Genomic DNA, 57,108 nt, shown 5'->3' on the forward strand with positions numbered 1-57,108 from the left:
GCAACATGGCACCAGCACCATGAACTTCGCCTTTTTCTTCAGGGCGAAGTGAATCGCATCGTCGGTGGCCGTGTTGCACGCGTGCAAGGCCGTGACGATGTCGATCTGCTGCGGCAGCAAATTCGATTCCGTCGATTCGGCCACGGACAACGGTAAAAACGACATGCCGGGGAACTTGAATTTCTTCGCCAGCTCCTGCGAGCGCTGCACCAGCTCTTCGCGCGTCTCGATGCCGTAGATGTGCGAACCGTCGTTGCCGTTCTTGAAGAACAGGTCGTACAGAATGAAACCCAGATACGACTTGCCGGCGCCGTGGTCGACCAGCGACACGCCGGGGTGATCGAGCTGCACTTCGCGCAGCAGCGGCTCGATGAACTGCGTCAGGTGGTACACCTGCTTGAGCTTGCGGCGGCTATCCTGGTTCATCTTGCCGTCGCGCGTCAGGATGTGCAATTCCTGCAGCAAGGCGACCGACTGGCCATCCTTGATCTCGGGCATGTTGCTGGCGGCCGTGATGACGTCTTTCGGCGCAACGGCGCTGTCGGCCCCCTTGGCGGCGGCTGCCGCGCCCTTAGCGCGCTTCATCGATCCACGCCATCTGTATCGCTTCGAGCACTTTTTCGCCGCCGCGCGTGTGGTCATCGTCGAAGCCGTCCAGTTCCACTACCCAGTTGTGCAGGTCGTCGGTGAAACGCACGGTCAGCGGATCGATGTCCGGATGCGCGTCGAACAGCGCTTCGGCAATCGCGTGTATGTCGGACCATTTCATGTTAGTGACTGCCTTCGCTGACCTGGTTGATCGTGTATTTCGGGATTTCGACGACGAGGTCGGCCTCGGCCACGATGGACTGGCACGACAGGCGCGACACGGCTTCCAGGCCCCAGGCCTTGTCCAGCATATCTTCTTCCAGTTCCGTCGCTTCGTTCAAGGATTCGATGCCTTCGCGTACCAGCACGTGGCAAGTGGTGCAGGCGCACGATTTTTCGCAGGCGTGCTCGATGTCGATGTCGTTTTCCAGCAGGATGTCGCAGATGGACTTGCCGGCCGGTGCTTCGATGACGGCGCCGTCCGGGCAAAGCTTGGCGTGCGGCAGGATAACGATTTGTGGCATGGTTTCTTCTTTCAGTCTGTCATTCGGAGCGCGGCCGCGGCGAGTGCCTGCGGCGCGCATGTCAATTATCTTTAAACCACTTGGTCCAGGGATTTTCCGGTCAGCGCCGTGCGCACGCTGCGGTCCATGCGGCGCGAGGCGAAATCCTCGGTGCCGTCGGCCAGCGCCTCGATCGCCAGTTTTAATGCCTGGTGGTCGATGGCGCCGCTTTGCGATTGCGCAATAGCGTCGCGCACCTTCTGCATCAAGCCATCCACGGCGGCGCGCTCGGCGTCGTCCAGCAGGGCGCCGTCTTCGTCGAGCGCCGACTGCGTGGCCAGCAGGATGCGTTCCGCTTCCACCTGCTCTTCGCGCAGCGCGCGCGCCACCATGTCGGTGTCGGCCGAGGTGTAGGAATCCTGCAGCATGCGGGCGATATCGTCGTCGCCCAGGCCGTAGGCCGGCTTGACGCTGATCGACGCTTCCACTCCCGAGCGCAGTTCGCGCGCCGAGACGGACAGCAAGCCGTCCGCATCAACCTGGTAGGTGATGCGGATGCGCGCGGCGCCCGCCACCATCGGCGGAATGCCGCGCAGCTCGAAGCGCGCCAGCGAGCGGCAATCGCTGACCAGTTCGCGCTCGCCCTGCAGCACGTGCACGGCCAGCGCCGTCTGGCCATCCTTGAATGTCGTGAATTCCTGTGCGCGCGCGCACGGAATCGTCGAGTTGCGCGGAATGATCTTTTCCACCAGACCGCCCATGGTTTCGATGCCGAGCGACAGCGGGATCACGTCCAGCAGCAACCAGTCGTCGCCGGCGGCGCGGTTGCCAGCGAGCAAGTTCGCCTGGATGGCCGCGCCCAGCGCCACCACCTTGTCCGGGTCGATATTCGCGTGCGGCGTCGTGTGGAAGAATTCGCTCACGGCGCGCTGCACGTGCGGCATGCGCGTGGCGCCGCCCACCATCACCACGCCGTCGACGTCGTCCGCATCCACGTTTGCGTCGCGCAAGGCTTTCTTGATGGCGTTCATGGTCTTGCCCACCAGGTGCTGCGTCATGGCGGCAAAATCCGCGGCCGTGATGCGAGGTGGATTTCTTCGCCCGAGTTCAGCTTGGCGTCGATCGTCGTTTCCGGCTTGGTCGACAGCAATTCCTTGATTTCGCGCGCCTTCACCATCAGGATGGCCGTGTCTTCATCGGACAGCGGCGCCAGCTTGGCCTGCTCGCTGATCCAGCAGAACAGGCGGCGGTCGAAATCGTCGCCGCCCAGGGCCGAGTCGCCGCCCGTGGACAACACTTCGAACACGCCCTTGCTCAGTTTCAGGATCGAGATGTCGAAGGTGCCGCCGCCGAGGTCGTACACGGCGTACACGCCTTCGGAGGCGTTATCGAGGCCGTAGGCGATGGCGGCGGCCGTCGGCTCGCTCAGCAGGCGCAAGACATTGATGCCGGCCAACTGCGCCGCATCTTTCGTCGCCTGGCGCTGGGCATCGTCGAAATACGCTGGCACAGTAATCACGGCGCCCACCAGGTCGTCGCCCAGCGAGTCTTCCGCGCGCTGGCGCAAGGTGGCGAGGATTTGCGCCGACACCTCAACCGGGCTTTTCACGCCGGCCACGGTTTTCAGCTGCACCATGCCAGGCGTATCCTGGAAGTCGTAGGGGAGGTTTTCCGCGTAGGCGATGTCGGCCAGGCCGCGGCCCATGAAGCGCTTGACGGACACGATGGTATTCTTCGGGTCGGTGGTCTGTGCGGCCAGGGCCTTGTAGCCGATGTTCGCGTGGCCATTCGGCAGGTAGCGCACGACGGACGGCAGCAAGGAGTGCCCTTCTTCGTCGTTGAGCACCTCGGGAATGCTGTTGCGCACGGTCGCGACCAGGGAATTGGTGGTGCCAAGGTCGATGCCGACGGCCAGGCGGTGCTGGTGCGGCGCGGTCGACATGCCTGGTTCGGAAATTTGCAGAAGTGCCATTGTATTCGTGCCTCGATTAATTTATTGCGTGATGCAGCTGATGCCTGGTGCGCATTATAAGACGCGCGCCAGACTGGCGCTTGGCACGCCGGTCAAGCTATCCGGCGATCAAACCTCGATGGCCTCATAGGCAAAACGGACTTCCTCGCCGAATTTGTCGAGGAACATCAGGGCGCGCACGCTTTGCGCGGCATTCACATAGTCGCCGCCATCGAGCTGGGCGGCCACCTGGGCCAGCAGGGCCTTGCGTTCGCCGCGCAGCTGGCGGTCCAGGGCGTCGAGCGCGTCGGCATCCTTGCCCGCGCGCGCGTCGCCCAGCTCTTCGCGCCACTCCATCTGCTGCATCAGGAAGCTGACGGGCATGGCCGTGTTCGACTCCGTCTGCAGGTCGACGCCATTGAGTTCGCACAGGTATTGCGCGCGCTTTTGCGGGCTTTTCAGGGTTTGATAGGCTTCATTGGCGCGCGTGGCCCATTGCATCGCCACGCGCTTTTCGGCGCTGCTGGCGTTGATGAAACGGTCCGGGTGGACCTTGCCCTGCACGTCGCGGTAGGCCGCATCGAGCGCGCTCATGTCGAGCCCGAACTGCGCCGGCAACTGGAATAATTCGAAGTGGTTTTTTTGCATAATGGTCAGTGGTCGCTGTACCGCAATCGATGGGTACAGCGCACCGACCGGGGTCTTGCCAGCTGTTTAAATCCTGAAGGACTCGCCGCAGCCGCAGGCGTCTTTTTCGTTCGGATTGTGGAACTTGAAGCCTTCGTTCAAGCCTTCGCGCGCGAAATCGAGTTCCGTGCCGTCGATGTAGGGCAGGCTTTTCGGATCGACGAAGACTTTCACGCCGTGCGACTCGAAGACGCTGTCTTCGTCCGCCGCTTCATCGACGTATTCGAGCTTGTAGGCCAGGCCCGAGCAGCCCGTGGTGCGCACGCCGAAGCGCAGTCCCACGCCCTTGCCGCGCCGTTCGATATAACGGTTGATGTGCTTCGCCGCTTTTTCGGTCAGTGTGATCATGTATTTCTCCGCAACTGCCCCGGCCTTGCGGCTGGGGCGGGCTGCCAACGTTTAAGCTGCTACTGGATGGCGGGTCTGGTAATCCAGCACTGCCGCCTTGATGGCGTCTTCCGCCAGGATGGAGCAGTGGATCTTCACTGGCGGCAGGGCCAGTTCTTCGGCGATCTGCGTGTTCTTGATGGCCAGCGCCTGGTCCAGGGTTTTACCTTTGACCCATTCCGTTACCAGCGAGCTCGACGCGATGGCCGAACCGCAGCCATAGGTCTTGAATTTCGCGTCTTCGATCAGGCCATCGGCGCCGACCTTGATCTGCAGTTTCATCACGTCGCCGCAGGCAGGCGCGCCTACCATGCCGGTGCCGATGGTTTCATCACCCTTGTCGAAAGCGCCCACGTTGCGCGGGTTTTCGTAGTGATCGAGTACTTTGTCCGAGTAAGCCATTTTGATGCTCCTTAAATATTCTTGCCGGCCCTGTCCAACAGGGCCAGAGTGTTGGTTAGTGGGCTGCCCATTGGATCGAATTAATGTCGATACCCTCTTTAAACATGTCCCACAGCGGCGACAGTTCGCGCAATTTGTGTACTTTCGATTTCAGCAGGTTCACGGCGAAGTCGATGTCTTCCTCGGTCGAGAAGCGGCCGATGGTGAAGCGGATCGAGCTGTGCGCCAGTTCGTCGCTGCGGCCCAGGGCGCGCAGCACGTACGATGGTTCCAGGCTGGCCGAGGTGCAGGCCGAGCCGGACGACACGGCGATATCCTTGATCGCCATGATCAGCGACTCGCCTTCGACGTAGTTGAAGCTGACGTTCAGGTTGTGCGGCACGCGGTGGTCCATGTCGCCGTTGATGTAAACTTCTTCGATCTCTTGCAAGCCCTTGGCCAGACGGTCGCGCAAGGCCTTGATGCGGCCGATTTCGCTGTCCATCTCTTCCTTGGCGATGCGGAAGCTTTCGCCCATGCCGACGATCTGGTGCGTCGGCAGGGTGCCCGAGCGCAGGCCGCGCTCATGGCCGCCGCCGTGCATCTGCGCTTCCAGGCGCACGCGCGGCTTGCGGCAGACGTACAGGGCGCCCACGCCTTTCGGGCCGTAGGTTTTATGTGCCGTGAAGGTCATCAGGTCGACCTTGGTCTTTTGCAGGTCGATGACGACCTTGCCCGTCGCTTGCGCGGCGTCGCAATGGAAGATGATGCCTTTCGAGCGGCAGAACACGCCGATCTCGTCGATCGGCTGGATCACGCCGATTTCGTTGTTCACCAGCATCACCGACACGAGGATGGTGTCCGGGCGCACGGCCGCGGCCAGCTGCTCGACGGTGATCAGGCCGTTGTCCTGCGGTTCCAGGTACGTCGCTTCGAAGCCGATGCGTTCCAGTTCGCGCACCGTGTCGAGCACCGATTTATGCTCGGTCTTGACGGTGATGATGTGCTTGCCTTTGGTCTTGTAGAACTGCGCCGCGCCCTTGATGGCCAGGTTATTGCTTTCCGTCGCGCCGGACGTCCAGATGATTTCGCGCGGATCGGCGTTCACCAGGGCCGCCACGTGGCCGCGCGCCTCTTCCACGGCTTTTTCCGCCGTCCAGCCATACATGTGGCTGCGCGATGCCGGATTGCCGAACTGCTCGCGCAGGTAGGGAATCATCTTGTCGGCGACGCGTGGATCGATCGGCGTGGTGGCCGAGTAATCCATGTAGATCGGGAAATGCGGCGCGGTTTCAAAGTGCACCTGGCCTACGTTTTTTTCTGGGGCGTTCATCAATAACTCCTGCAATCAGCAACTTGGTATTTTGTTATGTTCAACCGAGGGCGGCGTGGTTACGGTGCATCACCATCACGCTTTGTTCGGCAATCTTTTGTCTCTGCTGGTCGACCAGGTCCTGCAAGGACACAGAATCCAGATAATCGACCATTTTTTCGTTGAGCGTGGACCACAATTCATGCGTCATGCAGCGCGCCCCCGTGGCCGCGTCGGCGCCGTGGCAATGTTCCTTGCCGCCGCACTGCGTGGCATCGAGCGGTTCGTCGACGGCGATGATGATGTCGGCCACCGTCACCTTGTCGGCACGGCGCGCCAGGCTGTAGCCGCCGCCCGGACCGCGAATCGATTCGACGATCTCATGCCGGCGCAGCTTGCCGAACAGCTGCTCCAGGTAGGACAGGGAAATCGACTGGCGCTGGCTGATGCCGGACAAGGTGACCGGTCCCTTGCCCTGGCGCAGGGCAAGATCGATCATCGCTGTCACGGCAAAACGGCCTTTTGTAGTCAGACGCATACATCCTCTGGTCAACTGGTTTAAAATATTGCGGTTTTTCAACTCCTCAAACCCCGAGTAGTTGAATGATTTAGTCAAGTATAACAAATTCGGCGGGGTTTGTCAGAGCGCCCCTCGATGACCACAGGGCTGGCAGGGGCATGGCCGGCCGCGCCAGGCGCGGCGGCATCAGGAAAACAACAGTACTGCTCAGGCACGCAAGGCGGCACGTACTTTCATCAGTTCAAAACCCAGCAGGTTCAAGCCGTCCCAGCGGGAGGGATCGCCGATGCGCGGATTGTCCGACGCCAGGCCCACGCCCCAGATGCGGTCGACGGGACTGGCTTCGACGATGACGACGCGCTCGCCGGTGCCCAGCAAAAACTTGCGCAGCGCGGCTTTTTGCGAGAACTTGGCAAAGTTGCCATCGAAGACGATGCCGGCGCGCGCCGCTTCCCACACCCTGGCGTCAAAATTGGCCACTTCGCGCCCCAGCTTCTTGACTTCCGACGGCCGTCCGGCCGCCACGATGCGCGCCTGCACGGCGGTATCGCCAAACAGGGCCGCCTTTTGCGCCATCATGTAGTGCTCGGCCGTCGCATACGTCACGCCAGCCAGGCTGAACGGCGACGGAAACCACTGGCTGAAGCAGCTTTTATCGGGCACCTGCGGCTGCGCCGGCGTGTGGCCCCAGAAATACAGATAGTCGGGCACGCCGCCCGCCGCGATCCACGCCTTCAATTCTTCCACGTTACTGATTTGCATATTCCCCGCACTTCCGCCAGACAGGCGATGATTCAAGCACGCAACAGTTGCATCGGGCCAAACAAGGCCTGCATGTCGCTGTTGCCGATAAAGGACAGATTATACGGATGTTCCGCCGTCACCTGCGGCAAGGCGGCCGCCACCGGCAGGCGTTTGATGAGCTCGGCAATCTTGCCCCACAGCACCAGTTGCGGCAAGGCCGCCCCGCCCTGCAGCGCCAGCGCTTCCAGCACCACCTGCAGGAAGGGCAGCCAGCCGCGCGCATCCTGCACGGGCGGCACGTGGGAACGGAACACCAGCGCCGCGTTGAGCAGCAGGAAACCCTGCTCCGTCATCTTGCGCTGCAAGTCGGGCAGGGTCTGGATCACGCCGCTGCCGGCTTGCAGCGCGGCGGCCGCCACGGGCGCCATGGCCGCGCCGGACGTGTCGCCGCCCTGCAGCCGGCCATCGGCCACCAGCAGCATCTTCATGAAGTTGCGCAGGGACGTGGCGCGGTTGACGGGCTTCGACAGGCCCGTCGCCGACCACAGGCTGCCGACGGCGCCATCCATGAAGCACACGCCCGTGGCGCTGTCGGCGCGCGGATACGGCCCCTCGCCCACCAGCACGTAGCGCACCTGCGCCAGCGGCAGGGCAAAGGCGGCAAACAGCCGACCCTGCGTAGGCAGGTATTCGTCGGCGGCCAGCGCCGGCAGGTAGGCGGGATCGGCCGCCATCACGGCGTGCAGGCCGCGCAGCAGGATGGGCCGCCAGGAAGCATGCGCCAGGGACAGGGCATCGGTGATGCTGGCAGGAACGGTTGTTGCGGTCATGGCGCGTCAGTAAAATATTTGGGCAAACGCAAATTGTAGCCTACCGGCAAGCACGCGTTGACTGCGCAAAATCAATTCCGCATAAAAAAGCCCCGGCCTGCATGCTGGCCGGGGCGACTTGCGTTTGATGCGGCTCAAACTTACTCGGCGTCAGGCTGCCGCGACGGATGGGCGGCGGCAAACGCGGGCAAGGCGGCGCAATGCGCATGGATGCGCGCCACGCGCGGGTACGGCGCCAGGTCGATGGCAAAGCGCTGCGCATTGAACACTTGCGGCACCACCAGCAGCAGTCGGCCATCGTCGCACTGTCACCGTGGCAGAACAGGTTTTTACCCTCCGGGTCACCCTGCGCCAGCAGCGCTTCCACGGCCGCCAGCCCTTCGGCCATCCAGTGGCGGTACCACTCCTGCTTGGCCTCGTCCGACAGTCCCAGGGTGTTTTTCAGGTATTTCAGCACGCGCAGGTTCGTCAGCGGATGGGCGTCGCAGGCGATCGCCAGCGCCAGCGCGCGCACGCGGGCGCGTCCCAGCGCGTCGGCCGGCAGCAGCGGCACGGCCGGCCGCGTTTCATCCAGGTATTCGAGCATGGCCAGCGACTGCGTCAGGATGGCGCCGTCGTCATCGAGCGCCGGCACCAGGGCCGACGGGTTGACGGCGCGGTAGGCCGGCAGCAGCTGCTGGCCGCCGTCCTGCAGCAGGTGCACGGGGATGCTGTCGTAGGCGATGCCCTTCAAATTGAGGGCGATGCGCACGCGGTAGGCGGCCGAACTGCGGAAATAGGTGTACAGCTTCATGGCGCCCCCTCCCCTCAGGCGCGGCCGGCGTACAGCGCGACCGTCTGCTCGATGCTGCCGAAGATGCTGGCGCCCGCCGCGTCGCGCATTTCGATGCGCACCGTGTCGCCGAACTTCAGGTACGCCGTCTTCGGCGCGCCGTGTTCGATGGTTTCATACATGCGCACTTCGGCCAGGCAGCAGTAACCGACGCCGCCATTTTCGATGCTGGAACCGAACAGGTTGCCCTGCTTGTTCGACACGGTGCCGGAACCGACGATGCTGCCGGCGCCCAGTTCGCGCGTCTTCGCCGCATGCGCGACCAGTTGCGCAAAATTGAAGGTCATGTCTTCGCCCGCATTCGGCTTGCCGAACGGCTTGCCGTTCAAGTCCACCAGCAGCGGCAGGTGCAGCTTGCTGTCCGCCCAGTCGGCACCCAGTTCATCGGGCGTGACGGCGACGGGCGAAAACGCGCTGGCCGCCTTCGACTGGAAGAAACCGAAGCCCTTGGCCAGTTCGCCCGGGATCAGGTTGCGCAGCGAGACATCGTTGACCAGCATGACCAGGCGGATCGCTTGCGCCGCGTCGGCCGCGCTGGCGCCCATGGCCACGTCGCCCGTAATCACCGCCACTTCCGCTTCCAGGTCGATGCCCCACTCTTCCGACAGGGCGAAGATGGGGTCGCGCGGCCCGATGAAACTGTCGGAGCCGCCCTGGTACATCAGCGGATCCGTGTAGAACGAGGCCGGCACTTCCGCGTTGCGCGCCTTGCGCACCAGTTCCACGTGGTTGATGTAGGCGGAACCGTCGGCCCACTGGTAGGCGCGCGGCAGCGGCGAGTGGCATTGATTGGCGTCAAACGGCTGCGCGTCCGGCGCCTGGCCCGCGTTCAGGGCCGCGTAGGCGGTTTCGAGCTTGGGCGCCACGGCGTCCCAGTTGTCGAGCGCCGCCTGCAGGGTGGGCGCGATGGCGGCCACGCGCTGGTACTGGCGCAGGTCGCGGCTGACGAGGATCAGGGCGCCGTCGCGGCTGCCGTTTTTCAGGGTTGCGAATTTCATGGAGTGTGTTCCTTGTTTGGCGTAGTGTTCAGATGGATGCCGTGGGCGGCGCTCAGGCTTCGGCCGGCGCGTGCATCCAGGCGGCGTGTTTCGGCGCGCGGCGCGTCTGCGACCATTCTTCCAGCATTTCCCATTTGACGGCGTCCAGCTTGGCCATCATTTCCGGCGTGCCCACGTTGGCCGCCAGTTCCAGGCGGTGGCCGTTGGGGTCGAAGAAATAGATCGACTGGAAGATGGCGTGGTTGACGGGGCCCAGCACCTCGATGCCGCCCGCCACCAGGCGCTCCTTGGCGGCCAGCAGTTCTTCCATGCTGCCCACTTCCAGCGCCAGGTGCTGCACCCAGGCCGGGGTATTGCGGTCGCGGTCCATCGGCGGCTGCGTCGGCAGCTCGAAGAAGGCCAGCACATTGCCCTGGCCCGCGTCGAGGAAGACGTGCATGTACGGGTCCGGCGCCTTGGTCGACGGCACCAGGTCTTCCGCGATGGCGAGGACGAAATTCATGTTCAAATGCTTGACGTACCACTCGACGGTTTTCTTCGCGTCGATGCAGCGGTAGGCGACGTGGTGGATTTGCTTGATTTTCATAATGTCTGTCTCCGATGGATGGCGGGTTTTTCAGCTTTTCACCATTAGAATCCAGTTACAGCTATCATACAAACAATTTTTAACCATCGATTTATCGGATTATCTTATGAGTCCCAGCCTGCGACAGATGCGCGCCTTCGTGGCGCTGGCCAAGACCGGCAGTTTTACCCTGGCCGCCGAATATCTGCACGTGACGCAGTCCGCCTTGAGCGGCTTGATCAAGGAACTCGAAAGCGTGCTGGGCGTGCGCGTGGTCGAGCGCAGCACGCGCAAGACGCAACTGTCGGAAATCGGCCGCGAACTGTATCCGCTGTTTGAAAAGATGATCGAGGACCTCGACGGCGCCATGGCCGGCATCGCCCAGCGCAAGGCCCTGAAGACGGGGATGGTGCGCATCGCCGCGCCGCAGATGATGGCGTGCACGCTGCTGCCGGAAGTGATCGCCGCCTACCGCCAGGCGCACCCGGACGTGCAGCTGCGCCTGGTCGACTGCCCCGTGGAAAACGTGTCGGCGCGCGTCTTCAGCGGCGAAGTCGATTTCGGCATCGGCCCCGAGCGCGACCCGACGGCGGAAATCGGCGCGCAAGTGCTGTTCGAGATGCCTTTCGTGCTGGTCTTCCCCGAGCAGCACCCGCTGCAGCAAAAGGAAAGGGTCACCTGGGCCGACGTGGGCGACTATCCGTTCATCTCGCTGCAGGGCCAGTTCACGGAGCGTTTGCTGCGCGACATGCACGGCGCGTTCCGCGAGTTGTCGCTCAATCCCTACAATGAGGTGACGTTCATGACGACGGCGCTGGCCATGGTCAGCGCCAACCTGGGCATCACGGTTTGCCTGCCGTACGCGGAACCGATGGTCAAACTCTACAAATTGCACATGCGCGCCCTGCACGAGCCGGAACTGACGCGGCGCTTTTTCGTCTACACGAAGACGGGCCGTTCGCTGTCGCCGGCGGCCGAAAGCTTCATGGCCTTCCTGTTCCGCTTCGTCGAGACGCACGAGTGGAACGTGGGAGCGGGCGGCCCGGCTGGCACCGCTTTATAATCCATCATCGCCCCCCCCTCACCGCTTACGCCATGACCCAGCCTGACCAGCACGCCCTGTCGCCCACCGACGCCGCCACCATCGCCGCCAACCGGCGCATGAACAAATTCGACGGCCATGCACAGGTCTGGCTGTTCGGCTACGGCTCGCTGATCTACAAGGCCGATTTTCCCTATATCGAACGGCGCCCCGCCAGCATCGCCGGCTGGACGCGGCGCTTCTGGCAAGGCTCGCACGACCACCGCGGCACGCCGATGGCGCCGGGCCGGGTCGCCACCATCGTGCCGCAGGCGGGCGCCGTGTGCGACGGCATGGCGTACCTGATCACACCCCGAAGTCTTCGCCCACCTCGACCACCGCGAAAAGAACGGCTACCTGCGCCTGGCCACCGACATCACCTTCGACGATGGCAGCAAGGTCGAAGGCCTGGTGTACATCGCCAACGAGGAAAACGCCGCCTTCCTCGGCGCCGCGTCCGAACTCGATATCGCGCGCCAGATCGCCCGCTCAAACGGCCCCAGCGGCCCGAACAGCGAATATCTGCTGCACCTGGCCAGCGCCCTGCGCGAACTGGGCAAGAGCGATCCGCATGTCTTTGCCATCGAGCAACATCTGGCGCAATTGAAGGATGCGCCGCCTGCAGCGCAGTGAGTGGCGGCAGGCTGCCAGCTTGCAAGATGCAAGCGATGAATATCTTTTTATTGTGACAATTGGCGACTATCCCCCGTTTTATTAGCGCCCATAATCGGAACGCGCGATTCCTTATGCATGAATGGAGCAACGGTACGCGTCAACAGGCAACGGGGCCGTACATCCATCACAATCACTGCCCTGCACGATAGAAGCGACTTCATCGGAGCGAGACGACCATGTCCGACAGGTCTATGCTGCAACAGCATGGCGGGCAGCCGCATGCCATGCTTCCCGGGACGGGCGCCATTGCCCCGGTGCAAGCCCCCATGCACCGCGGGTGCGCCGGGGGCGGGCTGAGCGTCATCGGCAGCTCCCCGGTATTCCAGCGCCTGCTGCGCATGGTCGACGCGGTGGCACCGACCCGCTGCACGGTGCTCATCAGCGGTCCCACCGGTTCCGGCAAGGAAATCATCGCCCAGCTCGTGCACCGGCAAAGCGGCGATCCCGGCGCGCCCTTTGTCGATCTCAACTGTGGCACCCTGCCGGAACACTTGATCGATGCGGAACTGTTTGGCCATACCAAAGGGGCATTTACGGGCGCACTCAGCAACCGCGCCGGTTTTTTCGCCCAGGCGGGGCAAGGCACGCTGTTTCTCGATGAAATAGGCGAACTGCCGCTGGGCGTGCAAAGCAAGCTGCTGCGCGTGCTCGAATCGCGCTGTTTCCGGCCGCTGGGCGGCGGCGATACCCAGCCGTTCAACGGCCGCATCGTGGCCGCCACCCACTGCGACCTGGCCGCGATGGTGCAAGCGGGCCGTTTCCGCGCAGACTTGTATTACCGGCTGGCGGTATTGAAACTCGACGTGCCGGGCCTGGACCAGCGCCGTGGCGACGTCGCCGCCCTCGCCGCGCACTTTGCCGGCCAGCAAAAGCGCCCCATCCGCTTTACCGCCACCGCCATGGAACGCCTGTGCCGGCAAGCCTGGCCCGGCCATATCCGCGAACTGCGCAACCTGATCGAACGGCTGTCGATACTGGCCGAATCACCGTTGATCGATGCGCACAGCCTGGAAACCTTCCTGTCGGCAGACAAGCCGGAGAACGCCGACCGCACGCTGCTGGCGGAAGCGCTGATGCGGCTGGACGGCGACGACAAGCTGGCTGCCGCGCAACAATTACTGATCGACTATGCGATGCGCCTTGCCGATGGCAACAAGACGATCGCGGCCCGCCACCTGGGCATCAACCGCAAGGTCATCGAACGCCGCCTGCACGGCGACGAGGAGCGCAGCAATTTCGCCCGCGTCTGCCTGCTGGAGGGGCGCGCACTGATCGAGGCGGCCCGCTTCAAGGAAGCCATCGAAGTGTTGCGCCGCGGCCTCACCTTGCTGGCCGCCGATGCGCACCCCTGCACGGCACGCCGCCTGAGCTGCGACCTGCACCGCTGGCTGGCCATCTCGCACCGCGGCATCAGCGGCTGGCAAAGCGCCGAAGCGCTGGCCTGCTATCGGCAGGCATTGCAGGAGGCGGCGGCGCTGGGCGACGAGGTGGAAATCACCGCCCTGCGCTTCGGCATCTGGAGCACGCAGCTGATGGCGCTGGACCTGGTGGCGGCCCGGGCCACGGCACAGGACATGCTGCAGCGGGCGCAGGCGATAGGCGACACGGACTTGCTGTCGCAGGCCCACCTGGCCCTGGCCAACACGCTGTTCTGGCTCGGCGACTACCGAGAAACGCTGGCCTGCCTGGAACGCGGACACCTGCTCTGCGGCGCGGTACCGGCCGAGACCGGGGGACAGGGCCTGGACATCGCCGCGCTGTCCTCCACCTTCGAAGGCCTGTCCTGCTTCCAGAGCGGCGCCTTCCGGCGCGCGCGCCTGGTGATGGAACAACTGACATTGCGCGGCACCGCCGACAACCCGCATCCCTTCCATCGCGCCATCGCGCTGCAGGGCGCCGCATGGCTGGCCTGCATGTTCGAAGACTGGACCCGGCTGGCAAATCTGGCGGCGGACCTGAAAACCGTCGCCAGCGAATATGGCTATCAGTTTTATCTGGGCGTGGGCCAGATATTCCATGCCTGCGCATTGGCGCCGGGCAACACCCATGTGCAAATCGAGCAACGCATCGCCGACGGCTACCAGCGCTACATGCTGTGCGAAGGCGGCATGCTCTTCCATTCATTCCAGGCCTGGAAGCGGGGCGAACTGCTGCTGTCGGCAGGCTTGCCATCGCAAGCCCGGCAATTGCTGCACGGCGCCATCGAACTGGCGCTGGAGCATGGCGAACGGGCCTATCTGGTCGAATTGCTCGACATGCACGCCCAGACGTGGATCGCGGTGGGCGACCTGGACAAGGCGGAACGCGAGCTGGGCAGTGCTCTGTCGACCGCCAAGGCGCTGGGCGCGGCGGCCGGCAGCCTGCTGGTGGCGACCCGCCTGGCGCAACTGCTGCTGCAGCGCGGACGCCGGCCCGAAGCGCTGGAGCACCTCACGCGCGCCTTGCGCGGCGTGGAGCGCGACACGGCTTTCCCCCGGTTTGCCCAGGCGCTGCAGTTGCAGGCCACCCTGGCGCAAGCCTTTTCCATGCCATGCCAACCTGAGGACCCGCATCATGAGCTATCTGCTGAACCACGATGACCTTGAATCGCTATTGCTGGGAGCTTGCTTCTTCGGCAGCGGCGGCGCGGCGGCACGCTCACTTCCGCGCGCAGCCTGCTAGCCCAGTTCCACGCCGGCGATTATTATCCGGACGCCCGGGTGCGCGTGGTCAGCGTCGAGGAAGCCACCGATGGCGATACAGTCATGGTGGCTTACCTCGGTTCGCCCGTGGCGATCAATGGCGCGCATTTTCCGCAGGGCCCCGTCGATGCCGTGATCGCCGTCAGGGAGCGCCTGGCACTGGAAAACCGCACCTTGGCCTACCTGGCGCCGCCGGAGAGCGGCGCGCTGGGGTTTCTCGTCGCCTGCCTGGTCGCCGCCCGCCTGGGGCTGGCGGTGATCGACGCCGACGGCGCCGGCCGCGCCGTTCCCTCGCTGCCCCAGCTGACCTATGCGGCCGCGCAAATCAATCCGCGCCCGGCCTTCCTCGTCAGCCAGGCCGGACTGCGCGTGGAACTCGACGTCCAGCCCAGCCAGGGCGTGAACGGCGCCCATGCCCATCAGCAGGACGTGGCAACGATCATCGACCAGATGATGCGCCCCATCGTCTCGCAAGCCGACTTCAAGCAGTTCGGCGGGCTGGCCATGTGGATCATGGCGCCGGCGGAACTGGCCCGGGCGCTGCCGGTGCGCGGCACCCTGGGACGTGCCCTGCGCCTGGGCCGCGAACTGCAGGCAGGCCGCTTGCGCAGCGCGGATGAACTGGTCACCTATCTGGCGCTGCAATTCGACATGCGCGCCCGGCCCCTGTTTCCACAAGGCACATTCGTCGCCGCCGAAGTCGAATCGCGCAATGGCTTCGACCTGGGCAAGATCACCATCCGCGCCGGCGAGCGGCTATGCACGGTTCTGTACCAGAACGAATCGCTGCTGGCCTGGGACAGCAGCCGCAGCAGCCCCATCTGCATGGCGCCCGACACCATCAGCTACCTGGTCGAGGGCGATGGCCAGGCCGTGTATTCGAATGGCGACTTGCTGCTGCCGGACGGCAGCCTCAACCCGGCTCTCCTGCAGCGCAAGGTGACGCTGCTGGGCCTGGAAGCCAATCCCGTACTGCGCGAACGGGGCGGCCTGATACTGGACAGCTTCATGCAACTGCTCGACACCATCGGCTACCTGGGGCCGTATGTACCGCTCAGTGGCAATGCCGGCGCGGCGGCAGGGAGCGCCGCATGAAGCCGCTGCGCATCTGCATCGTGGCGCCGGTGGCCACCGACGCCTACAACCAGCGCCTGCTGGCCGCCATCGAACCCGTGATGCCGCCCGATGTCGAAGTGTCCGTGCGCAATATTTCCACCGGGCACGACTGCATCGAATACCGCGTCGACTGGCTGCAAAACGGCTATCCGGTGGTGCAACTGGCCAGGGAAATCGAACGCGACGGCTATGACGGCATCTGGCTCAGCGACTTCGACATGTGCGGCGTGGAGGCGGCGCGCGAAGTGATCGACATCCCCATCCTCGGCGGCTTTCCGCCCGCCGCCTTTACCGCGCTGGCACTGAGCCAGCGCCTGTCGATCATGACGATACTGCCCAGCACGCTCGCCATGCAGCAGGGCCACATGCAAGCCTACGGCTTGCAGGACAGCTTCGCTTCCATCCGCTCCATCGACTGTCCCGTCGGCGATCTCGACAAGCTGGACAAGGTGGTGGAAAAAACCTTCCAGGCCGCCATGCTGGCCGTCCAGGAAGACGGCGCCCAATCCATCCTGCTCGGCTGCACCGGCTTTGTCGGCGTCGCCGCGCGCGTCACCGCCCGGCTGGAAGACGCGCTGCACACCTATGTGCCGGTGATCGATCCGAACCAGGCAGGCTTCAGCTTCCTGGTTTCCCTCGTGCGCATGGGCCTGCGTCCCAGCCGCGCCTGCTACAGCAAGCATCGCTGATGCAGCGCACGCGCCGGGGCCACGCCATGCCGTGGCCCCGGCGTCCCTCCTTCCCCGCCCGCCGTTTTCGTCCATCCCGGCCAAAGAGGGTGGACGATATGCGCCAGTATTGTTGCGCCATGACAAGGTAAATCAGCCCCATCCCTTGCAAATCAAGCACTTGGCGTTCTGGCACATCCCTTGCTAAAGATCAAACTATCGGCGCCTCGCAAGCAGGCGCCGCAGCAGGCGTGCGGCGCACCTCGAACGGTGTGGCGCACGCCCTCCAGGACCCAGCAAGGAGCCCGGCCGTGCCGACGATTATGGACGAATCCACCACCCAGGACAGCCTGGCCAATCATCGCTTGCTGCCCGGCCTGGCTACCTTACAAGAAGGCAACACCGGCTGCGCCGACATCTGCATCGCCGTGCTCGACGGTCCCGTCGATACCAGCCACCCCTGTTTTGCCGGAGCCAGGCTGCAACGGATCGATACCCTCGCCACGGGCTCCAGCGGCAGCGGCCGGGCATCGCAACACGGCACGCACGTCGCCAGCATCATCTTTGGCCAGCCCGGCAGCCCCGTCACGGGCCTGGCCCCCCATTGTCGGGGCTTGATCCTGCCCATCTTTGCCGACCGCGCCGACGGCACCTTGATGCAATGCACGCAGCTCGACCTGGCCCGCGCCATCACCCAGGCCGTCGAGCACGGCGCACACATCATCAACGTCAGCGGCGGCGAACTGTCCGACAGCGGCGCCGCCGATGGCTTGCTGCAAAAAGCCATACAACTGTGCCATGAACGCAACGTCCTGCTGGTGGCGGCGGCAGGCAATGACGGTTGCGATTGCCTGCACATCCCCGCCTCCATCGAGTACACGCTGGTGGTCGGCGCCCTGGACCGGCAAGGCGCTCCCATGCCCAACAGCAACTGGGGCGAAGCCTATCGCAGGCGCGGCCTCATGGCACCGGGCACCGACATCCTCGGCGCCGCTCCCGCGGGGCGGGTGCGCGTCAACAGCGGCACCAGTTTTGCCACCCCGATCGTCTCGGCCATGGCAGCCTTGCTGCTATGCCGGCAACACCAACATGGGGATCGTCCTGACCCTCGTGGAGTTTGCAGCGCACTGCTGCAGAGCGCAACGCGTTGCAACACCAATGGCGAGCTGGACTGTCGCCGCCTCCTGACTGGGACATTGAATGTGCCGGGCGCCACTCAACTATTATTAAAAGGGAAAATTGAAATGTCAGACGATACTGTGATTGAAGCGAGCCCAGCCAATGCCGACACTTCCGCGCAGGCGCATCCGCTCAGCATCCCCATGCTGGAAACCTCCTCCCCGGCCACGCTCGCCGCCCCTGCCGGCGCTGCGCGGCAAGGCATCGCCGCTTCCGGCATCGATGCCTCCGATTGCGGCTGCGGCGGCGGTGCGGCCAAGGGTCCGACGCTGGTGTATGCGCTGGGCAACCTGGGCATCGACTTCGGCAGCGAAGCGCGCCACGATTCCTTTGTCCAGGCCATGCCATCGGGCAGGAACAACCCCGACGATCCCCAGCAATTGATCGAGTTTCTGCGCGCAAAGCCATATTTCCGCCAATCGCTGACCTGGACCGTCAACCTGGACGCCACGCCGATTTACGCGATCGTGCCCGTCGGCCCGTATGCCGACCTGACCTATGAACTGCTGTTCGAAGCCTTCGTCGGCACGATCGATGGCAAGGTCGTCATGAATTCCTTTCCCGGCGTAATCTCGGGTGCCGCCAGGCTGATGTCCGGCCAGGTCGTGCCCGTGATTCAGCCGGCCCTACGGGGCATGTTCAGCTGGAATGTCCCGGAGCTGATCAGCAGCCTGATGGCGGCACAGGACAACCAGGAAATCAGCAGCGGCAACACGGGGGCGCGCCTGGAAAACTTCCTGAACCGCATCTATTACGACTTCCGCAACCTGGGCGTCACGGGCATGGACCGCGCGCTCAATTTCTCGGCCACGAATGCCATGCAGGCCACGGAAATGCTGAGCAAGACCACCGGCATGCAGCTCGATACCATCGTGGTGCAACAGAGCCCCGTGTGCCGCCCGGGTTCCGAGTGCTACGACATCATCATGACCTTCTTCAACCCGGAAAACCTGCAAATAGCCAACACGGTCGCCCGCTTCGCCGTCGACGTCAGCGACGTGATACCGGTCAGCGTCGGCCCCGTGCGCTACTGGTCGCAGCGCTGACCGCAACGCCATTGGAATTGTCGGGGCACGTGGGCGCAGCGATGCGTGCACGCGCTTCAGCAGACGGTCGTTGGCGGGAAACGATCAGCACCGTACTTCGGTACGCACACCCATTGCCGTTGCCCGCGGCGGCGCCACCACAAGGAGTCTTAAAATGAACAATCTGCCATTGCAAGCCAAAGCCGTTCAACGCAGCCCCAGCATCTCCGGCGTCAGCCAGGGTGTCGCCCCTTCCGGCATTGCCTGCACCCTGTGCCAAATGGGTTGCAGCGCCTTGAGCGGCACCGCGCAGCAACTCTGCCTGGCCGCTTGCGCCGCCACCGTTTGCTGATCAAGCCAGCAGGATCGAGCCATTCCGGCTAAACCCGGCATGCCTGCGGGCGATGCGTTTCTCGTCGCCCGTTCAACCTGCCGGCATCACCCACGATTGAGGAAGGATAGCGATGCGACTCCCACTACAAAGCCCGCCTGTTTCGCGCAGCGCGCGTGGCCCTATCAATGCGCAAGCCAGCGGTCCGCACGCGAGCGGCATGCAACCGTCCGCCTGCGGACCGACCAACACGGGCCAGGGCCAGTGCTTCGATACGAACGGGCCGATAGGCGGTCCGACGGCCCACAATTGCAGCGCCTGCTGCGCCCGGCGCGGTGCGATTCACTGGCAAGGCGTGAATGGCACTTTTGCCATCTGCCAATAAACACCGATTCGGCCAGCAGTATCCCCGCCTCCTGGCCTCTGCCGGAAGCGGGGACTGCGTCGGACGCCGGCCCTTCCCGCCCCGTCCACGCCGCATGCGCTAGAACAGATCCAGCTGCCCCGCATTGCCATTTTTCACTTTTGCGCCCAGCGGCGGCACCACCAGCGGCCGGCGGAATTGCGTGCAATCGAGCTGCTTGAAGCGGCCGCCCTTGCCGTGCAGCCCCAGCCGGTGCACGGCCTTTTCAAAGCGCTGGCGGATGAGATCGGCCCACACGCCCTCGCCGCGCATGCGCGTGCCGAACGCGCTGTCGTAATCCTTGCCGCCGCGCATTTCCCGCACCCGGTTCATCACGCGCTGGGCCCGTTCCGGGAAATGCGCTTCCAGCCATTGCTGGAACAAGGGGCTCACTTCCCACGGCAGGCGCAGCACCACGTAATGGGCGTGGATGGCGCCCGCGTCGCGCACGGCTTCGAGCAGCTGCTCGATTTCCGGCTCCGTGACAAAGGGGATGATGGGCGCGATGCTCACGCCCACGGGGATACCCGCCTCCGTCAGGGTGCGGATGGTGCGCAGGCGCCGCGCCGGGGCGGCCGCGCGCGGCTCCAGCGTGCGCGCGATAGCCGGGTCGAGCGTGGTGACAGTGACGGCCACGGCGGCCAGGCGTTTGGCCGCCATAGGCGCCAGAAGATCGATGTCGCGCTCGATCAGCGACGATTTCGTGATCAGCGCCACCGGATGGTCGCATTCGTGCAGCACTTCCAGCACGCGCCGCGTCAGCTGCCGTTCCCGTTCGCACGGCTGATACGCATCGGTGTTGACGCCCAGGGCGATCGGTTCGGGCACATATGACGGCCTGGCCAGTTCGCGCCGCAACAGTTCCGGGGCGTTCACCTTGGCGTAGATGCGGCTTTCGAAATCCAGGCCCGGCGACAAGCCCAGATAACTGTGCGTGGGACGGGCAAAGCAATAAATACAGCCGTGTTCGCAGCCCCGGTACGGGTTCAGCGACACATTGAAGGGTAAATCGGGCGAAGCGTTGCGTGTGAGGATGGTGCGCGCTTGCTCGTCGCTGACCTGCGTCTTCCAGGCCGGCGACGCCTCCCCGGCCGCCTCGTCCAGGCCGTCCACGCCCCAGCCGTCATCGAAGCCGGCGCGCGCATGCGCCTCGTAGCGCCCTTGCAGGTTCGAGACGGCACCGCGCCCCTTGCGGGCTTTCAGCGATTGCGGCGGCAGCATGGCTTGCCCGGCGAAGCTGTCATCGTGCTCTGGAATGATTGCTTTCATGAACGGCCCCATCAACTGTATATACGTACAGTATACTATGCCGCTGCGCGGGCAAGATCAAGGGCTACCGTGTGACCGTTTCAAGCTTTTTCAGCGTGCGGCATGACATAACTCAACTGCTGCGCGACAAAGCCGTCGAATGCCGCGATCAGGGGAACGAAGCGGGGCGTGTCCTGCTCCAACTGCATCAGGGCATAACAGGTCGCTTCCAGGGTCGATAACTGGTCTGGCGCGTGCGCCTTGCGGATCAGGTAATGGGAAGCGGGCGTATCGCGCAGCGGCAGGCGCGGCAGCTGTTGCAGCTGCGGATTCAGATACAGCATCTTGCGGCTCTTCCGCCAGGTGGCGTCCAGCACCACCAGCCGCAACTGGGCCGAAGATCGGGCCGGATCAAGCAAGATGGCGGGGTCGAGCGCTGGCGGCGGCGCGATGCCCAGCGAACGGTCGCCGGGCGTATCCGGGTACAGCAGCACATTATGCTTGCCGGCCAGCAATTCGGCGAGGTCTTGCGGGGCAAACTGTTCGCCCGTCAGCAGGCGGCTGTTGGGCAGGCTCAGATGCAGCAAGCGGGCGCTGCCCTTGGCGTTGTGGACTTCCAGCGGATGCTGGAGGATCAGCACTTCCACGGCGTGGGCGACAGGAGCGATCCAGCGGCAGATGCAGCTGGATGCGGCGCGCAGGCAGACCGGGCAGCGTGCCCGTTTGGCGGCTTCAGCCGGGGAGAACGATGCAGCGCCAGCGTGAGAGGCGGGGTCGGAGGCTGGGCTGGAGGTACGGCGGGTGGTCATGGCGGAGCGCGTTCGCGGGATTCTTCAAGCCGCGATTGTAGCGCCCGTGCCATGCCAAGGGAAAGCTGCGCTTAAAACCTTAAAACCAACCGCTTAAAACTCTTCCCAGTCGTCGGCGCCGGATGCCACCGGCGTCTTCGGCGTGCGTGCACGCACAGCTTCCGCTGGCGCCGCCTTGCCCGGCGCAGGCGCGGCCACGGCTGGTGCCGGCGTCCGCGGCGTGGCGTGCCGCATGGCAGGCCGCATCGCAGCTTTGGTGGGCGCAGACGCCGTCACGGACGGAGCAGCACTGGCCGATGCATATTGCTGTGTGGCATCGAGCTTGAACACGCCCACCACGTCGGCCAGCCTGGCTGCCTGTTCCTGCATGGATTCGGCCGCCGCGGCCGCTTCTTCCACCAGGGCCGCGTTTTGCTGCGTCACCTGGTCCATCTGGCCGATGGCCCGGTTGACTTGTTCGATGCCGGTGCGCTGCTCATCGCTGGCGTCGGTGATCTGGTTCATGATCTGCGTCACATGGCTGATGCTTTGCACGATTTCGTCCATGGTGCGGCCAGCCTTGTCCACCAGTTGCGAACCGGCCTCGACCTTTTGCACGGAATCGTCGATCAAGCCCTTGATTTCCTTGGCCGCCGCGCTCGACCGCTGCGCCAGGTTGCGCACCTCGGAAGCGACGACGGCAAAGCCACGGCCCTGCTCGCCGGCCCGGGCCGCTTCCACGGCCGCGTTCAAGGCCAGGATATTCGTCTGGAAAGCGATGGCGTCGATGACGCTGATGATGTCGACGATCTTGCGCGAGGAATCGTTGATCGAGCCCATGGTGCTGACCACTTCCGACACCACCACGCCGCCCTTGCTGGCGATCTGCGAGGCGTCGATGGCCAGCTGGTTGGCGCTGCGCGCATTGTCGGCATTGAGCTTGACGGTGGAAGTCAGTTCTTCCATGGAAGACGCCGTCTCTTCCAGCGAGCTGGCCTGTTCTTCCGTGCGCGACGACAAGTCCAGGTTGCCGGCGGCAATTTCGCTCGACGCCGTGCTGATCGATTCCGTGCCGGTGCGCACCTGGCCGACGATACTGACCAGTTTATCGTTCATGTTTTTCAGCGCATGCATCAGCTGCCCTGTTTCATCGCGGCTGTCCACCACGATATGGCTGGTCAGGTCGCCAGCGGAAACGGCTTCCGCCACCTCGACGGCGCGCGTGATGGGACGCGTGATCGAGCGCGTGATCCAGTACGCGCAGGCGATGCCCAGCAAGATGGCAACCACGCCCAGCGAGATCAGCAGCGAACGGCCGTTTTCATAGCGCGAACGGATTTGCGCGGCCGCTTCATCGAGCAATCTTGCTTCCAGCACTTCCAGTTTTTTGAGCGACGCCAGATAGATGTCGCGCTTGACGGCCATGTCGCCTTCGTACAGGCGCTTGCCCAGTTCCAGGTCGCCCGCATTCTTGGCCTTGAACACATTCTTGCGCACTTCCGTATAGGCTTTGCGCGTGCTCAGCACTTCCTGGTACAGCGATTGCTCCTCGGTGTTCAGCTCGCTCTTGCCGATATCGTTCTGGATTTCCGTGGCGCGCGCCGACGAGACCGCCATTTCCTGTTCAAACTGCTTCTGGTGTTCGGGATCGCCCACTTTCCAGGCGGCCGCCGTGCGCGCCGCGTTCACCTCGATGACCTTGGTCCATTCGCCGATCAGGCGCTCGTTGCGCACCTTGACGTTGACGAGCGCATCGGTTTCCTTGCTGGCGCTTTGCATCTGCACGATGCCCACCACGGTGAGGCTGGTCAACAGGAGCAGGACGGCGGCAAAACCGCCACCGAGACGTACGCCGATTTTGAGGTTTTTCATTGCGTGATTCCTATCTGAAGAAAACAATGCACAGACGCCACGAAACCGACTTACTGCTACGTACCAATATAGCAGGCATCTGCCGTGCGGCAATCACGAGCGGTGGCGCAACGGTATTCGCCACCGGAATGGCAGCACGCCGCAGCGCACCACTTTGGAGCAGATTGTGAGTGAATCAGAGTGGTATTGCAAGAAATAACATGCAGAAAAGCAACAACCAGAAGGCGCTATGCCGCCACGAACGGGCGGCAGGCAAGCAGAGTCAGTTTTGCTTCACATAGATCAATTTTGACGTATCGAAACCCAGGCCACGGGCTTTTTCGATCAGGCGCTGCTGCAAGGCAGGGTCCATGGTGGGCGTGCGCGACAGCAACCACAAGTACGACTTGTCGGGGCCGCTGATCATGGAATAGCTGTAATCTTGCTGGTCCAAATCAAACACGATGTAGGAACCATAGAAGGGACCGAAAAACGACACTTTCAGATAGCCCACGTCTTTCTTGTCCACAAAATACGCCTTGCCTTCCGCTTCCTTCCACTTCGCGTCCGCATCCTGGTAGCCCCGGTTGAGCACTTTCAGGCCGCCATCCTGGCGCAGGCTGTAGTCGGCCGTCACATGGCTCAGACCCCGTTCGAACGAATGGTCCAGGCGCGCGATCTCATACCACTTGCCCAGATAGCGGGTCGTGTCGAAGTTGCTGACGGGGACGATGTTATCGGGACGGCCCACGCAGCCGGCCAGCACGAGCACACACAGGAACAGCAGTTTTTTCATGGTCTTCTCCGTTGGTGGAATCAGGGCCGCAACGTCAGGGCAGCAATGCGCGGTCGACGATGCGGCGGATCGCGCCACTGGCTTGCATGCGCGCGATGGCGGCATTGAATTGTTCGATAAAGTCTTCGCGATAGGGGTAGGCGACGGGCCGGCGCGCCGTAAAACCCAGGTGGCCCTGCTGGCTGGCCAGTTGCGCCGTTTCCTGGATCGCCTGCATCGGCGTGCCCGGCGGCCCCTCGCGCCGGATGCGCTGCAATTCCCACTGCGCCGACAGGCGGTCGCTGACATAGCAATCGATGCGCCCGCGCATCAGCTTGAGCAGATTCGTGCGCGTGCCCTTGGCCGGGTCAAGCACGATTTTTTCGGCGCGCAGGGCCGCCATCAGCCCCGCATCGCCCGGCAAAAAACCCGCGTTCACGCCGATGTGCAGGCCGCCGTAATCGGCGGGCCACTGGCGCAGCGCACGCCTGGCCAGCACGTCCTGGCTGCACAGCACCACCAGCTGCTCCATCAGCAGCGGCACGGAATAGCGCACGTACGGCCGCTCGCTGCGCCACGAATACGGCGGATACAGAGCGAAGGCCTCGCCCGTCTGCAGCATCAGCAGCCCCCGTTTCCAGGGTACGGGGCGCAGCTGCACCGCATACTGCGGCATCGCTTGCGCCGCTTCGCGCACGATCTCCGTGTAGATGCCTTTCAGCTGGCCATTCTCGACGTAGGAGTACGGCGGATAATCGTCGTCGCCATAGATCACCAGCGGCGTTGCCCCTTCGGCCCGCGCGCTGGCGGCGATAAACAGGCATAGCGCGGCAGGCAACATGAGCATTCTGGACATGCCCGAAGAGTAGCACGGAAGGGACAAACGCCATCATCCGTTTGCGCTGTTCGTGCCCAGCATCTCGTCGAGCTGCGCCAGGGTGCTTGAATCCTTCACGACGGCGCGCAGCCACAGGTGCAGCGGCAGTTCGCCCCAGCTGGCGGCCTTGTCGGCCAGGTAGGCGACGGGGCTGTGCGGCTCCGTGCGGCGGAAGAAATCGGCCACCTGGGCGCAGCTGGGCCAGCGCCTGCTGGCGCTGCACGATGGCGCCGCCGCTACTGCCGGCGCCCTGGCCGGCGGCGGCCGGCGCGCCGATAAAGTCCGCGCCGGGCGACAGCGGCGCGATGAAATGAATGGCGTTTTCCAGCGCTTCGCGCGCGGCGCGGAAACTCGGCCCATCGGCGCCGAAATGCGCGTCGACGCTGCGTTCGAACGCCAGCAGCGACTGCATGCAGTACTGCGCATCGGCCAGCAAGGCGTCGGAAAAGGCGCGCGTATTCCTTTGCCGCGCCGCCTCCATCTGCGCCAGGGTCGCCCCTTCGTCGTGGCGCGTATCGCCCCAGCCCTGATCGGCTGCGCCCTGCGCTAGGCTGGCCGCCGCGCGCTGGCGCGCCGCATCGAAATCCTGCAGCGCAAACGGGCCATCGGCACCTTCCGTCAGCGGGATTTCGCGCAGCAGCTGCGGCGTGCGCGAGAGCAGCCAGAAGACATTGCCGATGCGCTGTTCCTGGTCGCCCTCTTCCGCCAGCGGGTACAGGCCCTCCCAGTAACGTTCGCACAGGCCGGCCAGCAGCGCGTAGCCGTCGCCCAGGCCGCGGAAATGGCGCGTCTTCGCGTGCGCCTCGGCCAGCCACACGGCCACGCGCAAATCCTTGCTGTGCGTGGCGATCAGCTGTTCGCAGCGCGTCGCCACGAAGGGCCAGTCGGCTTCCTTCAGCGCCGTCACCCATTCGCCCTGGTCCAGGCTCGGGTCGTCGTGCTGGCGCGCGCGCGCGATGGCATCGAGCTCCTGGCTGAAGGTGATGTCTTCGCCGCATGGGCTGACGGCGCTGACGGGGTGCAGCAACTGCTCCAGGTTGAACATGGCGCTCTCCGGAAGGTGGATTATCGGATCGTGTACTTGAACTGTCCCTGCTTGCTGGCAGTGACGCGGATCGACGCGACCGGCTCGCCTTCGGCCATGCGCGCCAGCACCGCTTCGGCAATCGCCGGCAGCAGGCTGCCGTTGAGAATTTGATCGACATTGCGCGCGCCCGAATCGACCTCGGTGCAGCGCGCCAGCACGGCGTCGACCAGGCCCGCGTCATGGCTGAACTGCGCCTGGTGGTTGCGCGCGATGCGCGCGCCGATGCGCGCCAGTTTCAGGGCGATGATCTCGGCCAGCACGGCGTCGTTCAGCGGATAGAACGGCAGCACCTTCAGGCGCCCCAGCAAGGCCGGCTTGAAATGCGCCACCAGTTGCGGGCGCACCAGTTCTTCCAGCGCGGCCGGCGTGGGCAAGTCTTGCGCCGCCCGGTTCAGGCAGGCGGCCATCATGGCGCCCGAACCCAGGTTCGAGGTGGCGATGATGATGGTGTTGCGAAAATCGACTTCGCGTCCTTCCGCATCATCGAGCACGCCCTTGTCGAAGACCTGGAAGAACAATTCGAGCACGTCGGGATGGGCTTTTTCCGCCTCGTCGAGCAGCACCACGCTGTAGGGCTGGCGCCGCACGGCTTCCGTCAGCACACGCCGCCCTCGCCATAGCCGACATAGCCGGGCGGTGAGCCTTTCAGGCCGGCCACGCTGTGCGCCTCCTGGTATTCGCTCATGTTGATGGTAATGAGCTTGCGCTCGCCGCCGTACAGCAGGTCGGCCAGCGCCAGCGCCGTTTCCGTCTTGCCCGTGCCGGACGGCCCCGTGAACAAAAACACGGCTTGCGGCTTGTTCGGGTCGTCCAGGCTGGCGCGCGCCGTGCGCACGCGCTGCGCCACCGCGTCGATGACGTGGTCTTGTCCCAGCACCCGTTCGCGCAGCGCGCCGTCCAGGGTCAGCACCGTGCGGATCTCGTCCTTGAGCATTTTCCCCAGCGGGATGCCGGTCCAGCCGGCGACGATGCCGGCCACCACCTGGGCGTCGACTTCCAGCGGCGACAGCGGCGCTTCACCCTGCAGGGCCGCCAGCTCTTCCTTCAGCGCCAGCAGGCGCGCCGCGCCCACTTCGCCAGGCCGCTCGCCGCGCAGCTGCGCGCGCAGCTCGCCGATCTGCGCCACCAGCGTCTTTTCGCGCTCCCAGCGCTGCGCCAGCGCCGCGACCGCCGCCTGGCCTTCGCCATGCTCGCGCCGCAGCTGCGCCAGGCGCGCGGTGCCGGCTTTATCGGGCACTTCGCCGTCGGCCGCCTCGCGGGCCAGGGCGGCGATTTCCGCGCCGATGCGTTCCTGGCGCCGGTGCGCGTTTTCCAGCTGCGCCGGCGTGGCGCGCTGGCCCAGCGCCACCTTGGCGCACGCCGTATCGAGCACGCCGATGGCCTTGTCCGGCAGCTGGCGCCCGCTGATGTAGCGGTGCGACAGGCGCACCGCCTCGACGATGGCGGCGTCGCGCACGCGGATGCCGAAATGGCGTTCCATCAGCGGCGCCATGGCGCGCAGCATGGCGCAGGCGATGTCCTCGCTTGGCTCTTCCACCTTCACCACCTGGAAGCGCCGCGCCAGCGCGGCATCCTTTTCAAAGTATTTTTTATACTCGCTCCAGGTAGTGGCGGCGATGGTGCGCAGGGCGCCGCGCGCCAGCGCCGGTTTCAGCAGATTGGCCGCGTCGTTCTGCCCGGCCTGGCCGCCGGCGCCGATCATGGTGTGCGCCTCGTCGATGAAGAGGATGACCGGGTGCGGGCTTTTCGCCACCTCGTCGATGACGTTCTTCAGGCGGCTTTCGAATTCGCCTTTCACGCTGGCGCCGGCCTGCAGCAAGCCCATGTCGAGCGCGTGGATGTGCGCGCCCTGCAGCACTTCGGGCACGTCGCCGGCGGCGATGCGCAGGGCCAGGCCTTCCACCACGGCCGTCTTGCCCACGCCCGCCTCGCCCGTGAGAATCGGGTTGTTCTGGCGGCGGCGCAGCAGGATGTCGACGGCCTGGCGTATCTCGCCCTCGCGGCCGATCACGGGATCGAGTTTGCCGTCGCGCGCCAGCTGCGTCAGGTCGGTGGTGAACTGGTCCAGCGCCGGCGTCTTCGTCGCCAGGGTAGCGACCGGGTCAGCTGGCGTGTCGGCAAGCCGCGGCGCTGCCGCGCTTTCCTCCTCGCCGGAGCCGGCCGTGAGTTTATCCGGATGATGCTTCAACTGCTCCACGCTGAAGCGGGCGAACAGCTTCGAGCCGCGGTAGGCGAGCTGCGACAGTTCCGGTTCCGTCAGCAGCGCCAGCAGCAGATGGCGGCTGCGGATGGGTCCCGGCTGCGCCGTATCGAGCGAAGCGATCAGCCAGGCGTGTTCGAACAGCAGCGGCAAGTGGGGTGAGAACACGGGCGTGCGCGCGCTGCCCGTGCGGAAGCCGCCGATCTCGCGGCGCAGGTCCGCCTCCAGCGCCGTCAGGCTGATTTCGCTGCGCCGCGCGATGGTGACGAAATCGCTGCGTTCCTGCTCCAGCAGGGCCAGGAACAGGTGTTCGATATCGACTTCGTACTGGCCCAGCCCGACGCAGATGGCGGCGGCGCGGGTAGCGGCCGTGCGCGCCGTGTCATTCAGTTTGGCGATCAGGGTTTTCAGGTTATTGCTCATGCGGCGGCTCCCTTGCGGTTGATCGAATAGCGCAGCGACGATGGCTGCAGCACGGCGTCGAAATTGACCGTCTCGCCGCCGGCCTGCACGGCCAGGGTGCCGCTGATGACGAAGCCGACGCGGTTGATGGCGCCCGCCTCGCGCTCCAGGCGCGCGCGCACATTGCGCAGGCGCGGTTCGTGGCGTTCGATGGCGGCCTTCAGGGCGGCGCAGATGCGGGCGCGGTCATCGCTGCTGGACAGGCACATGCCGGCGAAATCGATCAAGCCATAGTTGACGATGGACGCCGCGCATTCCGGATAGGCGTCCAGTGCGCCGGGCGGCAGGGCCACGCGCGTGTTGAGCAGCTCTTCCAGGTCGCGCGCCACCGCATCCTTCAATTGTTCCAGCGACAGGCGCGCCGCCGCGCCGCCGTCGCCCATCAGGCGGTCAAACAAGCCAGGTACATAACTGTCCATGCACACTCCTGAAAAATCGGCGCGGCGCGCGGGCGGAGGTGGCCGCCGCGCGCCGCGCGCAATGGATCAAGCCACGCGGTTCGCGGCCAGGTCCCAGCCGCCCGAGGTATTGCCGCCGGCGCCGCCCGTCACTTTTTGCTGCGTGTATTTCCACTTCACTTTCGAGAACTTGAAGCCGACGTGTTCGCCGAGGATGTCGCCCTCTTCCACATTCGGCGTGACGGCGCCGATCAGCACATTCTCGATTTCGATTTCAAAGTATTTGACGCGTTCGCCCTGGCCATCGGCGCGCATGAATTCGAAGCGCGCCTTGGGGATAGTCTTGCCGGCCGAGCAGGTCTGCAGCAGCACCGGCGAGGCCAGGTCGGCCAGCTTGGAAATGACGATGTCCTTGTGCTCGCAGCGTTCGGCCGTATGCCCGCCGCCCGTCGAGGCGGTGGCGGACTTCGGCTGCTCGACGCTCCAGCTGACCGATTTGCACTCGATCCAGTCCTTGTGCTTGTCATCGGTGGACTCGCCCTTGATGCCGTCTATCTGCAGATATACATCGATTGCCATGGTGTGCTCCTGTGGTTGAAAGAGGGGTGGATCAGGAATTGGTCGACTTCGGCAACTCCGCGACCAGTCGGAGCGAAACGGATAATTCATCGAGCTGGAAATGGGGGCGCAGGAACGACACGGCGCGGTACACGCCCGGCCGACCCGGCACTTCATGCACCTGCACGGACGCCTCGCGCAGCGGGAACTGCGCCTTCTGTTCCTGGCTGGCGTTATCGTCGAGCAGCACGTACTGCATCAGCCAGCGGTTCAGAAAATCCTCCACGTTGGAGGCGGCGGCAAAGCTGCCGATCTTGTCGCGCATCATGGCCTTCATGTAGTGGGCGATGCGCGAGACGGCGAAGATGTACTGCAGCTGCGACGACAGCACCGCGTTGGCGTTGGCCGCGTCGCTGTTGTACTTGCGGCTTTTCTGCGCCGACTGCGCGCCGAAGAACGCCGCATACGCCGTGTTCTTGCAGTGCACCAGCGAGATGAAGCCCAGGTCGCTCAATTCCTTTTCGCGGCGGTCCGTGATCGCCACTTCGGCCGGGCATTTCAGGGCCACGTCGCCCTCGTCCGTCTTGAAGGTGTGGGTCGGCAGGTCGTCCACCAGGCCGCCGCCTTCCACGCCGCGGATGGCGGCGCACCAGCCGTAATCGGCAAAGGCGCGCGTCAGCTTGCAGCCGAACGCATACGCGGCGTTGCACCACAGGTATTTATGATGGTCGCTGCCGTCGACTTCCTCGACAAAATTAAAACCTTCGACCGTGGTGCCGTCGACGGGATTGAACGGCAGCCGGCCCAGGAAGCGGGGCAAGGTCAGGCCGACATAACGCGCATCCTCGGATTCGCGGAAGGCTTTCCATTTCGCGTACTCGATGGTGTCGAACACCTTGGCCAGGTCGCGCGGCTTGCCCAGGTCGCCGTAGCTTTCCAGGCCAAACAGTTCCGGCGCGGCCGAGGCGATAAACGGCGCATGCGCGGCGGCGGCGATGTGCGACATCTGCTCGACGAAATACATGTCTTCCGGCTGGCGCGAGATGGCGAAGTCGCCCAGCAGCGCGGCGAAGGGCGCGCCGCCGAAGGTGCCGAATTCCTCTTCATACACCTTCTTGAACATGCTGCTCTGGTCGAACTCCAGCGCGGCCTGGAAATCCTTCACCAGTTCGCGCTTGGTGGCGTTGAACATGCGGATCTGCAGCCGCGTGCCCGTGTCGGAATTGCCGACCAGGTAGCGCAGCCCCGTCCAGCTTTGCTCGAGCTGCTGGAACGGCGCCGCGTGCATGATTTCGCTGAGCTGGGTGGAGATCAGGCGGTCGATTTCCGCCACGCGCCCGTCCAGGGTGGCCGACAGGCTGCTGGACATCAGCACCGTGCCGTCGAGCACCTGCGCCACCAGTTCCGAGATCAGGTCGCGCGCGCGCGCATGTTCGGCGCCGGACTTGGCAACGCGGCTCTGCTCGACGATCTGGTCCAGCAAATCGGTGGCGGCCGGCGCGACGGGAGCGGCGGCGGCTAGGGCTTCTGCCTGGGCGTTCATCTCAATCCTCCTGCGCTGGGAACTGCGGTTTCAGGGTGGCCAGGCTGTCCGTGTTGTTCAGCACTTCCGTCAGCAAGTCTTCCAGCTTGTCGTTGCCCGCCAGCTTGTTGCGCAAGTCGGCCAGCTTGGTGCGCGCGTCGAGCAGCTTGCGCAAGGGCTCCACCTGGCGCACCACCGATTCCGGACGGAAGTCGTCCATCGAGCGGAAATGCAGATCGACGGCGAAGGTGCCGCCCGCCTCGCTGAGGCGGTTCGGCACGGCGAAACGGGCGACCGGTTCCACGCCGGCCAGCACTTCGTCGAAGTTGTCGCGGTCGAGGGCGACGAACTTGCGGTCCTTCAGGCGTTTTTTCTCGCTGTCCGGATTGCCGCCGAAGTCGCCCAGCACGCCGACTACGAAGGGCAGCTCCTTGTTTTCAATCGCGTCGCCGATCTCGACGTCGTAGGTCATTTGCACGCGCGGCGCGCGTATCTGCTTCAGGCGTTTTTGCACGCTGTCGGACTTGGGCATGTCGCTTCCTTTGCAAGGGGATGGTGGGAATGCTCGCTTATTTCAGGCCGCTGAACGGGTCGGCCGTGCTGCCTGGCGAGGCCGCGCCCTTCGCCGCCGGCGTGCCGGAACCGGAAGCGGCGGCGCGCTTGCCGGCCGCCGGCGGGCGCCTGGCCGGCGGCACCAGCACTTCTTCGCCGATGCTGGCGCGCAGCAGCTTGGCCAGGTCCTGCGCTTCCGAGCGCAGCGAGCCGTTCAGATTGTTTTGCCGCGACAGGTCGGCCAGCGCCTTGCCGGACAGGCGCAAGCCGCTGACGGCGACGATGCTGTTGGCGACCTTGTCGTCCGGGTCGCGTTCCAGCGCTTCGAGCGCATGGCCGATGGCGTCGCCGTACTGGCCGCGGTCGAACTTCATCTGCGCCATTTGCAGCCACGGCGCCTTGTCGGCCGGGTAGCTCGTGCCGCCGCGCTGAAGCAGGGTCATGGCGCGCTCGTACTGGCCGGCGCGCGCGGCCGCGTCGGCGTCGCTCATCACTTGCGCCAGGGTCGGCGCGGCAGGTTTGCTGGACACGGGCTGGTCTGGCGTGGCGCAGGCGGCCAGCAACAGGGCGCTGGCAAGGCAGGCAAGACGGGGCAACACGGTGGTGGCAGGCTTCATCGGGGCACTCCTTCACGTGGAGGACGCTACCGCTGGGAAAGATGGGCGGCGCCTTGGTGGAGGCCATTATTGATCGCCAATTTTTTGGCCAGATTGAGATTAATCAGCAAAGAAGAAGTTCCGCGCCAAAGCCGCGTACAGGTGCATGAATCCTGATCTGGCGCAGGAAGTGCGTTGATCGCAGGCGGACTTTGCGCCAACGCAAGCGGGCCGCCCCTGCATGCGTTTAAATGGCTGCAACACTTTTATTTCCACCCACCATTTTTACAAAGAGTGCCCATGCCATCTGACGCCCCGCTCCGCCGTCTGGCGCGCGCCACCCCGCTACGGCTGCCGGTGTTGCTGCTGGCCTTGCTGCAAGCCGGCTGCGCGGGCGGCGCCATCGGCACCCTGGCCAACGCGGCGCTGCAGATGGCCGGCGTGGCCAAGCCGCCGCCCGAACTGCCCGACGCGCAACAGCCGCCGCGCAAGGTCAGCATCCGCCTGCACGCGGCGCAGCGCCTCAACACCGACGCCGAGGGCCGGCCGCTGGCGCTGGTGGCGCGCATCTACAAGCTGCGCCAGAGCGCCGCCTTCGAGCAGGCGCCCTACGACAGCTTCCTCGACGCGCAGCGCGAAAAGGCGGCATTGGGCGCCGACCTGATGGAGGTCAAAGAGGTGCTGCTGGTGCCGGGCCAGCGCTACGAGGTGCAGGAAAAAGTCAGCAAGGAAGCGTCTTTCATCGGCGTCGTGGCCCTGTTCCGCGCGCCGGCAACGCAGCGCTGGCGCGCCACCTTTGCCGCCGCCGACGCTGAACGCGCGGGCGCTGAACGCGGCGCATCGTCGGCCTGCATGCGTGCGCGCTCAGCATCAGCGGCGCGTCCACGCTGTCGGCCCCGCGCTGCCAGTAGCACGAACAGACACGCCACACATACAAGGAGAAACGAGATGGGCATGGCAGCGAAAGTCTTGTGGGGAGAAGGCCTGTTCCTGCGGCCGCAGCATTTCCAGCGCCAGGATCAATATCACGAAGCGCGCCTGCATCACACGGCCAGCGCGCTGCATCCCTACCTGTGGGGCGTGGCGCACATGGAATGGGATCTGGCGGCGCTGAAGACGGGCACCCTGCGCCTGTACGCCCTGTCGGCGATCTTCCGCGACGGCGAAGTGTTCGAGGCGCTGGGCGACGGCGCACCGGGCAGCGACACCCTGCCCCCGCCGGTGGACCTGGAAGCGCTGCCGGCCGCGGTGCAGGAAGTGACGTATTACGCGGCCCTGCCCATCCTCAACCGCGAAGGCATGAACTACACGGCGCAGGCGCCGGCAGCGGGCACGCCGGCGGCCACGCGCTTTGCGCACGCCATGCGCGCCACGCCCGACCTGTTTACGGAGTCCGCCGTGGCCGACGTGGCCTACCTGAAGAAGACCGTGCGCCTGATTCCCGACAGCGAGGCGCGCGGCTCCTACGACTGCCTGCCGCTGATCGCCCTGCGGCGCACGGTGTCGGGCGGCTTCGAGCCCGTGCCCTCGTTCATGGCCCCCAGCCTGGCGATCGCCGGCGCGCCGCGCCTGCAGGGCGTACTGGAACACCTGCTCGACGCCTTGCAGGCGAAAGTGAGCGCGCTGCACGGCCACCACCGCGAGCCGAGCCGCAACGTGATCGAATTCCGCTCGGGCGACGTATCGTCATTCTGGCTGCTGCACACGGTGAGCACGGCCGCCGCCGCGCTGATGCACTATGTGCGCCATCCGGCCCTGCATCCGGAACGCCTGTACGAGGCGCTGCTGGGCCTTGCCGGCGGCTTGCTCAGCTACTCCAAGCATTACACCCTGGCCAGCCTGCCCGCCTACGACCACGCGCAGCCGGGCGCCTGCTTCGACGCCATCGACGCGATCATCCGCGAACTGCTCGACACCGTCATCTCGTCGAAATATTTTTCCATCGCCCTGCTGGAAGACCAGCCCTCGTACTACCTGGGCAAGCTCGATTCGGGCAAGATCGACCAGCACACCACCCTGTACCTGGCGATACGCGCCGCCATGCCCGCCATCGAGCTGGTGGACGTGGTGCCCGTGCGGGTGAAAGTGGGCGCGCCCGACGACGTGGAAAAATGCGTGCTCACGGCCATGCCCGGCCTCAAATTGTCGCATGCGCCGCAAGTGCCGGCGGCCATCCCCGTGCGGCCCGACACCTATTATTTTGCGATTGAAAACCGCGGCGCGCTGTACGAGCAGATGCTCAAGGCGCAGTCGATTTCCGTCTACGTGCCGGCCGGCATACGCGACCTGCAGCTGGAACTGATCGCGGTGACGGCATGAGCCAGCTCATCGAACGGCGCGCGGCGCCCTCCCTGCTGGGATCACGCGGTGCCGCACCGGCAGGCGGCAACCGGCATGCGGGCAGCGCCCTGCTGGACCTGATGCACGAAGGCTTCTACATGCTGTTCATGCTGAAGCACGGTTCGGCACCCGGCGACGAGCAAAGCTTCATGGACCGCATCACGGCCTTCCTCGGCGACTTCGAACGCGAAGCGAAAAAGATCCGCGCCGACGGCGACGATATCGAGGCGGCCAAGTATGCGTTCTGCGCGGCCGTCGATGAAATCATCCTGGCCTCGCCTTTCGCCCTGCGCAAGCAGTGGGAGCGGCGCCCGCTGCAGCTGCTGATCTTTGGCGACCAGCTGGCAGGCGAACACTTTTTCGACCGCCTCGACGCCTTGCGCGGCAAGGGCGCCATGCGCGTGCAGGCGCTGCAGGTGTTCCACATGTGTTTATTGCTGGGATTCCAGGGCAAGTATGCGATCGACGGCGGCGAAAAACTCAGCTACCTGACGGCGCGCCTGGGCGACGAGATCGCCCACATCAAGGGCAAGAGCCGCGGCTTCGCGCCGCGCGCGGAACGCCCCGACCAGGTGGTCAACAAACGCGGCAGCGACGTGCCGCTGTGGGCGCTGTCGAGCTTTTTCGCCCTGCTGGCCATCTGCGCCTACCTGGGCCTGAAAACGCATCTGACGCGCGGCACGCAAACGACCCTGGCCGCGTATGCGGACCTGGTCAAACTGGCGCCAAGCCCCGCGCACCTGACCATCACCTTGCCCTGAACACCTCACAAAACCTACTGCGCGATTCTGAACTCGATGCGCCGGTTACGCGCCCGGCCATCGGCCGTGGCGTTGCTGGCCACGGGACGGTCCGGTCCCTGGCCCGACACCAGCACCGAGTCCGCCACCACGCCCTTGCTGGCCAGGTAGGCGCGCACGGCTTCGGCGCGCGCCAGGCTCAGGGCCACGTTGCTGGCGCGCAGGCCCGTGTCGTCCGTGTGGCCGATCACCTCCACCTTGCGGCCCCGCAGCCTGAGCATGGCGGCCGCCATCTCGTCGAGGATGGCCAGGCCGGCCGGCGTGATGGACGCCTTGCCGCTGTCGAATTCGATGATGCGTTTATCGAGCGCCGCATCGAGCAAGCCCTGCTCGGCCTCGGGCGCCTTGACCCGCAAGCCGTTGTTGACGGTGTAGGTGGGATTGAGGCTGGTGGCGATGTCGCTGGCGATCTGCTGGCGCTGCGCCTCGTTCGCCACTTCGCCGCGCACGCTGACGTTGTTGCCGGCTATGCTGATCTGCCCCCGTGAAATCAGCTTCAGGTTGGGCGCGATCAGCTTTTGCACGTAGGCGTTCCAGTTGGCCGGCACGGCCACGCTGCCGATGGCGATCTGGTCGACCACGCGCTCGGCGCCATACAGTTCGCGCAGGCGGGCCAGCACGGCCGCCTTGCCCGCCTCGTCGGCCAGGGTGCCCGTGACGAGGATTTGCCCAGGCATGGGCGTCTGCGGCGCTTGCGCCTGGGCGTGGCAGGCGGTGGCGGCGCCCAGCAGCAGGAAGAAGACGGTTGGTTTCATCGCAATCCTTCAGGCAAAGGTATCCATGAACATGGCGCAGGCCGAGCGCAGCGACAGCTGTTCCTGCTGCAGGCAGGCGGAAAACCGGCGCAGCGCCGCATCGCTTCCCAGCTGCTCTTCGACCCAGTCGAGCTGGTCGAAGATGATCAGCCGTTCGCTGCCGGCCTGCGGATCGATCAGCGCGCGCAAGCCGTGCGGGTCGGCGCCGCAAAAGCCGATCACCAGCACGGGCGCTTCGTCGAGGCGGGAAAAGAACAGCGCCAGTTCGAAATCGGCCTGGCGCAGGAAAGGCGCGATCAGGTGCAGCCAGAAGCTGGCCACCAGCTCGCGCAGCGGCGCCTCTTGCGGCAGCGGCAGCACCAGGCTTTTTTCCAGGCGCGGCAAGCCGCTCTGGCGCACCGGCCGCAGCAGCAGGCCCAGCCCAGCAGCAGTTCGCGCACCGTCACGGGGAAGGCGGGCGAGGCCAGCATCGCTTGCAGCCCATGCACGGTCTGCGCCTGCAGGAAGGCGGCCAGCCGCGCCGCGTGGCACGGCGCCGCCGGTTCGATTTCCACCACGTTGCCGGCCAGCGCCAGCAGCGCCGGCCCCGGCTCGGCGCTGGCCACGATGCCCTGCGACAGCTGCTCCACGCGCTGCCACAGCGGTGCCAGCGCCAGCGGGCTGCAGCCGACAAAGGCTTCGGCGTCGTCGACTTCCAGCGCGCCCATGGCCATGAAGGGGAAACGCCGCTGCGACTGGTCGTTGCTCGCCTCCAGGCGCCCGGCGATGGCGCGCCGGCTGCGCGTGCCGACGAAGGCAAAGCGCAGCGGCGGCAAGGCGTCGTAATTGAGCTTCCAGCGCGGTTCCACCGTCAGCGCAGTCATGACCTGCGCCAGCCAGTCGTCGAGCAGCTGCACCAGCGCGTGATTGTCGCAAGCCTTGATGAAATCGCCGCGCGCGGGGATCTTGCCGAAGTAGCCGAGACGCACCTGCTGTTGCGCGCGCATCATGGCGACACTCCCGCTGCGGCTGCGGCGACGGCGGCAATGGCCGGCGCGGGCGCGGCAGCCCCCACGATGGTCTCGGGCAGCTGCATGCCGCGAAAGCCCTGCTCCTGCACCGCAGCGGCGGCACCGGCGCCCGTCGCCGTCGTTTCGGCGCTGCTGGTGATTTTCAGGTCGACTGCCACGGCCACCTCGCCGCGCGCCCAGCGCAGTTCGAACACGCCGCCATCCTTGCGCTTTTTGCTCGCCGCATCGATCATGCGCTTCAGGCCGAACTGCCCCGGCTCGTTGAACAGTTCCACCGTGCGCCCGTCGAAGGTGACGGCCGTGATGCGCGCCCCCTGCATGCCCGCCGCGCCCTGCGGACCCGGATGCACCATGTTCGTCCACTGCGCCGGCGTGTTGCGGTAGCGCAGCTGCTGGCCGTCGATCTCCACCGTGTATTCCAGGGTGCCCGGCGCGGGCGACGGCTGGATCTGGAACACGGTTTGCGCCGCCGTCGACGTGGCCGCCACGCCGCCCGCGCCCAGCGGCGCGATCCAGCCGGGGAAGCGCGCCACCACCTGCGGCGACAGGCTGATGCCCATGTCGGCCCAGGTACGCGGCGCCAGCACGTCGCCGCGCCGCACCACCAGGGGGCCCATGGACGTCGTGACGAATTTCGCCACCAGGCCTTCCGGGCCGAAGAACTGGCCGATCTCCAGATTGCTCGCCTCGATGCGCGCCGTGGGCGCAAACGGATATTTGTTGGCCAGCGATTTCTGGAACGGCTCATACACCTGCGCCGCCCAGGTCTTGTTGATATCGAGTTCGGCCGGCGCGACGATGACGGCAAAGGTCTGCATCAGCGGGCGCACAAGGATGGGGCGTATGGCCTGCTTTTGCGCGTCGCTCATCCCCGTGAGCAGCTGCTCGTCGACCAGTTTCAGGGCGTCGGCCAGCTCGGAACCGCTGCCTTCCAGCGTCTGCTGCATGAACTGGCGCGCACCCGGCCCCGCGTCGCCCTGGTTCTTCAGCTGGTTCAGGCGGCTGCGCAGTTTCGACAGCGCCTCCAGGTAGGCGCGCATCAAGGACGCATTGTTGTCCCTGGCCGCCACCAGCTTGCCCACGCCGGCAAATTCGCGTCCCACGGGGCCCATCGGCTTATCCAGGCGGGCCGGGTCGATCTGCGCATTGAGGCCGGGATTGGCCGTCAGCTGCGACGGCGCGCGGCGCAGCACGGTTTCCTTGAACCAGGCGACGATGCCCCGCTCGGCCTTGCGCAATTGCGCATTTTGCAGCGCCGGGTTGTCCCACGAGGTTTCCTCGTAGATGCTCGTCAGCAGCCTGGCAATCGGCGACGACTGCGGGTCGCCCAGGCGGTTCATCGCCTGCACGGCACCGTCAAAACCTTTCAGGTCGGCGACGGCCACACCCTGCACGAATTTTTGCCACTCGCGCGCGTAGTCGGCCTTGTACATGGCCACCAGGTTTTTCTCGATCTGCTCCGGGCTGCCTTCCAGGGTCAGGTCGTCGGTGGAAGCGCTTTTCAGCACCCAGTCGGCGCTTTGCAGCTCGCGGTTGGCGGCATCGCGAAACGCGCCCTCGACGAACTTTTCCCACGCCTGGCGCGTAAAGGCGCCGGAGACGGCATAGCTGCCGGCCAGCAGCGCCTGATCCTGTTCGCCGACGATGCGCGCCACCGTCATGCCGGGAAAGCGCGTCGAAGCGCGCGCCTTGATGTCGGCATACACGCGTTCGCGCGCCGGCATGCCGCGCACCACGCGGCGCAGGTTTTCGCGCGCCTGGTCGACCAGCGCCAGCTTTTGCTCGATGCGCGGCCAGGACGGGTCGCCGATCTGCGCCAGGTAAAACGTCAGCAGCCGTTCGGCGCTGCGTATCATCTGTTCGCGCGGCATGGCGCCCCGGTTGCCCTCCAGCCAGCCGCGCCAGAACGTCAGCTGGTCGTTCAGGTGGCTGCTTTCCGCATGCGTCTTGTCGGCCAGCATCAGATAGGTTTTCAGCGCGTTGTAGGCGTCTTCCACATTCGTCGCGCTGGCCGCCTGGTACTGCACGCTGCGCGGCGCGGCGGAAGGCGCGGCGGGCGCGGCGGCCGGCGTCTGCGGCGGGCGCGCCGTGGGCTGCAGCTGGTCGGCGCTGGCGTTCATTTCGTACAGCAAGGCTTCCAGCGCGCCCGCCACGGGGGCCAGCATGACCTGGCGCGCGCCGGCAAAATATTCCTCGCGCAGCTTGCGCTCCAGTAAGTCTCCCTGGTACAGGCCCAGGCGCAAGGACCACGGCCGTTGCGTGCGGTACGCTTCCAGCTGCTCGATGCGGTCCTGCAAGATCTCCAGCGCTTCCAGGCGCGACTGCAAGTCCAGCCGTTTCTCTTGCAGCTTCACCACTTTATTCAGATCGGCTTCCACATTCGCCACCAGTTGCCGGTTGCCCAGGTAGGACCAGCTCCAGCCGCCCAGGCAAGCGCCCAGCGAGACGGTGGCGGCAAAGAACACGGCATATTTGAAGCGCAGCCTGGCGCGGTTGGCATAGTTGGCCACCAGGTGCTTGTCGGCAAAAATCACCTTGCGGAACAGTTCCAGCAGGAAATAGCCATGCTGGCGCGCGCCCGATGGCACGGCGGCCGGGGCCGGCGCGAAGGCCAGGTCGAAGCGGCGCGCCACCTGCTGCGAAGAGGCACTGACGGGCTCGCCCTCCTGCAGCGCGCTGGTAAAGTAAAAGCCGCGGAAGACGGGCTGGAACTGGAACGGATTTTCCTCGAACAGGGTGGCGATGAAGGCGCGCAGGGCCGGCTTGATGGCGGAAAATTCCAGCGGAAACGTAAACACGCCGGGCGCCATCGTCTTGCGTTGCCGGTGCGCCATGTTGGCCAGGCTCAGCTCCGTCAAGCCGTCGTGCAATTCATCGAAGCTCTGGTCGAAAAAACTCAGCAAGTCGGCCGTGGGCAGCTTGCGCTGGTAGGGCATGGTGGCGCCCCAGACGCGCTCGCGCTCGCTGCGCTCGGCATCCGCAAAGAAATCCGTGAAGCCCGAGATCAGGTCCGCCTTGGTAAACACGATGTACAGGGGCGCGAACACTTCCAGGCGCTCGATGACGTCTTGCACGCGCTTGCGCAGGCTGCGCGCCAGTTGCATGCCGACATCGGGATCACCTTTCAATTCGGCGATGCTGACGGCGATGAGGATGCCGTTGATGGGCGCCTTGCGCCGGTATTTTTTCAGCAGGTCGAGAAAGCCGAACCACTCGCCCCGGTGCTCGTCGACGACGGAATAGCGTCCCGCCGTGTCGAGCACGATGCCGTCCGTGGTGAAAAACCAGTCGCAGTTGCGCGTGCCGCCCACGCCTTGCACGATCTTGCCGTCGGCGAAGGGAAATTGCAGGCCCGAATGCAGGATGGCGCTGCTCTTGCCGGCCGCCGGATTGCCGATGATCATGTACCACGGCAATTCGTACAGGGCCGCGGCACCCGATTTGAGGCCCAGCTTGGACGTCTTGATGGTCTCGATGGCGGCCTGCATGCCCGTGCGCACGGCGTCGAGTTCGCCATGCTGCGTGTTGCTGGCCGTCGATGCCGAGGCCGCTTGCGCGGCGGCGATCTCGGCCTCGTTGAGGATGGCCTGTCCCAGCGCCTGCGCATCGCGCCGCGCGCGGCGCCGGCGCCACAGCCACAGGCCCAGCCACGTGACAAAGGCCAGCAGCAGCAAGGCCAGCGCCCAGATCAGCGCCACTTCCAGCACTTCGGCGCCCAGGTACAGGAACACGGCCAGCGCCACGAAGCCGAAGATGGTCAGATTGCGGCTGTCGGTGAGGAAATGCCAGAGTCGTCGCAGCATGATGAGCCCAGAGTGAGGTCGCAAAGCAGGAGGAACGCCGCCGCGCAGCAAGGCGGACTCGACCCATCCTGACAGCAATGCGGCACGCCTTTGTTGACATATGACAAGTACCCGGCGCCAGCGTGCCGCAGGTGCCGGCATGCCATTGACGCTGCGCAAGCAAGCTTGCAGCTGTGAAAATCCGGCCCCGGCGCGGCGCTAGAATGGCTGGCGCGGCTTACTTGCCCAGCACGCGCGGTTGCGGCAATTCCGTGTGGCCAAAATCCATCATGGTCCAGCGCCCGCCCCAGCGCAGGCCCACCGATTCGGCCGTCACGCCATATAAACGGTAGCCGCGCATGGCCCAGGCATTTTTTTCAGAAATGATGAGCTTTCCTTCATGCATGAATGCGCAATCGGCGGCCAGGCCGTACTGGTGATAGCTTTGAAACGCCCTGGCGTTCGTCACGTTGGGGCCGGCCGCCGCCAATTGATCCTGGCGCGCGGGACTGCGATAGCCTTCCAGCAAGACCATGTCGTAGCCATGCACCTCCTTCATGATCTTGAAGACCAGCAGCAAACGCTGCGCGTAATCGTGGTCGAGCAATTGCCAGTTGCGGCTGGCGCCGCCCAGCAGCGGACGCAGCTGCGTTACTTCCGCCGTGGAAAACAGCAGCGGCGGCAAGGCGGGCGGCGGCACCAGCTGCTCGCCTTTCAGCAAGTCGCTGACCTGGTCGTTGATCGCGTGTTGCTGGTCGGCATAGCCGCGCAGGGCGATGCGGTCGCTGGACAGCCAGGCCAGCAGCGGCGGCACGATGACCAGCACGCTGCCTGCCAGGCTCAGCCAGCGATGCCGCCGCAGCAGCTGCCAGGCGCGTGCCATGCCCGAGCCCGTATGCCGCTGCACGCGCTGCCATTGCGCGCCGCCACCCCGCTGCAGCCCCTGCGCGCGCCGCTGCATGCGCCAGCCCAGGTTGATGAGCGTATGCAGCACGATGGCGCGGCCGCCGGGAAACAGCAGCAGCCAGCAGGCAAAACAGGCGAGCAGGAAATACATCAGGATCAGGGCGACGAACATGGGGCGCTCCATAAGGGGAATAGCCAGGGCCGGGCAAGCAATTGCTCGGCGGTATCGCTAGATCGTAGGCGCCCGCGGCCCGCATGAGCGCGGTTTACATCAAGGTCAGTCGAGTTTGATCCACTGCGGAGGTGATATTTTGTCTTTATTGAAAACCGGAGATGGCCAGGCACGCGGTCCCAACCTGCTGAGCAAGGCCGGCACGGCCGGTGCGCCATGCGACAGCAAGGGCATCCTGTCGCAGCTCGAACACGGCGTCGCCGCGCCCGCTGTCCGGCCCGCCCTGCGCTGGCGCCCTGGCTGGCGGCACGGGGCCGCCGGCGTGCTGTGCCTGGCGGTGCTGATCACGGCCGTACTCGCTTACTACACGGAGGCCAGCTTCCTGCCGCCGGCACCCGTCACGGCCACGGCGGCGCCCGCAGTGCCGGCGCCATCCGCGCCAACGGTGCCCCCGCACGCGGCGCAAGCGGCCACCATCGTCAATACGGCGGGACCGCCCTTGCCTGTGGCGGCCGCCGCGACAGCAAGCGTCCCGCACAAGACGCCGCCCGTACGCCAGGCCGCCGCCCGTCCACGCGGAGCAAAACCGGCTGGCGCGCCCGGCGACAGCGACGTCGCCTTGCTGACGGCGATGGTGGCGCATGCGCACCGGCAGGAAGGCACGGCGCCGCCCGTGCGCGACGTGGTGCTGCGCCAACAGGAAGAAGAAACGGCTGAGCTGTTGCGCCGCTGTCAGCAGCTGGGCCTGATCGAAGGCATGCTGTGCCGCTCGCGCATCTGCTCGGGCCGCTGGGACAGCGATCCCGCCTGCCATTGAGGCTGACGCGCCGCATGGAAGCTCAGGCGCGCTTGTCGCGGGTGATCCATACCAGGGTCTATCCTGGGTTTTTCGGGTGGGCGGCCGCGTCCATGCGGCCTTGCAAAAAGCCTTCCATCAGCGCCAGCAACGCCTGCGGCTGCTCCTGGTGCGGCGTATGGCCGCATTGCTCGACGATGGCAGGCACGGCGTTGAGGGCCTGCGCCACGATCGTGTCGACCTGGGCGGCGCTGCCGTACTGGTCCTCGCTGCCCTGCACCACCAGCGCCGGGCATTCGACGGAAGGCAGCAGGTACTCGATGTTCCAGAACTGGAAACCATAGCTGAGCCAGGTATCCGACCAGGCCTTGAAGATGGTTTCCGTCTTGTCGCCATGGTATTTCGCCAGCGCGCGCAGCTTGCCCGCGCCAAACGCCGCGTCCGCCACGCGAATGCCATCGAGCGTGATGCCTTCGACAAACACGTGCGCCGCCTCGGTGATGAGGCCGCGCAAGCGCGGCGGCTGCTGCGCCGCATAGATCAGGGCGATGCTGCCGCCATCGGAATGGCCGATGAGAAAGTGATCCTGCCCCGGCAGCAGTGCGGCGAGCACCTGCGGCAACTCGCACAGCGCGTAGTCGTGCAAATAATGGAGCTGGCGCCGCGCCGCCAGCGGCGACGACTGTCCATAGCCGTGGCGGTCATACAGCAAGCCGCGGCAACCCGTCGCCTGGCACAGCTGCGCGGGGAAATCTTTCCACATCGCGCAGCAGCCGAGCCCCTCGTGCAGGAATACCAGGCAGGGCTTGGCGGGGTCGCCGTCGATCAGCTCGTAATAGATATCGGTTTCGGCGCTCAGGTTCAGTATCGGCATGGGCTAGGCTCGCAACGGGTTCCGCATCGGCAGGACAGGCTGGCCTATTGTGCCATCGTCCGCAAGAGCATGCTCGTCGTACACGGAAAAATAGCCGCCTGGAAAATTTGCAAGCCGCTGTCCGCACGCTGTTTGCGTCAACGCAAATACCCGCTGTTTTTCCCCGCCCTGGCGGCCCTTTTCGCCACGGCGCGGGCCTAGAATTGGCTTCTCCTCCCTCGGAGCAGACGGCTACCTTATCAGCCTAGACGTGACACTGGCCGTCACGGCAACAGATAGGGCGTCTTGCCGCACGACGTCAGGCGCGGCGTCCAAACTATCGATCAGGAGTACATCATGGAAATGAAAGTAGAACATCGCACGGGCAGCAACCTGGCACTGGAAGAAACCGATGCGCCGACGGAACAGGAAGGCCAAAGCGCCCAGGGCGCGGCCGCACAGGACTTGAACCTGAGCCCCGCTGCCTTCACCACGTACTACACGTGGACGGCCAATGGCGTGCATCCTTCGGTCAACTTCGTCAATGCCAATGTGAAGGCCAATTCGCGCGTCTTTCTCAATATCAGCGAGTATGCCGCGACGCCCCAGGACCGCTTCATCGGCGCCGCCCGCATGGCCGTGTACAACATCGCGCCGTACAACGGCGGCTTCCGGGCCTGGGTGGAAATCTCCTGGGGCAGCCCGCTCAAGGTGCGTTTCGACGTATTTGTCGATCCCTGATCCGGGAAACACTGCGCGTACCCCCGCCACCAGCAGACCGGCATCGCGCACGTCGTTAAGGCACTGAAAGCTTGGATGGCGTGAACGGGAAACCGCGCGCGCAAAACAAAAGGGCCACGTGTTGCCACGTGGCCCTTTGCTACTGCTTGTTCTGGCTCCCCGACCTGGACTCGAACCAGGGACCTGCGGATTAACAGTCCGTCGCTCTACCAACTGAGCTATCAGGGAAAGGAGGCCGAATTATATACGCCAAAATTTCCCATGTCCAGTTTCAATCTGCATGGCCAGCAAAATACGCCGCCAGGGAACTAAGTAACCCCCAATAAATTATTGTGATTTCTGACTTCCATAACCGGCCCTCTGCGGCGTTGCCCGCTGCTAGCAGTGCTCGCACTGCGTCGCAGCGGGCGCCTTGCATAGCATCCGGTTCTGTTCGTCATAAATTCACAATAATTTCCTGAGGATTACTTAGCCTTGCCAGGTGGCTGGGTTCGTCTGCGCGGCGCCACGCAAGATAGTAGAATAGCCAGGCCTTGCTGACACGCAAGGCGCTCACGGCATGCCGGCAGCGGGGCGTCAACCACGCCGCCGCGCGGACATGCGCTTGCAAGGTTCACCTTGCCCCTGGCTGACTGCTCTCACCCGACATGACAGAATCAATCAAGCGCATCCCTCGTGGACAAGCCCGGCAGCGGCGACAGCTCGGCGGAAATTGCCGAGCATATGGCGGCCGCCATCGTGGCGCGCCAGTTACCGCCCGGCACGCGGCTGCGCGAAGAGGCGCTGTGCCGGCTGTATGGCGTCAGCCGCACCAAGATCCGCGCCGCCCTGCTCATACTCTCGAAAGACAAACTGATACGCATGGTGCCCGACAAGGGCGCCTTCGTCAGCCAGCCCACCGAAGCGGAGGCGCGCGACATCTTTGCCGCGCGGCGCGTCATCGAAGCGGCCCTGGCGCGCGAATTCGTCGCCCGGGCCAAACCTGCCGACTACAAGATGCTGGCACGGCACCTGAAAGCGGAGCGCCTTGCGCTGGCACAAGCGACGCCGTTGCGCTCGCAACTGCTGGGCGACTTCCACGTCTTGCTGGCCGATATCGCCGGCAACGCCGTGCTGCGCGACATCGTGCGCGAACTGGTGGGCCGCAGCTCGCTCATCACCATGCTGTACCAGTCGGGCCACGATGCCGCCTGCTCGTGCGACGAACACGGCCGTTTTCTCGACGCGGCGCGCAGCGGCGACGCGGACCTGGCGGCGCGCCTGATGGTCGAACACCTGGCGCACGTGGAAGCGGCCTTGCGCTTCGACGGCAGCGCCGGCGACGCCAGGAAAGACCTGGTGGCGGCGCTGCTGATGTAAGCGGCGCCAAAAAAAAAGGCCGCCCTGCTGGTGCACGGGCGGCCTTGTCACTGCTTGCTGGCGAACTGGCTATTCGCCCAGGTAGATGAACTTGAACAGGAAGATGGCGGCGATGATGTAGGCCACCACCGATACCTGCTTGCCCTTGCCCGTCAACAGTTTCAATACCGCATAGGTGATGAAGCCGAACGCCACGCCGCTGGCCACCGAATACGTAAACGGCATCATCAGCGCCGTGATGGCGGCAGGGATGCTTTCCGTGCTGTCATCCCAGTCGATGAAGGTCAGTTCGCGCAGCATCAGGCAAGCCACGTACAGCAGCGCGGGCGCCGTCGCATACGGCGGCACCGTGTGTGCGCCAGCGGAGCAAAGAACAGGCTGCCCAGGAACAGCAGCGCCACGGCGACGGCCGTCAAGCCCGTGCGGCCGCCCGCCTGCACGCCGGCAGCGCTTTCCACGAAGGCCGTGGTGCTCGACGTGCCCAGGCAGGCGCCGGCCGCGATGGCCGTACTGTCGGCCAGCAAGGCCTTGTTCATGCGCTCCATCTTGCCGTCTTTCAACAAACCAGCACGGTTGGCCACGCCCATCAGGGTGCCCGTCGCATCGAACAATTCCACCAGGAAAAATACCAGCACCACGTTGACGATGCCGATCGACAGCGCGCCCATGATGTCGAGCTTGAACAGGGTCGGTTCGATGGCGGGCGGCGCCGAAACGATGCCGTTGAACTGGTTGCCGCCGACGAAGAAACTGGCGATGGTGATGGTGAGGATGCCGATCAGGATGGCGCCCGGCACTTTCAGGCGGTCCAGCGCGACGATGATGAAGAAACCGAGGATGGCCAGGATGGGCGCCGCCTTGTGCAAATCGCCCAGCGCGATGATGGTGGCGGGGTTCGACACCACGATACCGGCGCTTTTCAGCGAAATGATGGCCAGGAACAGGCCGATACCGACCGTGATGGCCGTGCGCAGCGCGGGCGGGATGCTGTTGATGATCATCTCGCGTATCTTGAACAGGCTCACCAGGATGAACAGGCAGCCGGAAATGAAGACGGCGCCCAGCGCCACTTCCCAGCTCATGCCCATGCCCTTCACCACCGCATACGAAAAATACGCGTTCAAGCCCATGCCCGGCGCCAGCGCGATCGGGTAATTCGCGTACAGGCCCATGATCAGGGTGCCGATGGCGGCCGCCAGACAGGTGGCAACGAAGACGGAGTCTTTCGGCATGCCTGCGTCGCCGAGGATGGTCGGGTTGACGAAGATGATGTAGGCCATCGTCAGGAACGTGGTCAGGCCGGCCAGCAGCTCCGTGCGCACATTGGTTCCGTTGTCCTTCAGTTTGAAATAGCGTTCCAGGAACTGCATGATTAACCCCTTGTTTTGGTAAAACCGCGCGCCTGCTCTTGGACTATGCGCATCTTTTTTTCTTGCAACTACTTACTTGCTTACTTGCTTACTTGCCCGGCGCGCCGGCCGGCTTGAAGGCCCACCAGCGGCTGCCCGCGAAATTCCACACCAGCCCGATGCCCGTCGCCAGCACCTGCGCCAGCCAGTAATACCAGCCCAGCTGGTGTACCAGCAGCCACATCAGGCCCGTATTGATGCACCAGCCTATGCCCAGCAGGGTGAAATACTTGGACGCCGCCTCGCCATGCCCCTTGTCGCTCTTAAACGTGAAAAAGTAATTGAGGAGGTAGTTGACGACGGAGCCGAGGATGTAGCCGATGCCGGACGCGGCGGCGGCGCTGATGCCGGCCCATTCCACGCCGCCCCACAGCACGCTGTATTGCACGGCCGTGCCGGAAGCGCCGACGGCGGCGAAACGCAAAAATTGGTGATGCAGGGAATGGGACATTGTCAATTTTCAAATAAGACGATAACAATCGCCAGGATCGGGCCAGAATAAAAAATGGCTACGATTGCTCGTAACCATTTTTCAGCCTGCATTTTACTGCAAGTTGCGCCCAACGTTCATATTCGCCGCCGCTACTCCACGGCTCCGATGCCTATTTCTTGACTTGACGGCGCCGGCGCAGCCACACGCACAGCGCGATCAGCAGCAAGATGCCCACGATGCCGCCCGGCAGCATGAATGGCTGCGCCCGCGCCAGCAGCGGTTTTTCGCCGCCGCTGCGCGCCTGCGCCACGTAGGCGGGCGTGACGGACACTTCCGGGTTGCCATACTGTTTCAGCACGTAATTGGCGATCGAAGCGATCTGCTCGTCCGTCAACGGTTGCACGTACGAGCGCTGGTCGAAGCGGGGCATGAACGCTTCGTGCTCTTCCCCTTCGATCTTGCGCTCGACGCCAAACAGGATGGCCGAGACCAGGTTGGCTGGCGTGCTGCCGCCCGTCGCCGTGTTGTTGAACAGGGCCGGATAGCTTTGCCCCGTGCTGCCGGCGCCGCTGGCCGAATGGCAGCTGGCGCAATAGCCGGAAAACAGCACGGCGCCGCTGTTGAGCGAGTGGTGCTCGGTGGAACTGGCCATGCCGCGCAGCAGCGGTTCTTCGCTGGCCGCGCTGCCATGGCTGAAGGCGGCCTTGGTCTGCCCCGGCGCGCGCACGGGCGGCATCGTACGCAGCCACGCGACGATGGCGGCCACGTCATCGTCGCGCAAGAATTGCAGGCTGTTCTGGATAGCTTCGGCCATGCCGCCCGCCGCCTGTCCCTTGCCTTCCACGTGGCCCGTCTTCAGGTAGGCCGTGAGCTCCGCATCCGTCCACGCGCCGATGCCGCTAACCTTGTCGGACGTGATGTTCGGCGCATGCCAGGAACCGAGCGAGGCGCCCGCCAGGGTCTGGCTGCCGATTTCCGCCATCAGCGCGTTGCGCGGCGTATGGCAGGCGCTGCAGTGCGCCAGGCCTTCGGCCAGGTAGGCGCCGCGGTTGATCTGCGCGCTCTTGCCTGGATCTGGCACAAAGCGTTTATTGTCGAGGAACAAGGTGTTCCAGCCCAGCATCGACAGGCGCACATTGAACGGGAATGGCAAGGCCGTCTGGCGCGCCGGTTCATCGACGGGTTTGACTGCCTGCATGAAGTAGTAATACAGGTCGCCCACGTCCCCGTCCGTCAGCTGCGCGTAGCTGGTGTAGGGCATGGCCGGATACAGATGGCTGCCATCGGCGCGCACGCCTGCGCGCAGGGCGCGCGCAAAGTCCGCTTCGCTGTAATGCCCGATGCCGCCTTTTTTCGACGGCGTGATATTCGTGGCATAAATCGTGCCCAGCGGCGAGTCGATGGCGTAGCCGCCCGCATACGGCTTGCCGCCCGCTGCCGTATGGCAAGCCATGCAATCGGCCGCGATGGCCAGGTAGCGGCCCCGCTCCAGCCGCGCATCGGACTGGGCAGCGGCAGGCGCGGCCGGACGGTCCGGCGTCAGGGTGACGGGCGGCGCCGGCGGCACAGGTGGTAAAGCACGCGCGGCCAGCGGCAAGCCGGCCGCCAGGGTCAGGCCCAGCAAGAAACGGCGCATCATGCGGCCTCCCTTGCCAGGGTGCGGGCGATGTCGTCGGCCGCACGCAAGCCGAGCGCGGCCATGCTGAGTGTCGTGTTGACGACGCTGGCCGACGGCATGGCGCCGCCGCCCGGCAGCCACAGGTTGGCATGGTCGTGGGCGCGGCAATTGCCGTCGACGACGGAGTCAGCGCGGTTCGAACCCATGATGACGCCGCCCATGATGTGGTTGTTCGCATTCAGGCTGTCGGTGATATGGAATTCCACGGCGCCGAACAGCTTGCCGATGTGTTCCAGCTGCGCATGCGCGGCCTTTGCGCCATCGCGCACGTAGTCGCCCACGTCATAGTAGATGTCGGGACAGGCCAGTCCCAGCGGATCCTTGCGCGTCTTGCTCAAGGTCAAGCGGTTGTGCGCCTCGGGCAAGGGTTCCAGGCTGATCGACAGATCGACGCCGAACGCGGCGCGGCGGCGGATCTCGTCGTCGAGGTCCTTGCCCACCAGGCCCAGCTTCAGCGATTGCTGCGTAGCAGGTCCCACGCGGGTGATATTGTTCAGGATCATCTTGTTCGCCGAATACTGCGCGCGGAAGGCGCCGTCGCGCGGTCCCACCAGGCAGCTGCTCTGCGCGGGGCCACGTCCCGTCCAGATCGGCTCATTGGCGAGGAAGGTACAGTGGAAACCCGAGTGGTCCATCATGTTGCGGCCCACCTGGTCCGAACTGTTGGCGATGCCGTTCGGATTGTTCCGGTTGGCCGCCAGCAGCAGCAAACGCGGCGTTTCGATGCCATTGCAGGCAATCACGAAGGCTTTGCCCGTCGCCATGTGCGATTGTTTCTTGGCGTCATACCAGTGCACGGCCGTGACGCGGTTGCTCTGGTCCGTGTCGATGCGGTAGACGACGGCCTCGGCCAGCACGCCAGCGCCCTTCAGCTCGGCACGTTCCACGTGGTGGATGCCGTTGTACATGGCGCCGATGGGGCAGATCGGCTGGCAATTGTTGTTGCCGCAGCACGTGGGGCGGCCCTGCCATGGGCGCGTCGAGCGGCCTTGCGGGATCGGCACGGAACGGTAGCCGTGCGGATTGACCACTTCGGCGAAACGCTTGTCGCCATAGCCCCAGGGCACCATGTCCATCGGGTACGGCGCGCTGCGCTCGCTGGGCGACTGCAGCGCCGGATCGTTGGGGCCGGCCACGCCCATTTCCTGCTCGGCGCGGCAATAGTACGGTTCCAGTTCATCATAGGAAATGGCCCAGTCGCGCCCGACGCCGTAATCGCTTTTCATGCGCATGTCGGACGGCAAATGGCGCCAGCACGACGCGGCCCAGTGCCAGGTCGTGCCGCCCACCGTGCGCAGATAGCCTTGCTGGAAACTGCTGCCGTTGGGCCCGGACAATTCCACGTAGTTGTTCTTTGGAAAATACAGGGGCGCGGGCGCATTGTCCGCCTGCGGATACAGGCCCTGGAAGTCGGAACCGACGCGGTTTTCGAACGGCATGTTGCGCCAGTTTTCCACAGCTTGTCCCCGCTCGATGCGCAGGCCCGCTTCCAGCATGATCACGGAATGGCCTTGCGCGGCCAGCTGGTCGGCCATCATGGCGCCGACGACACCCGTGCCGACGATGACGACATCGGCGACGACGTCGCCATTACTCTTGAATTGCGGTGATTTCATTTTGCTTGCTTGCCTTTCGGTTCGGGAGTGCCGGTGGTGGCCGGGGCCGCTACGGGTTTTGGCGCCACGGGCGCGGAGACGCGCACGGCCGGCGGCGCCTTCAGCCACCACAGGGGGCCGTAATTGCAATAGGTCGGCACGACCTGGCCATCGGCCACCGTGCGGTACATCAAGGCTTCCGCATACGCGACGACGATGGACTTCGTGCCTTGCGCCGCATTGCCGGCGACGGTGCCCGTGTACCAGGCGGCAACGATGGCCAGCGCCAGCTCGCGCAAGCCGGCGTCCGCGGCTGTAGCGGCCGCCAGCAGCGCCTTGGCTTCCTGGCCCGTTACGAGCAGCGCGCCCAGCTGCGGCAAGCGCCCGGCGAAGCCGGGCACGTTCGTGCGCATGGCTTGCTCGATGCGCGCCGCCGTCGCGGCGGACAGGTCGCGGTGTCCCGTGATGGTTTGCGACAAGGTGTAGAACAGCATGGTCGCGGGCGCCGGGCCGGCAGCCGCAGCGCTGGCTGGCGCCTGCATGGCGGCCGAGAGCGGATTGCTCCAGAAACCGGCCTGCGCCAGCAAGGCGGCCAGGCCGATCAGGGCGTGACGGCGGCTGATGCGGGGAAGGGATGAAACGGATGATGCAGATGGTTCGCTGCCTGGATGGTGCATGAGACTCCGCAAGACTTATGGTTTTATTGACTTCGATGATTGCGTTACATTGCATATGAGCATATGGAACCGGTTCCATATTATCCTACAGAAGTAAATTGTCTGCCAATGTAGTATTACTACTGAGAATTTTCCTTGTGCGATTCCGCCGTTTCGCGCAGGCGAAACGCCAGGCCCGGCTGGCCGCCCAGGCGGTAATGGAAATCGAGCACGCTGCCGCCGGCCAGGGCAGGCTTGCCCGGCAACGCCAGCGGGAGGTTCAGGCTGCAATCATGGTCGCCCAGGACGATATCGCCATGCACGCGGATGCGCGTCAGCAAGCGCGGCGCCTGCTCCAGCACGTCTGGCAAGCGGATGCTGGCGGCCGGCAGGCGGCCGCCCTGCCCGTCCTGTGCGTCCCGCCAGGCGCGCATAGCGTCACCATCGAGGGCAAACACGCGCCCCCAGTCGGCGCACGGTTCGCCGGGGCTGCGCCGGTCCAGGCCCAGGTGCACGGTGACGGCCGCCGGCAGCAGCGCCGCCCCGGGCGCCTGCGCGTGCAGATTGCGCAGGATGGCCACCTGCGGCTCCTTGCCCAGCGCCGTATTCATGGTTTCGCTGACGATCACGTCCGGCATGGCGCCGGCAGGAATGTGCCAGGCGGCCGCGTCGGCGCAAACATACGCGGCAACGTGGCCGTCCAGGCCCAGGGCTGCAATCAGCTCGCGCGCATACGCCAGGGTTTCGGCATGCACGTCGAGGATGGCAAACTGCACCTGGCTGGCATCGAACACGGCCATCACGGGCAAGGCCAGCAAGGCGAATGGCCCGCAGCCCGCATACAGCACGCGCACGGGCCGCCCGCCGCCCACGTCCAGCCGCTCGCGCACGGCCAGCGCCAGGCCCTGGATGAAGGCGGCGCTGCGGTAGGGCTCACGCGCGCACAGCCCCGCCTGCACGGGCGAGATGGCCCAGCCGCTGGGCAGGAAACTCTCGCCATCGCGCAAGCCATCCTGCCGGTCCATGGACAGGCGCGAGTGGCGCTCGACGAGCTGGCGCAGCCGCACCGTTTCGCCGACCAGGCTGGCCAGGGAGCGCCGCGGATCGCACAGGGCGGCCGCAAGGGCGGCCAGTTCCGCGCGTGCCGGCGTCATGCGCAGCTCCGCTGGCGGAGCGGGATACGGACAGAATGCATGCGGCCTCCTTGAAATGATTGCAAGTACGGGGAAAAATTGGCAGCATAGCAAATAAATAAACGCCTGCGCATTTGCCGCCATCCGCTATCAGCCGCCAAACCTACCGGAGCACCGATGCACGCCTTGCCGCTTTCCGCCCCCTACCAGTTGCGCGCCCAGCGCGACGACGACGATGACTTTGCCGCCGCGCTATACAGCTCCACGCGCGACGACCTGCGCCAGATGCCGGCCGAGCCCGCCGTCATCGAACAGCTGGTCGCCATGCAGCGGCGCATGCAAAGCCACGGCTACCGGCAAGCGTATCCGCACGCCGCATATCTGGTGTTGCAGCACGGCGACACCCCCATCGGCCGCCTGATCCTGGACCGCCAGGATCAGGTGCTGCACCTGGTCGATATCGCCATCCTGCCCGCCGCGCAAGGCCAGGGCGCCGGCAGCGCCGTGCTGCGCGGCCTGCAGGCGCAAGCGGGCGCGGAGCATTGCCGCATCCACCTTGCCGTCAACAAAAGCAACGCCGCCGCGCGCGCGCTGTACCAGCGGCTGGGTTTTCGCCTGCGCGGGGAAAACGACGTCCAGGAACAGCTGGAATGGAGCGCGCCGTAGTGCCGGCGCCCGGCACGCCCAGCACCTGGCTGCAGTTGCCGCTACGCTTTGACGTGGCGCGCCTGCAGCGCGACAGCGACCAGTTCGCCGCCAGCGAATGGATCAGCCATTTCAATACGGGCGCCTACGACAGCGGCTGGAGCTGCGTGCCGCTGCGTTCGGCCGGCGGCCAGGCCAGCCACATCATGCCCGTCGACGGCGCCGCCTACGCCGCCACGCCGCAACTGGCGCGCTGTCCCGGCCTGCGCGATGTGCTCGCCAGCTTTGCCTGCGAGATCAACTCTGCGCGCCTGCTGGCGCTGGCGCCGGGCGCCCTCATCCGCGCGCACCGCGACGCTGGCACGTCGCTGGCTGATGGCTTGATCCGCATCCACATCCCCATCCACACCTCGCCGCAGGTGCTGTTTACCGTCGATGGCGAGAGCGTGCATTTCACGGCCGGGCACGCCTGGTACATGGATGCCAGCTGCCTGCACGCGGTACACAACCAGGGAAGCGCGCCGCGCATCCACCTCGTGCTGGACTGCGTCACCAACGCCTGGCTCGAAGCACTGTTCGCCGCCGCCGGCTTCGTGCCGAAAGCGCCCCCCAAATATGGCGACCCCGGCATCAATGATGGCAATGTGCGGGCCGTCATCGCCCAACTGCGACTGTCCCCCTCGCCTGCCAGCCTGGCGCTGGCCAGGGAATTGGCCGCGCTGGCCGACGGGAGCGCGCCATGAGCGCCGCGCCGGGCCTTGCCCAGCAAGAACGTCTGCTGGCCAGGGGCGAGACGGTAGCGTGGCACGAGGGCATGGATCTGCGCGGCTGGTATCCGCTGTACGTGGAACGCGATGATGTGCTGGCCGGCGGCGCCCTGTGCTGGCGCGACCTGGGAGAAACGGTCTTCAGCGACGCCTTCTTCGTCAATACGCTGGCGCGTCAGCCGCATGAGGAGCGCCGCGTCTGCCGCACGCCGCTGGCGGCGCTGACTACGCTCGCCGATGGCCTGGCGCCAGACGTTTTCATTTTTCACGTCTCGCGCTGCGGTTCGACCCTGCTGAGCCGGCTGCTGGCATCCTTGCCGCAATGCATAGTCATGTCCGAGCCGCCCGTCATCGACTCGCTGCTGCGCCTGTATCACGACAGCGGCGACGCGGCTGCCTGCATCACCCTGCTGCGCCAGGCCATCCTGGCACTGGGCCAGCGCCGCTCCGGCGCGGAGACCCACCTTGTCATCAAAGCTGGACTGCTGGCACATCCACAGCCTGGACTTGCTGCGGCAAGCGTTCCCCGCCACGCCCTGCCTGTTCGTCTACCGCGAACCGCTGGCCGTGCTCGCCTCGCACCAGCGCCAGCGCGGTCCGCAAATGGTGCCCGGCATGCTGCATCCGGCACAGCTGCCGCTGCCCGCGCACCAGCTGGCGCCCGGCGATCTCGATGGTTATACGGGCCTGGTGCTGGCCAGCCTGTTCGACGCCGCACGGCCCCATGCGGCCGCCGGCCAGTTGCAGTTAATCAACTACAGCCAATTGCCGGACTTCCTGTTCAGCGACTTGCTGCCCCGCCTCGGCATCGCCCCCACGGCCGCGCAGTTGCAGACGATGCGCGCACGGGGCGGCGTGCATGCGAAATACGGCACGCCCTATCACGGCGATGCGCCCGTGGCCGCGGCCGGCCTGCCTGACCGCCATCGCCGCGCAGCTGCAGCCGGCCTATCAAATGCTGGAAGCGCTACGTCTGCATGCGGAGCAACGCAAATACTTTCCATAAAAACAATTTTCTAACAAGGAGACATATCGACGTACCCGATGGAGACCATGCGACATCTAGCTGCTCAACTGCGGCGCCCTTGCAAGCAACCTGAAACTGACCCTCACACCATGATAAAAAAAATGACATTGGCAGTACTCTTTACCGCCCTGCTTCCCTTCTGCGCATGCCAGGCGCAAGCCTTGGCGGAAGCGAAACCCGTTTCCACGGAAGTCAGCACCACCCTGACGCCCGACATCGGCGGCATCAAGCAAGTAGTGGAAATCAGGACGGACGATGTGAACAAACCCGTCCTGCTGTTTTTATCGGGCGGCCCGGGAAGCTCCATGATCAAGGGCGCGGATGCCTTTACGAATATCCTGAAAAGCAGATTTACGATTGTGCAATGGGATCAGCGGGACGCGGGCAAAACCCTGAAACTGAATCCGTCGCCCACGCAGCCATCCGTCGGGCAAATGGAGCAGGACACGTATCAAGTCATCCAATTTCTGCGCAAGGAATTAAAACAGGACAAGATATACTTGCTGCTGGGCAGTTCCTGGGGCAACGTCCTGGGCTTTTATATCGTCAAGCATCACCCGGAACTGCTGCATGCCTATTTCGCGTCGAATCCTGTTGTGAGCCAGCTGGAAAGCGAGAAGGAATTGCTGCAAGCCTTGAAAGCGCACTTCAAGGACAATGCCGCCGCCAGTCAGGAGCTGGACAGCATCAGTTTTCCGTTTGCCAGTGACGAAAGCATGTTCTATTTGAGGAAATGGCTTTTCTACAAGGATGGCAAGGCATTTGCCACGAGCGAGGGCTTCAAGACGGGCTTTCTGCAATGGTCAAAGACCTGGTCGCCCGTCTGGAACGAGGTCATGCACATCGATCTGCCGAAGACCTTGAAGAGCGTCGACTGCCCCGTGTATTTCTTCGTCGGCAAGAACGACATCCAGACCTCGACCAGAATCACGCAAGCGTATTTCGACACCTTGAAGGCGCCAAAGAAGGGGCTGTTTTTCTTTGACCATTCCGGGCATCAGATACACCAGGATGAACCGGTGCAATTTCAAGAGGCCATCATCAAGACATTGGATGCGGCTGCCAAGTCCTGATGCAACGTCCCGTAGCCTGGTCTAGTCGTCGGCAATGCTCGCAGCGGCCTTGCGTATCAGTGACGCCACCGCATGGGCTTGCGAAATGTAAATGGCATGGCTGCCGGCGACTTCGACCACCGTCGAGCCCGCGCGTCCGGCCATCTCGCGCTGCATCGCCGGTGCAATCATCCTGTCCCCGGTAGCGACCAGGTACCAGCTGGGCTTGTGCCGCCAGGCCGGCGTGGCGACCACGCCGGTCAGGGCGGCCACGCCCCAGGGCACTTGCGATGCCGCCATGAAGTTGGCCTTGTGCCTGGGCACATCGGCGGCGAAGGCAGCCGCAAACTTTTTCTGGTCGAGCAGCAGGAAGCCATCGTGCGGCGGCAAGATCGGCGGCACCGGTGCGCCAGGCGGGGCATTTTTCAGCAAGGAATCGACAGACTCCCCTTGATCCGGCACAAAGGCCGCAATGTAGACCAATGCCCTGACCTTGGGATCGTTCCCCGCTTGCGTGACCACGGCGCCGCCATACGAATGACCGACGAGAACCACGGGGCCCGGCGACGCGGCGATGACCCGGCCCGTCGCGGCCGCGTCGTCCGCCAGCGAGAGCGTTGGGTTTTGCACAATAGCAACGTGGCAGCCTTCGTCACGCAGCGCCCGGTAGACACCTTCCCAGCCCGATCCGTCGACAAAACCGCCATGCACAAGCACGATCGTTGCCGTCCCAGCACTGGTAACTTCATCCATTTCAGCCTCTCCAGGAAGTTGAAGGCGATGACAGGGTCGCAGACGCCCTGCTGCCTCCAGCTTAGCGCCGGATGC

Annotated in this window: 49 protein-coding genes, 1 tRNA gene and 7 pseudogenes (1 of these 57 cut by a window edge); 17 read left to right on the plus strand and 40 right to left on the minus strand. The window is 65.0% G+C overall.

Annotated features, from left to right (window positions below):
• From ACQVLG_RS29150 to ACQVLG_RS29215, 14 genes and pseudogenes are all read right to left on the minus strand, one after another.
• A protein-coding gene (locus tag ACQVLG_RS29150) for a class I SAM-dependent methyltransferase (RefSeq protein WP_230540356.1) crosses the window boundary here: on the minus strand, nt 1–585 show its 5' portion. Its footprint begins 342 nt before the window's first position; the window shows 585 of its 927 coding nt (coding positions 1–585); it begins with the start codon at nt 583–585; its stop codon lies off the left edge, out of view.
• On the minus strand, nt 572–769 hold the full coding sequence (gene iscX / locus ACQVLG_RS29155) for a Fe-S cluster assembly protein IscX (protein ID WP_474292093.1): 198 nt from the start codon (nt 767–769) through the stop codon (nt 572–574). The genes ACQVLG_RS29150 and iscX overlap by 14 nt, the downstream gene beginning before the upstream one ends.
• A gap of 1 nt (nt 770) precedes the next feature.
• Nucleotides 771–1,112, minus strand: coding sequence for an ISC system 2Fe-2S type ferredoxin (gene fdx, locus ACQVLG_RS29160; protein WP_034750070.1), 342 nt, complete (start codon nt 1,110–1,112; stop codon nt 771–773).
• 71 nt (nt 1,113–1,183) lie between these two features.
• A pseudogene (gene hscA / locus ACQVLG_RS29165) lies at nt 1,184–3,063 on the minus strand (Fe-S protein assembly chaperone HscA).
• 108 nt (nt 3,064–3,171) lie between these two features.
• A complete protein-coding gene (gene hscB, locus ACQVLG_RS29170) occupies nt 3,172–3,690 on the minus strand; it encodes a Fe-S protein assembly co-chaperone HscB (protein ID WP_474292094.1) in 519 nt (172 codons plus the stop codon).
• A gap of 66 nt (nt 3,691–3,756) precedes the next feature.
• Entirely contained in the window at nt 3,757–4,077 is a 321-nt protein-coding gene (iscA, locus tag ACQVLG_RS29175; RefSeq protein WP_230540353.1) for an iron-sulfur cluster assembly protein IscA, read from the minus strand.
• A gap of 51 nt (nt 4,078–4,128) precedes the next feature.
• On the minus strand, nt 4,129–4,518 hold the full coding sequence (gene iscU, locus ACQVLG_RS29180; RefSeq protein WP_076567031.1) for a Fe-S cluster assembly scaffold IscU: 390 nt from the start codon (nt 4,516–4,518) through the stop codon (nt 4,129–4,131).
• 55 nt (nt 4,519–4,573) lie between these two features.
• Nucleotides 4,574–5,830 carry an IscS subfamily cysteine desulfurase gene (locus tag ACQVLG_RS29185; protein WP_070288779.1) on the minus strand — a complete coding sequence of 419 codons (1,257 nt, stop codon included), beginning with the start codon at nt 5,828–5,830 and terminating at the stop codon, nt 4,574–4,576.
• Between the two features lie 40 nt (nt 5,831–5,870).
• Nucleotides 5,871–6,347, minus strand: coding sequence for a Fe-S cluster assembly transcriptional regulator IscR (gene iscR / locus ACQVLG_RS29190; RefSeq protein WP_034779566.1), 477 nt, complete (start codon nt 6,345–6,347; stop codon nt 5,871–5,873).
• A gap of 189 nt (nt 6,348–6,536) precedes the next feature.
• Entirely contained in the window at nt 6,537–7,091 is a 555-nt protein-coding gene (locus tag ACQVLG_RS29195; RefSeq protein ID WP_474292095.1) for an NADAR family protein, read from the minus strand.
• Nucleotides 7,092–7,123: 32 nt separating this feature from the next.
• On the minus strand, nt 7,124–7,903 hold the full coding sequence (locus ACQVLG_RS29200) for a uracil-DNA glycosylase family protein (protein WP_474292096.1): 780 nt from the start codon (nt 7,901–7,903) through the stop codon (nt 7,124–7,126).
• 140 nt (nt 7,904–8,043) lie between these two features.
• Nucleotides 8,044–8,696 (minus strand): annotated as a pseudogene (gene maiA / locus ACQVLG_RS29205) (maleylacetoacetate isomerase).
• Between the two features lie 14 nt (nt 8,697–8,710).
• Complete coding sequence (locus tag ACQVLG_RS29210; protein ID WP_474292097.1) at nt 8,711–9,733, minus strand: fumarylacetoacetate hydrolase family protein; 1,023 nt, start codon at nt 9,731–9,733, stop codon at nt 8,711–8,713.
• A 52-nt stretch (nt 9,734–9,785) separates the two neighbouring features.
• Nucleotides 9,786–10,319, minus strand: coding sequence for a VOC family protein (locus ACQVLG_RS29215; RefSeq protein ID WP_152249937.1), 534 nt, complete (start codon nt 10,317–10,319; stop codon nt 9,786–9,788).
• Nucleotides 10,320–10,425: 106 nt separating this feature from the next.
• Between ACQVLG_RS29215 and ACQVLG_RS29220 the strand changes: the two genes are divergently transcribed.
• The 7 genes and pseudogenes from ACQVLG_RS29220 to ACQVLG_RS29250 all read left to right on the plus strand — a co-directional run bounded on the left by ACQVLG_RS29220 (nt 10,426) and on the right by ACQVLG_RS29250 (nt 19,075).
• Complete coding sequence (locus ACQVLG_RS29220) at nt 10,426–11,361, plus strand: LysR family transcriptional regulator (RefSeq protein ID WP_474292098.1); 936 nt, start codon at nt 10,426–10,428, stop codon at nt 11,359–11,361.
• Nucleotides 11,362–11,393: 32 nt separating this feature from the next.
• A pseudogene (locus ACQVLG_RS29225) lies at nt 11,394–12,012 on the plus strand (gamma-glutamylcyclotransferase).
• Between the two features lie 218 nt (nt 12,013–12,230).
• Nucleotides 12,231–14,633 carry a sigma-54-dependent transcriptional regulator gene (locus ACQVLG_RS29230; protein ID WP_230540346.1) on the plus strand — a complete coding sequence of 801 codons (2,403 nt, stop codon included), beginning with the start codon at nt 12,231–12,233 and terminating at the stop codon, nt 14,631–14,633.
• 24 nt (nt 14,634–14,657) lie between these two features.
• The gene (locus ACQVLG_RS29235) at nt 14,658–15,830 is read left to right on the plus strand and encodes an S-methyl thiohydantoin desulfurase domain-containing protein (RefSeq protein WP_474292099.1); all 1,173 of its coding nucleotides are present in this window, start codon (nt 14,658–14,660) and stop codon (nt 15,828–15,830) included.
• Complete coding sequence (locus ACQVLG_RS29240; RefSeq protein ID WP_474292100.1) at nt 15,827–16,540, plus strand: aspartate/glutamate racemase family protein; 714 nt, start codon at nt 15,827–15,829, stop codon at nt 16,538–16,540. The genes ACQVLG_RS29235 and ACQVLG_RS29240 overlap by 4 nt, the downstream gene beginning before the upstream one ends.
• A 290-nt stretch (nt 16,541–16,830) precedes the next feature.
• The gene (locus ACQVLG_RS29245; RefSeq protein WP_474292101.1) at nt 16,831–18,744 is read left to right on the plus strand and encodes a cyanobactin maturation protease PatG family protein; all 1,914 of its coding nucleotides are present in this window, start codon (nt 16,831–16,833) and stop codon (nt 18,742–18,744) included.
• Between the two features lie 154 nt (nt 18,745–18,898).
• Nucleotides 18,899–19,075 (plus strand): hypothetical protein, encoded by a 177-nt coding sequence (locus tag ACQVLG_RS29250; RefSeq protein ID WP_230540342.1) that lies wholly within the window; start codon nt 18,899–18,901, stop codon nt 19,073–19,075.
• A 463-nt stretch (nt 19,076–19,538) separates the two neighbouring features.
• On the opposite strand, the gene ACQVLG_RS29255 is transcribed toward ACQVLG_RS29250, so the two are convergent.
• The 12 genes and pseudogenes from ACQVLG_RS29255 to ACQVLG_RS29310 form a co-directional block, all read right to left on the minus strand.
• Nucleotides 19,539–20,726, minus strand: coding sequence for a PA0069 family radical SAM protein (locus ACQVLG_RS29255; protein ID WP_474292102.1), 1,188 nt, complete (start codon nt 20,724–20,726; stop codon nt 19,539–19,541).
• Nucleotides 20,727–20,806: 80 nt separating this feature from the next.
• Complete coding sequence (locus ACQVLG_RS29260; protein ID WP_474292103.1) at nt 20,807–21,514, minus strand: tRNA-uridine aminocarboxypropyltransferase; 708 nt, start codon at nt 21,512–21,514, stop codon at nt 20,807–20,809.
• Nucleotides 21,515–21,607: 93 nt separating this feature from the next.
• Nucleotides 21,608–23,365: a methyl-accepting chemotaxis protein gene (locus ACQVLG_RS29265; protein ID WP_474292104.1), complete on the minus strand. Its 1,758-nt coding sequence runs from the start codon at nt 23,363–23,365 to the stop codon at nt 21,608–21,610.
• Nucleotides 23,366–23,627: 262 nt separating this feature from the next.
• Nucleotides 23,628–24,140 (minus strand): lipocalin family protein, encoded by a 513-nt coding sequence (locus ACQVLG_RS29270; protein WP_474292105.1) that lies wholly within the window; start codon nt 24,138–24,140, stop codon nt 23,628–23,630.
• A gap of 34 nt (nt 24,141–24,174) precedes the next feature.
• Nucleotides 24,175–24,975, minus strand: coding sequence for a substrate-binding periplasmic protein (locus ACQVLG_RS29275; RefSeq protein WP_474292106.1), 801 nt, complete (start codon nt 24,973–24,975; stop codon nt 24,175–24,177).
• Nucleotides 24,976–25,008: 33 nt separating this feature from the next.
• Nucleotides 25,009–26,041: pseudogene (gene tssA, locus ACQVLG_RS29280) on the minus strand (type VI secretion system protein TssA).
• 20 nt (nt 26,042–26,061) lie between these two features.
• Nucleotides 26,062–28,706 (minus strand): annotated as a pseudogene (tssH, locus tag ACQVLG_RS29285) (type VI secretion system ATPase TssH).
• Nucleotides 28,703–29,164 carry a type VI secretion system baseplate subunit TssE gene (gene tssE / locus ACQVLG_RS29290; RefSeq protein ID WP_230540335.1) on the minus strand — a complete coding sequence of 154 codons (462 nt, stop codon included), beginning with the start codon at nt 29,162–29,164 and terminating at the stop codon, nt 28,703–28,705. The pseudogene tssH and the gene tssE overlap by 4 nt, the downstream one beginning before the upstream one ends.
• Before the next feature lie 66 nt (nt 29,165–29,230).
• Nucleotides 29,231–29,722: an Hcp family type VI secretion system effector gene (locus ACQVLG_RS29295; RefSeq protein ID WP_034750126.1), complete on the minus strand. Its 492-nt coding sequence runs from the start codon at nt 29,720–29,722 to the stop codon at nt 29,231–29,233.
• A gap of 31 nt (nt 29,723–29,753) precedes the next feature.
• A complete protein-coding gene (tssC, locus tag ACQVLG_RS29300; protein WP_474292107.1) occupies nt 29,754–31,244 on the minus strand; it encodes a type VI secretion system contractile sheath large subunit in 1,491 nt (496 codons plus the stop codon).
• 1 nt (nt 31,245) lies between these two features.
• A complete protein-coding gene (tssB, locus tag ACQVLG_RS29305) occupies nt 31,246–31,755 on the minus strand; it encodes a type VI secretion system contractile sheath small subunit (RefSeq protein ID WP_230540333.1) in 510 nt (169 codons plus the stop codon).
• Between the two features lie 37 nt (nt 31,756–31,792).
• The gene (locus ACQVLG_RS29310; RefSeq protein ID WP_474292108.1) at nt 31,793–32,392 is read right to left on the minus strand and encodes a hypothetical protein; all 600 of its coding nucleotides are present in this window, start codon (nt 32,390–32,392) and stop codon (nt 31,793–31,795) included.
• Nucleotides 32,393–32,671: 279 nt separating this feature from the next.
• Here ACQVLG_RS29310 and tssJ point away from each other — a divergent pair.
• The 3 genes and pseudogenes from tssJ to icmH all read left to right on the plus strand — a co-directional run.
• Nucleotides 32,672–33,133: pseudogene (gene tssJ, locus ACQVLG_RS29315) on the plus strand (type VI secretion system lipoprotein TssJ); the annotation flags it as partial.
• A gap of 186 nt (nt 33,134–33,319) precedes the next feature.
• Nucleotides 33,320–34,690, plus strand: coding sequence for a type VI secretion system baseplate subunit TssK (gene tssK / locus ACQVLG_RS29320; RefSeq protein ID WP_474295843.1), 1,371 nt, complete (start codon nt 33,320–33,322; stop codon nt 34,688–34,690).
• The gene (gene icmH, locus ACQVLG_RS29325; protein WP_230540329.1) at nt 34,687–35,472 is read left to right on the plus strand and encodes a type IVB secretion system protein IcmH/DotU; all 786 of its coding nucleotides are present in this window, start codon (nt 34,687–34,689) and stop codon (nt 35,470–35,472) included. The genes tssK and icmH overlap by 4 nt, the downstream gene beginning before the upstream one ends.
• A gap of 14 nt (nt 35,473–35,486) precedes the next feature.
• Here the strand turns inward: icmH and ACQVLG_RS29330 are convergent, their stop codons facing one another.
• The 5 genes from ACQVLG_RS29330 to ACQVLG_RS29350 all read right to left on the minus strand — a co-directional run bounded on the left by ACQVLG_RS29330 (nt 35,487) and on the right by ACQVLG_RS29350 (nt 42,136).
• Nucleotides 35,487–36,266: an OmpA family protein gene (locus ACQVLG_RS29330; protein ID WP_474292109.1), complete on the minus strand. Its 780-nt coding sequence runs from the start codon at nt 36,264–36,266 to the stop codon at nt 35,487–35,489.
• 9 nt (nt 36,267–36,275) lie between these two features.
• On the minus strand, nt 36,276–36,626 hold the full coding sequence (locus ACQVLG_RS29335; RefSeq protein ID WP_474292110.1) for a hypothetical protein: 351 nt from the start codon (nt 36,624–36,626) through the stop codon (nt 36,276–36,278).
• Nucleotides 36,563–37,255 carry a type VI secretion system-associated protein TagF gene (gene tagF, locus ACQVLG_RS29340; protein ID WP_474292111.1) on the minus strand — a complete coding sequence of 231 codons (693 nt, stop codon included), beginning with the start codon at nt 37,253–37,255 and terminating at the stop codon, nt 36,563–36,565. Before tagF ends, ACQVLG_RS29335 begins: the two co-directional genes overlap by 64 nt.
• Nucleotides 37,252–41,079, minus strand: a complete 3,828-nt coding sequence (gene tssM, locus ACQVLG_RS29345) for a type VI secretion system membrane subunit TssM (protein ID WP_474292112.1) — start codon at nt 41,077–41,079, stop codon at nt 37,252–37,254. The genes tagF and tssM overlap by 4 nt, the downstream gene beginning before the upstream one ends.
• Before the next feature lie 217 nt (nt 41,080–41,296).
• Nucleotides 41,297–42,136, minus strand: coding sequence for a M15 family metallopeptidase (locus ACQVLG_RS29350; RefSeq protein ID WP_474292113.1), 840 nt, complete (start codon nt 42,134–42,136; stop codon nt 41,297–41,299).
• Between the two features lie 139 nt (nt 42,137–42,275).
• On the opposite strand from ACQVLG_RS29350, the gene ACQVLG_RS29355 reads away from it, so the two are divergent.
• A complete protein-coding gene (locus ACQVLG_RS29355; RefSeq protein WP_474292114.1) occupies nt 42,276–42,953 on the plus strand; it encodes a hypothetical protein in 678 nt (225 codons plus the stop codon).
• Between the two features lie 58 nt (nt 42,954–43,011).
• Here ACQVLG_RS29355 and ACQVLG_RS29360 read toward each other — a convergent pair whose 3' ends face one another.
• On the minus strand, nt 43,012–43,806 hold the full coding sequence (locus ACQVLG_RS29360; RefSeq protein WP_474292115.1) for an alpha/beta fold hydrolase: 795 nt from the start codon (nt 43,804–43,806) through the stop codon (nt 43,012–43,014).
• A gap of 336 nt (nt 43,807–44,142) precedes the next feature.
• Here ACQVLG_RS29360 and ACQVLG_RS29365 point away from each other — a divergent pair, with 336 nt between their 5' ends.
• A complete protein-coding gene (locus tag ACQVLG_RS29365; protein ID WP_230540322.1) occupies nt 44,143–44,526 on the plus strand; it encodes a hypothetical protein in 384 nt (127 codons plus the stop codon).
• A gap of 152 nt (nt 44,527–44,678) precedes the next feature.
• On the opposite strand, the gene ACQVLG_RS29370 is transcribed toward ACQVLG_RS29365, so the two are convergent.
• Nucleotides 44,679–44,754 (minus strand) — tRNA-Asn (locus ACQVLG_RS29370).
• 447 nt (nt 44,755–45,201) lie between these two features.
• Between ACQVLG_RS29370 and ACQVLG_RS29375 the strand changes: the two genes are divergently transcribed.
• Complete coding sequence (locus tag ACQVLG_RS29375) at nt 45,202–45,885, plus strand: GntR family transcriptional regulator (protein ID WP_474292116.1); 684 nt, start codon at nt 45,202–45,204, stop codon at nt 45,883–45,885.
• Nucleotides 45,886–45,954: 69 nt separating this feature from the next.
• On the opposite strand, the pseudogene ACQVLG_RS29380 reads toward ACQVLG_RS29375, so the two are convergent.
• From ACQVLG_RS29380 to ACQVLG_RS29405, 6 genes and pseudogenes are all read right to left on the minus strand, one after another.
• Nucleotides 45,955–47,255, minus strand: a pseudogene (locus ACQVLG_RS29380) (NCS2 family permease).
• Nucleotides 47,256–47,343: 88 nt separating this feature from the next.
• Complete coding sequence (locus tag ACQVLG_RS29385; RefSeq protein ID WP_070224166.1) at nt 47,344–47,745, minus strand: GtrA family protein; 402 nt, start codon at nt 47,743–47,745, stop codon at nt 47,344–47,346.
• Between the two features lie 151 nt (nt 47,746–47,896).
• Entirely contained in the window at nt 47,897–49,366 is a 1,470-nt protein-coding gene (locus ACQVLG_RS29390; RefSeq protein ID WP_474292117.1) for a c-type cytochrome, read from the minus strand.
• Nucleotides 49,363–51,021, minus strand: a complete 1,659-nt coding sequence (locus ACQVLG_RS29395; RefSeq protein ID WP_474292118.1) for a GMC family oxidoreductase — start codon at nt 51,019–51,021, stop codon at nt 49,363–49,365. Before ACQVLG_RS29395 ends, ACQVLG_RS29390 begins: the two co-directional genes overlap by 4 nt.
• Nucleotides 51,018–51,677: a sugar dehydrogenase complex small subunit gene (locus tag ACQVLG_RS29400; protein ID WP_474292119.1), complete on the minus strand. Its 660-nt coding sequence runs from the start codon at nt 51,675–51,677 to the stop codon at nt 51,018–51,020. Before ACQVLG_RS29400 ends, ACQVLG_RS29395 begins: the two co-directional genes overlap by 4 nt.
• A 119-nt stretch (nt 51,678–51,796) precedes the next feature.
• Nucleotides 51,797–52,810, minus strand: a complete 1,014-nt coding sequence (locus tag ACQVLG_RS29405; protein WP_474292120.1) for an SAM-dependent methyltransferase — start codon at nt 52,808–52,810, stop codon at nt 51,797–51,799.
• Nucleotides 52,811–52,966: 156 nt separating this feature from the next.
• Between ACQVLG_RS29405 and ACQVLG_RS29410 the strand changes: the two genes are divergently transcribed.
• From ACQVLG_RS29410 to ACQVLG_RS29425, 4 genes are all read left to right on the plus strand, one after another.
• Nucleotides 52,967–53,455 carry a GNAT family N-acetyltransferase gene (locus ACQVLG_RS29410; RefSeq protein WP_474292121.1) on the plus strand — a complete coding sequence of 163 codons (489 nt, stop codon included), beginning with the start codon at nt 52,967–52,969 and terminating at the stop codon, nt 53,453–53,455.
• Entirely contained in the window at nt 53,440–54,177 is a 738-nt protein-coding gene (locus ACQVLG_RS29415) for an aspartyl/asparaginyl beta-hydroxylase domain-containing protein (RefSeq protein WP_230542465.1), read from the plus strand. Before ACQVLG_RS29410 ends, ACQVLG_RS29415 begins: the two co-directional genes overlap by 16 nt.
• A 489-nt stretch (nt 54,178–54,666) precedes the next feature.
• Nucleotides 54,667–55,221 carry a hypothetical protein gene (locus ACQVLG_RS29420; protein ID WP_474292122.1) on the plus strand — a complete coding sequence of 185 codons (555 nt, stop codon included), beginning with the start codon at nt 54,667–54,669 and terminating at the stop codon, nt 55,219–55,221.
• A gap of 168 nt (nt 55,222–55,389) precedes the next feature.
• Nucleotides 55,390–56,301 (plus strand): alpha/beta fold hydrolase, encoded by a 912-nt coding sequence (locus tag ACQVLG_RS29425; protein ID WP_474292123.1) that lies wholly within the window; start codon nt 55,390–55,392, stop codon nt 56,299–56,301.
• Nucleotides 56,302–56,322: 21 nt separating this feature from the next.
• Here the strand turns inward: ACQVLG_RS29425 and ACQVLG_RS29430 are convergent, their stop codons facing one another.
• On the minus strand, nt 56,323–57,033 hold the full coding sequence (locus ACQVLG_RS29430; RefSeq protein ID WP_474292124.1) for an alpha/beta hydrolase: 711 nt from the start codon (nt 57,031–57,033) through the stop codon (nt 56,323–56,325).
• Nucleotides 57,034–57,108: the final 75 nt, after the last annotated feature.

Source organism: Janthinobacterium sp. TPC_1 (genome assembly GCF_056037845.1).

Coding starts and splice junctions, on each gene's coding strand:
- ACQVLG_RS29255 (WP_474292102.1), bottom strand. CDS start 20,726: ATGAAAGCAATCATTCCAGAGCACGATGACAGCTTCGCCGGGCAAGCC.
- fdx (WP_034750070.1), bottom strand. CDS start 1,112: ATGCCACAAATCGTTATCCTGCCGCACGCCAAGCTTTGCCCGGACGGC.
- ACQVLG_RS29360 (WP_474292115.1), bottom strand. CDS start 43,806: ATGCCGATACTGAACCTGAGCGCCGAAACCGATATCTATTACGAGCTG.
- ACQVLG_RS29240 (WP_474292100.1), top strand. CDS start 15,827: ATGAAGCCGCTGCGCATCTGCATCGTGGCGCCGGTGGCCACCGACGCC.
- iscX (WP_474292093.1), bottom strand. CDS start 769: ATGAAATGGTCCGACATACACGCGATTGCCGAAGCGCTGTTCGACGCG.
- ACQVLG_RS29410 (WP_474292121.1), top strand. CDS start 52,967: ATGCACGCCTTGCCGCTTTCCGCCCCCTACCAGTTGCGCGCCCAGCGC.
- ACQVLG_RS29415 (WP_230542465.1), top strand. CDS start 53,440: ATGGAGCGCGCCGTAGTGCCGGCGCCCGGCACGCCCAGCACCTGGCTG.
- tssE (WP_230540335.1), bottom strand. CDS start 29,164: ATGGACAGTTATGTACCTGGCTTGTTTGACCGCCTGATGGGCGACGGC.
- tagF (WP_474292111.1), bottom strand. CDS start 37,255: ATGATGCGCGCGCAACAGCAGGTGCGTCTCGGCTACTTCGGCAAGATC.
- iscA (WP_230540353.1), bottom strand. CDS start 4,077: ATGATCACACTGACCGAAAAAGCGGCGAAGCACATCAACCGTTATATC.
- ACQVLG_RS29260 (WP_474292103.1), bottom strand. CDS start 21,514: ATGACCACCCGCCGTACCTCCAGCCCAGCCTCCGACCCCGCCTCTCAC.
- hscB (WP_474292094.1), bottom strand. CDS start 3,690: ATGCAAAAAAACCACTTCGAATTATTCCAGTTGCCGGCGCAGTTCGGG.
- iscR (WP_034779566.1), bottom strand. CDS start 6,347: ATGCGTCTGACTACAAAAGGCCGTTTTGCCGTGACAGCGATGATCGAT.
- ACQVLG_RS29310 (WP_474292108.1), bottom strand. CDS start 32,392: ATGAAGCCTGCCACCACCGTGTTGCCCCGTCTTGCCTGCCTTGCCAGC.
- ACQVLG_RS29250 (WP_230540342.1), top strand. CDS start 18,899: ATGAACAATCTGCCATTGCAAGCCAAAGCCGTTCAACGCAGCCCCAGC.
- tssM (WP_474292112.1), bottom strand. CDS start 41,079: ATGCTGCGACGACTCTGGCATTTCCTCACCGACAGCCGCAATCTGACC.
- ACQVLG_RS29275 (WP_474292106.1), bottom strand. CDS start 24,975: ATGTCCAGAATGCTCATGTTGCCTGCCGCGCTATGCCTGTTTATCGCC.
- ACQVLG_RS29385 (WP_070224166.1), bottom strand. CDS start 47,745: ATGTCCCATTCCCTGCATCACCAATTTTTGCGTTTCGCCGCCGTCGGC.
- ACQVLG_RS29185 (WP_070288779.1), bottom strand. CDS start 5,830: ATGAACGCCCCAGAAAAAAACGTAGGCCAGGTGCACTTTGAAACCGCG.
- tssK (WP_474295843.1), top strand. CDS start 33,320: ATGGGCATGGCAGCGAAAGTCTTGTGGGGAGAAGGCCTGTTCCTGCGG.
- ACQVLG_RS29230 (WP_230540346.1), top strand. CDS start 12,231: ATGTCCGACAGGTCTATGCTGCAACAGCATGGCGGGCAGCCGCATGCC.
- ACQVLG_RS29330 (WP_474292109.1), bottom strand. CDS start 36,266: ATGAAACCAACCGTCTTCTTCCTGCTGCTGGGCGCCGCCACCGCCTGC.
- ACQVLG_RS29270 (WP_474292105.1), bottom strand. CDS start 24,140: ATGAAAAAACTGCTGTTCCTGTGTGTGCTCGTGCTGGCCGGCTGCGTG.
- ACQVLG_RS29350 (WP_474292113.1), bottom strand. CDS start 42,136: ATGTTCGTCGCCCTGATCCTGATGTATTTCCTGCTCGCCTGTTTTGCC.
- ACQVLG_RS29210 (WP_474292097.1), bottom strand. CDS start 9,733: ATGAAATTCGCAACCCTGAAAAACGGCAGCCGCGACGGCGCCCTGATC.
- ACQVLG_RS29430 (WP_474292124.1), bottom strand. CDS start 57,033: ATGGATGAAGTTACCAGTGCTGGGACGGCAACGATCGTGCTTGTGCAT.
- ACQVLG_RS29200 (WP_474292096.1), bottom strand. CDS start 7,903: ATGACCGCAACAACCGTTCCTGCCAGCATCACCGATGCCCTGTCCCTG.
- ACQVLG_RS29195 (WP_474292095.1), bottom strand. CDS start 7,091: ATGCAAATCAGTAACGTGGAAGAATTGAAGGCGTGGATCGCGGCGGGC.
- tssC (WP_474292107.1), bottom strand. CDS start 31,244: ATGAACGCCCAGGCAGAAGCCCTAGCCGCCGCCGCTCCCGTCGCGCCG.
- iscU (WP_076567031.1), bottom strand. CDS start 4,518: ATGGCTTACTCGGACAAAGTACTCGATCACTACGAAAACCCGCGCAAC.
- ACQVLG_RS29265 (WP_474292104.1), bottom strand. CDS start 23,365: ATGAAAAACCTCAAAATCGGCGTACGTCTCGGTGGCGGTTTTGCCGCC.
- ACQVLG_RS29215 (WP_152249937.1), bottom strand. CDS start 10,319: ATGAAAATCAAGCAAATCCACCACGTCGCCTACCGCTGCATCGACGCG.
- ACQVLG_RS29400 (WP_474292119.1), bottom strand. CDS start 51,677: ATGCACCATCCAGGCAGCGAACCATCTGCATCATCCGTTTCATCCCTT.
- tssB (WP_230540333.1), bottom strand. CDS start 31,755: ATGCCCAAGTCCGACAGCGTGCAAAAACGCCTGAAGCAGATACGCGCG.
- ACQVLG_RS29395 (WP_474292118.1), bottom strand. CDS start 51,021: ATGAAATCACCGCAATTCAAGAGTAATGGCGACGTCGTCGCCGATGTC.
- ACQVLG_RS29295 (WP_034750126.1), bottom strand. CDS start 29,722: ATGGCAATCGATGTATATCTGCAGATAGACGGCATCAAGGGCGAGTCC.
- ACQVLG_RS29390 (WP_474292117.1), bottom strand. CDS start 49,366: ATGATGCGCCGTTTCTTGCTGGGCCTGACCCTGGCGGCCGGCTTGCCG.
- icmH (WP_230540329.1), top strand. CDS start 34,687: ATGAGCCAGCTCATCGAACGGCGCGCGGCGCCCTCCCTGCTGGGATCA.
- ACQVLG_RS29365 (WP_230540322.1), top strand. CDS start 44,143: ATGGAAATGAAAGTAGAACATCGCACGGGCAGCAACCTGGCACTGGAA.
- ACQVLG_RS29220 (WP_474292098.1), top strand. CDS start 10,426: ATGAGTCCCAGCCTGCGACAGATGCGCGCCTTCGTGGCGCTGGCCAAG.
- ACQVLG_RS29405 (WP_474292120.1), bottom strand. CDS start 52,810: ATGACGCCGGCACGCGCGGAACTGGCCGCCCTTGCGGCCGCCCTGTGC.